Source organism: Flavobacterium sp. ZE23DGlu08 (genome assembly GCF_030505335.1).
GTDB classification, from domain to species: Bacteria; Bacteroidota; Bacteroidia; order Flavobacteriales; family Flavobacteriaceae; genus Flavobacterium; species Flavobacterium algoritolerans.
On record NZ_CP130045.1, the window covers coordinates 57,672 to 115,342 of the forward strand.

Here is a 57,671-nt window from a genome sequence, read left to right on the forward strand (position 1 = left end):
GCGGTGTACACCATATACCCTGCGGTAGTGTGCACCATTCCTTTTGGTTTACCGGTTGAACCAGAAGTGTACAGTATAAACAATGGATCTTCGGCATCCATAATTTCGGCAACATTGTTATCTGATGCTTGATCTAAAAGGGGTTGCAACCATTGGTCACGAGCTTCTTTCATATTAATATCAGTATGAATTCTTTTGGCTACTAAAACTTTTTCTACAGAAGTACATTTTTCTAATGCTTCATCAACGATTTCTTTTAAATCAATAGTTTTGTTACCGCGGAAACCACCATCTGAAGTGATAACCATTTTACATTCACTGTCGTTGATACGAGTGGCTACAGCTGTAGAGGAAAATCCGGCAAAAATAACCGAATGTATCGCTCCAATTCTGGCACAAGCCAATACTGAAACCGCTAATTCAGGAATCATTGGTAAATAAATACAAACTCTATCTCCTTTTTTTATGCCTTGTTCACGCAATACGTTTGCCATTTTGCAAACACGTTGGTGCAATTCATTATAAGTAATATGTAGTGCAGCTTCTGTTGGATCATTTGGTTCAAAAATAATTGCTGTTTTTTCTCCTCTTTTGGCAAGATGCCTGTCAATGCAATTTTTTACAATATTTACTTTTGCTTCGGTAAACCATTTGATATCGGCATCAGCCATATTAAATTCGACAACTTTATCCCATTGTTGGTACCAAGTGAAATTTTCTTCTGCTATTTTACCCCAAAATTTTCTAGGTTCACGAACTGATTTATTGTAATGTTTAAAATATTGTTCTAAATTTTCAATTTTGTAGTAGCTCATGTTATAATTTTTTATAAAAGTATTAAATCTCTCGCTATTCTTAAAATTATTTAAATCATAAATACTTGCTAAAAAAAATAGATTCCCAAATAAAAAAGCACTTTTAATACTAATTTGTTTAATTTTTACTGTTTTTGGCAAAATAAGTAAAACACAAAAAGGCGAGATAGATTTAAATCTACCTCACCTAATGTATCAACAAAATTTAACAACAATTATTTTAGTACTATAAACGATGATTTTTTGAACAATAATCAACCAAAACTATTTCGTTCCAATCAAGGAATTCTACTACTAATCTTTTAGCATGATTTATTTAGAAAATAAACATGGATATTTCTACTACTTCCCAATCTTTTTAATAGGGACTACTTCACTCAACTTTAAGCTCGTTTAAAGTTAAGTGAATGTACAAGCATCCATATCCATTTATCTTTTTAATAAGTTTTAACTAATTCAAAATATTATGAAATCAAATGATATAGAGCTAATCCCAACACACCCTCTTGTGTGGTAATTCCTATTTTTTATTATCCTATTTTTTTCATGGCAGTCATTGATTCTCTCAACCACTCACCTACTTCTTCAATTGGATGTTGACGAATACTTTTGTTTACAGCAATAAGAACCGCATTATCTACTCCATTAGAAGTTGAAAAAGGTTTTCCTATCACATTTGTATCAACCGTTTTCATGAAATCAGCCAATAAAGGTTTACAAGCATGGTCAAATAAATAACAACCGTATTCCGCTGTATCCGAAATGATTCTGTTCATTTCATATAATTTTTTTCTTGCTACAGTATTTGCAATCAAAGGCAATTCATGTAAAGATTCGTAATACGCTGATTCTTCAATGATTCCTGATTGTGTCATTGTTTCAAAAGCTAATTCTACACCCGCTTTAACCATGGCAATCATTAAAACACCATTGTCAAAATATTCTTGTTCTGAAATATGAGCTGCTGTTGGAGCCGTTTTCTCGAAGTTAGTTTCTGCAGTTGCAGCTCTCCAAGTCAATAAATTAACATCATTATTGTCCCAGTCAATCATCATGTTTCTTGAAAATTCTCCACAAATGATATCGTCTTGATGTTTTTGGAACAATGGACGCATGATATCTTTCAATTCTTCTGCTAATTCATACGCTTCAATTTTTGCAGGATTTGACAAACGATCCATCATATTAGTAATTCCACCATGTTTCAAAGCTTCAGTTACTGTTTCCCAACCGTATTGAATTAGTTTTGAAGCATAAGCCGGCTCAATTCCTTTTTCAACCATTTTATCGAAACATAAAATAGAACCTGTTTGCAACATTCCACAAAGAATGGTTTGTTCTCCCATTAAATCCGATTTTACTTCGGCTACAAATGACGAGTTCAAAACTCCTGCTCTATGACCACCTGTTGCTACAGCATACGCTTTTGCTTGTGCAAAACCTTCTCCATTTGGGTTGTTTTCTGGGTGAACCGCGATTAAAGTTGGTACACCGAAACCTCTTTTATATTCTTCACGCACTTCAGATCCTGGACATTTTGGCGCACACATAATTACAGTGATGTCTTTACGAATTTGCATTCCTTCCTCTACAATATTAAAACCGTGAGAATACGCTAAAGTTGAACCGTTTTTCATCAAAGGCATAATAGCTGTAACTACAGCTGTATGTTGCTTATCTGGTGTAAGGTTACAAACCAAATCAGCCGTTGGGATTAATTCTTCATACGTTCCCACTTTGAATCCATTATCAGAAGCATTTTTAAACGAAGCTCTTTTTTCTGAAATTGCATCTGCGCGCAATGCATAAGAAATATCTAAACCAGAATCTCTCATGTTTAAACCTTGGTTCAAACCTTGTGCTCCACAACCTACAATGACTACTTTTTTTCCTGCTAAAGCTTTAATTCCGTCTACAAATTCAGATTGATCCATGAATTCGCAAACGCCTAATTGTTCTAATTGTAATCTAAGTGGTAATGAATTGAAATAATTTGCCATTTTTTATTATTTAATGATTGTAAAATTTAATAATTGATAGGTTTACTAATTGAAAATTAAACGAACTACTGTTTAAGTTCTTCTAATAATGTTGAAATCTCCATTTTTGCTTTGGAAACCGATATTCTTCCGGAACGTACAAATTGCATGATTCCAAAAGGTTTTAATTTTTCGTATAACGATTCTATTTCAGCACGTTGTCCTGATTTTGAAATCACAAAAAAGTCTCTCGCAACAGTAACTATTTCAGAGTGGCTTTCCTTAATAATATTCTGAATTTGTTTTTCATCAAAAAGCAAGCTCGATTCAATTTTGAATAGTGCATTTTCCAAGAAAATAGTTTCTTCGTCAATATGATAAAATGCTTTGATGACTTCGATTTGTTTTTCGATTTGTCCTACTATATTTTGCACCCATTTTTCAGTAGTATTAACTACAATGATAAATCTGGAAACATTTTCAATTTCAGATTCGGATACATTTAAACTCAAAATATTGATATGGCGTTTCAAGAATATTCCAGATATTCTGTTTAATAAGCCAACGTTGTTTTCTGAATAAACAGAAATGGTGAATGTTTTATTTTCCATGTTTTTTTGTTTAAAGTTTTTTTGTTTAAAGTCTAAAGTTGTACAACTTCAAACCTTAAACCTTAAACTTTTTCTAACTCAATCTTATATCAGAAACCGATGCTCCTGTAGGAATCATTGGGAATACGTTATTTTCTTTTTCTACCATAACTTCAAGGAAATACGATTCTTTTGAAGCCATCATTTCGGCAACGGCAGCATCTAAATCTTCTCTTTTAGTTACTTTTTTTGATTTAATATAATAGCCTTCAGCAATAGCTATAAAATTAGGATTGATCATTTCTGTAGAAGCATATCTTTTGTCAAAAAACAATTGTTGCCACTGACGTACCATTCCTAAAAATTCATTGTTCAAGACCACAATTTTCACTGGAACTTTAGTTTGAAAAATAGTTCCTAGTTCCTGAATGGTCATTTGAAAACCTCCATCACCAATAATGGCTACCACTTCACGATTTGGCATTCCCATTTTGGCTCCAATCGCTGCCGGTAAAGCAAATCCCATAGTTCCTAAACCACCGGATGTTACATTGCTTTTGGTCGAATTGAATTTGGCATAACGACACGCAAACATTTGGTGTTGACCCACATCCGAAACCATAATGGCATCTCCTTTAGAATGTTTGTTAATCATTTCAATCGTTTCTCCCATAGAAATTCCTTCTTTCTTTGGTTTTAACTCGTCATTGATTACCGCTTCTAATTCTATTTGATATTTCTCTTTGAATTCATTGTGCCAAGCTTCATGAGAGTTATTTTCGATTAAAGGAAGTAAAGCTGTTAAAGACTCTTTTAAGTCAGCCAAAACTGCTACAGTAGTTTTTACATTCTTATCTACTTCAGCTGGATCAATTTCAAAGTGAATTACTTTAGCTTGTTTCGCATAAGTAGCTAAATTTCCTGTAACACGATCGTCAAAACGCATTCCAAGCGCAATTAAAACATCACATTCATTTGTCAAAACATTAGGACCGTAATTTCCGTGCATTCCCACCATTCCTACATTTAATGGATGATCTGTTGGCATTGCCGAAAGTCCTAAAATTGTCCAAGCAGCCGGAATTCCTGATTTTTCAACCAAAGCTTTTAACTCTGCTTCTGCTTCACTAAGAATTACTCCTTGACCAAATATGATAAATGGTTTTTTAGCAGTATTAATTAATGCTGCCGCTTCCTTAACCTTTTCAAGATTTAAAACTGGTTTCGGATTGTAACTTCTAATACTGGTACATTTTTTATAACTGAATTCAATTTCGTCAAACTGAGCATTTTTTGTAATATCAATTAATACTGGACCCGGACGACCTGATCTGGCAATATAAAATGCTTTTGCAATGATTTCAGGAATTTCTGAAGCTTCGGTAATTTGGTAATTCCATTTTGTTACCGGAGTCGAAATTCCAATAATATCAGTTTCTTGAAACGCATCGGAGCCCAATAAATGTTTTCCTACTTGCCCTGTGATACAAACCATAGGAGTCGAATCGATTTGCGCATCTGCAATTCCTGTAACTAAATTTGTTGCTCCCGGACCCGAAGTTGCAATTGCAACTCCTACTTTTCCTGTTGCTCTTGCAAAACCTTGTGCAGCATGAGTTGCTCCTTGTTCATGACGAACTAGAACGTGGTGTAATTGATCTTGAAATTTATATAATTCGTCGTAAACTGGCATTATAGCTCCACCTGGATAGCCATAAACCAAATCTACTCCTTCTTCTAATAAGCATCTTATAACGGCTTCGGCGCCGGATATTTTATTTGTTCCCATGGGTACGTTTATTATTTTTTAGAGATAGAAACATATATTTAAAATATTTTGTTTTGTTTCTATTCCTTCTTTTTTGAAAATTATTTATCGGTTACACATCCTTCAGAGGCACTTGAGACCGAACGCATATATTTAAGTAACACTCCTTGTTTAATTGGTGATTCCGGTTTTTTCCAATTGGCTTTACGTTTTGCAAATTCTTCGTCAGATATTTTCATATTAATGGTGTTTTTTACAGCATCAATTGAAATCACATCACCGTTTTCTATTAAAGCAATTCCGCCACCATCATACGCTTCTGGTGTAACGTGACCTACCACAAAACCGTGTGAACCTCCAGAGAAACGTCCGTCAGTAATCAAAGCAACTGAATTTCCTAAACCAGCTCCCATAATAGCAGAAGTTGGTTTTAACATTTCAGACATTCCAGGACCACCTTTTGGACCACAATACCGAATGATTACTACGTTTCCTGGTTTTACTTCACCAGCTTGGATTCCTCTGATTACATCTTTTTCACCTTCAAAAACTACAGCTGTACCTTCAAAAAATTCTCCTTCTTTACCACTAATTTTAGCCACACAACCTTCTGTTGCAATGTTTCCGTATAAAATTTGAATATTTCCAGTTGCTTTTAAAGCATTTTGAATTTCATGAATCACTTGTTGACCATCATGCAAATCAGGAACTGAAGCTAAATTTTCTGCAATTGTTTTTCCGGTTACAGTCAAACAATCTCCGTGCAATAAACCTACTTTTAATAAATATTTCATTACTCCCGGAACACCACCAACATTGTGTAAATCTTCCATTAAGTATTTTCCACTTGGTTTCAAATCTGCTAATAAAGGTGTTTTATCACTAATATCTTGAAAATCTTTCAATGTCAATTCAATACCAACCGAGTGAGCCATTGCAATTAAGTGCATAACCGCATTTGTAGAACCTCCTAAAACAGCTACGATTGTAATTGCATTTTCGAATGCTTTACGGGTCATAATGTCTCTTGGCTTAATATCTTTTTCTAATAATATTCTGATCGCTTTACCAGCATCAACACATTCTTGTTTTTTTTCTGGGCTCAAAGCAGGATTAGAAGAACTGTAAGGTAAACTCATTCCTAATGCTTCAATCGCTGATGACATGGTGTTAGCTGTGTACATTCCACCGCAAGCACCTGCACCTGGACAAGCATTTTGAATTACTCCTTTGAAATCTTCGGGAGTGATTGTATTGCTAATTTTTTTACCTAAAGCTTCAAAAGCAGAAACAATATTCAAATCTTCTCCTTTCCATTTTCCTGGGTGAATAGATCCTCCATAAACCATAATAGAAGGGCGATTTACTCTACCCATAGCCATTAGCGCTCCTGGCATATTTTTATCACAACCCGGAACAGCAATCATTCCATCATACCATTGTGCTCCCATAACCGTTTCAATAGAATCTGCAATTACATCACGGGAAACTAAAGAAAAACGCATTCCATCATTACCATTTGAAATTCCATCACTGACACCAATAGTATTAAAAATCAAACCAACTAAATCTACTGCCCAGACGCCAGTCTTAATATCTTTAGCCAAATCGTTTAAGTGCATATTACAAGGGTTTCCATCGTAACCCATACTCACAATACCTATTTGCGCTTTTTTAAGATCTTCTTCAGTTAATCCAATTCCGTACAACATGGCCTGAGAAGCTGGTTGTGTTTCATCTTGCGTAATTATTTTGCTGTATTTATTTAATTCCATTATATGATTGTTTCTCTATTTTTTAAATTTATTCCAAAAAAAAACCTCCCAAAATAATTGGGAGGTTTTAAATATTTTTTTTAATTATATCTATACCATTCCCTCTGCACATGTGATAATCACATTGACATTAATAATTGAAGAAATAATAGATACGATTTGCATTTTTTATTTTTATTTGCTTCAAAAGTATAAAAACAAATAGTACTAAAAAAATATAACCTCAATATTATATGCATTTTCAATTATTTAATGCATTTTGATTATTGCTTTTTAAACAATAGTCGATTGTCCTATGTAGACATTGTCACTTTTAAAATATAAGTCATCTTTACTTAAAATGTAATTTGAGATAAAGTCTCCTACTTCATTCGTTCCAAATTTTGAATACGGATTCAAATCTGCCGTGACGACATTTAATTCGATTGCTTTATGCACTGCTTCGTATACTTTTTGGGATTCCATATGAAGACCAAAATGTTCCAAAAGCATCGCAGCAGATACTATTGAAGCAATAGGATTAGCAATGTTTTTTCTTTTTGCTTCTGGATAAGAACCATGAATAGGCTCAAAAAGTGCATTTGAATTTCCTAAAGATGCTGATGGCAATAATCCTATTGAACCGGTAATTACACTCGCTTCATCTGATAAAATATCACCAAATAAATTTTCAGTCAAAATGACGTCAAACTGTTTTGGATTAATGATTATTTGCATCGCAGCATTATCAACAAAAAGAAAATCTAAGGTTACATCAGGATATCCTTCTGCGATTTCTGATACCACTTTTCTCCATAATCTTGACGTTTCAAGGATACTGGCTTTGTCTACCAAAGTCACCTTTTTTTGTCTTTTTTGTGCAGTTCTAAAAGCTAAATGACTGATACGAATAATTTCTTCTTCGGAATACTCACATAAATCAGATGCTAAAGTGCCTTGTTCATTGATCTTTTTTTCACTGAAATAAGATCCTCCCGAAATTTCTCTGAAAATTATAAAATCAGCTCCTTCAATTATTTTTCTTTTTAAAGGAGATAAATCCAATAAGTCATTGTATGGTTTTATAGGTCTTATATTTGCATACAGTCCTAGTGCTTGTCTCAATTTTAATAATCCTTGTATAGGGCGTGATTTTGAATCTGAATGGGTATCATATTTTGAATCATCAACGGCTCCAAACAATATAGCATCAGTATTCAAACAAAGGTTCAATGTTTGCTCCGGTAAAGGATTTCCTGTTTTCTCAATAGCAATAGCACCAATAAGCGCGTCTTCAAAAACAAACTCATGATCAAAAACAACACCTATTGCATACAATGCTTTTTTTGCTTGTAAGATTACCTCCGGACCTATTCCGTCTCCTGAAAGTACTGCTATTTTTAAGTTCATAATAGTAGGATTTAGATTTTATTAGAAATCAAAATATTTTAGTTAAGGATTAATTCCTTATTCATTTTACAGGCTTCAATTATTTGATGAATATCATCATCCAGCACTTCTTTTTTAATGTCAGCAAACTTTAAAAATTCAACATAGACAACATCTAATTGCACTTTTGTAAGTTCGTACCCAACTTTTTTGGCTCTGTAAGCCAATGCTGCTCTACCACTTCTGGCCGTAAGTACTATAGATGATTCATTTACACCTACTTCTAAAGGATCCATGATTTCATAAGTCGCTCTATTTTTTATCACACCATCTTGATGAATTCCGGAGCTGTGTGCAAAAGCATTAGCACCAACAATCGCTTTATTAGGCTGCACCATCATTCCCATACTTTCAGAAACCAATCGGCTCATTTCATTCAGCTGACGTGTATTGATATTCGTGTCTAAATTCAAATAAGGATGTTGTTTGAAAATCATCACTACTTCTTCAAGAGCTGTATTTCCTGCTCTTTCACCTATCCCGTTTATCGTACATTCAATTTGTCTGGCCCCATTTACAGCTCCTGCAATTGAATTAGCCGTAGCCATTCCTAAATCATTATGACAGTGACAAGACAAGATTACGTTTTCAATTCCTTTGACGTTTTCTTTTAAATACTTAATTTTTGCACCATATTCTTCTGGCAAACAATACCCTGTTGTATCTGGAATATTAAGTACGGTAGCACCTGATTTTATTACTTCTTCACAGACTCGCGCCAAGAATTCATTATCTGTTCTACCAGCATCTTCAGCATAAAATTCAACATCTTCAACATACGATTTAGCATGTGAAACGGCAAATTTTGCTCTTGCAATAATATCTTCTCTAGTTGTATTTAGCTTGTGTATTATGTGCGAATCAGAAGTTCCAATTCCAGTATGTATACGAGGTCTTTTTGCATGTTTTAAAGCTTCTGCAGCAACATCAATATCATTTTTCACCGCTCTTGTTAATCCGCAGACAACTGCATTTTTTACCACCTTACTTATTTCTGAAACAGATAAAAAATCACCCGGACTAGAAACAGGAAAACCAGCTTCTATAATGTCAACACCCATTTCGTCCAGTCGATTTGCTATAACGAGTTTTTGATTGGTATCTAATTTACATCCTGGGACCTGTTCGCCATCTCTTAAAGTGGTATCAAAAATTTGAACTTTCTCTCTATTCATTTTCATTTATTTAATGTAATTTCACATCTTGATAACAAAAATATCTTTCATTACTTTAATATAAAACTCAATTTAATGAAATATACTGCTTATAAAACAAATAATAACTTTGTAAGCTACTGAAAAACAACAAATTAAGCTACTATATTTTACAATGGCTAACCATCAAAAAGATTTCTTATTTGTATTAATAAAATCGCTTTCAAAATCTGAAAAAAGACAATTTAAGATTTTTGCAAGCCGATTGGAAACCAGTTCCAATACAAAATTCATCGAATTATTCAACATTTTAGACAAATCAGAAGTCTATGATGAGAAACTCATTCTGAAAAGCGGTATCATTAAAAAAGTACAATTATCGAATCTTAAATCATATTTGTACAAGCAAATTTTAGTGAGCATCCGATTGAATATTCCCAGTCAAAACATTCGATATCAGCTTAGAGAACAAATCGATTTTGCTGCTATATTGTACAATAAAGGGTTATACAAGCAGAGTTTAAAAATTTTGGATAAAACAAAAATTTTAGCTTTAGAGAATGATGAAAAACTCATGGCGTATGAAATCGTAGAATTCGAAAAACTTATTGAATCACAATACATCACACGAAGTATTCAAGGACGGGCTGATGAATTGGTTATTCAGGCCAAAGAATTAAATTATCGTAATACCATTTCCAGTAAATTATCTAATTTATCCCTGCAACTGTATGGGATTATGCTTAAAACCGGTTATGTAAAAAGTGATGAAGAGTATACCTATATAGACGACTATTTCAATAAGCACATTTCTAAATTTGATGATAAAAAGTTTGGTTTTAGAGAAAAATATTGGTTTTATAATGCGTATTTATGGCGAAGTTTCTTAGTACAGGATTTTCTTTCCTGCTATAAATATTCTTTAAAATGGGTGACGCTTTTTTATGACAACCCTAATATGATTTATTTAAACCCTGTATTTTTCTTAAAAGGAAACCATTATTTATTGGAATCTTTATACATGTTGAAATACAAATCAAAATTCAAAAAGTATTTATCACTGCTGGAAAATACCATAAAAGACCCACGTTTTCCCGTGAATGACAATATTGCGTCACTATCATTCTTATATGTGTATAACAATAAATTGAATTACCACATTCTGGAAGGAACGTTTGCCGAAAGCGAATACTTAATTCCCGAAGTATTAAATAAATTAAAACTTCATACGGACCATCTTGATGAGCATCACGAAATGTTGTTCTATTATAAATTTGCCTCAATTTATTTTGGGAACGAAAAATATGCGGAATGTATCTTTTATTTAGAGAAAATCATAAACAACAAAAATCTTTCGATGCGAGAAGATTTGATGTGTTTTGCTCGAATTTTGTGTTTAATTGCTCATTATGAATTAGGTAAGGATTATTATCTGGAAAATCAGTTGAAAAACACTTATAAATTCCTTATCAAAATGAATGATTTACATGAAGTGCAAAAAGAAATTATTCGATTTTTGAAAAACTTAAACTCTATTTATCCAACAGATATCAAAAAGGAGTTTATAAAAATGAGAGCTCGATTTATTGAATTGGAAAAAAATACTTATGAGAAAAGAGCTTTCCTTTATTTGGACATTATTTCTTGGCTCGAAAGCAAAATTGAAAACCGAAAAATCAGTGATATTATTAAGGAGAAAGCAAAATTGATCAATCGATAACATTTTATATGACAAAAGGAGGTTCAACACCTCCTTTTTGTTAACCTATAATTCTTTTCTTCCTCTTTTATATCGAGTAATAACACCCCAATTATTACGCTAATTTTTCTGTTCTATAAACAATAGGCGCTTCTTGTAACAATGGTTTTGCATTTTCGAAAAAAGAAATAAGGTACGTTTTCTCATCATGAAGCTTCAATCCAGCCTCATTTTCCCATACTTCATGAAAAATAAAAATAGTTGACTCTTCAAGACTTTGATGCAAATCATATTGCAAACAAGCCGCTTCTTTAGTCGAATTTTGAACTAAATCCAGCAAAAGCGATTTCAATGTCTCGCAACTTTCCGGTTTACTTTTTAGGATAACGGTTAGATTTATTGGCATAATTAATTTAAAAATAATTGTGTTAAATGGTTTTCATACACTTTAAGATCATTTACAACATCAGCATTTTTTTCAATATCATGAAAATGAATACTTTGTAACGGTTTCATGCCTGTAAAAGCGTTCATTCGGTGAAAACCAAATAACGGTCCTTCATCCACACTGTGCTGATTGAAAAATTCTCCCGGTAAAGTAAAAGCTTCTTTTGGGGCATTCCAAGAGGTAGTTACCATATATTTTTTGCCGTGAAGCATTCCTCCTGTTCCGTAATTAATAGTTGGATTTTCAGATGAACGTCCGTCACTTTTGTAAATTCCCTTGGCATGGCCTTCAGTAAAAACCACATCAATGTATTTTTTAAATCCGTGAGGCAACTGAAACCACCATATTGGAGTGTGATAGATGATTACATCAGCCCAAACAAATTTTTCAACTTCAGCCACAGAATTATAATCGTCATTGATATTGGTTGTTTTTACTTCAAAATTGCTGTTTTTTTTGAAAAAATTCAAAGTTTCGTTCGAAATGGTTTCATTAAATCGTCCTCCGGAATGACCAAACTTTTGCCCCCCATTTATTATAAATATTTTTGTCATGATTTGTATTTTTTAATTTGATGGTGCAAAGTTATAACGAGAAAGTCTATTATTAAAATAACTTAATTCATACCTTTGTATTATAATTATAATAGTTATGATAAATTTAGAATGGTATCGAACGTTTAAAGCGGTATACAAAACAGGAACCTTGACTAGTGCGGCAGAAGTATTATTTATTTCTCAACCTGGTGTGAGTCTGCATTTGAGCTCCTTGGAAAATTATGTGGGCTATAAATTATTTGACCGAACCGGTCGAAAAATGGTTCCCACCGAAAAAGGAAAAGTGCTCTACAATTTTATCATTGAAGCATTGACTAAACTGGAAGAAGCCGAGAAAAATTTTCAAAGAAGCACCGAAAAAAATACGCCAACTATAAGTGTTGGAATGTGTTTTGAAACTTTCCAAATTACTCTGGAACAGTATATTTCAAGCTTGCCATTTAATGTTATTATTCAGTTTGGTGAATATCCTGAAATGGTCGAAAGTCTAGAAAAAGGAATTCTTGATTTAATCATCACACCACAAATGGTGGTTAAAAATACCATTGATTACCAAGCCTTTTCTTCAGAAACCATTGTACTTGTTGGCGGAAGCGAAATTGACGATTTGGAATTCGATTCAATAGAAAAAAATGAGAATTTAGAAGAAATCGAACTTTGGTTAAAACAACAAAAATGGTATGGAACTACTGGGGATATGGAACATTTACGTCGTTTTTGGCAATTAAATTTCAATAAACACCCTGATTTCAGACCTAACTATATTGTGCCAAATCTAAATTCTATCGTACGCTGTCTGAGCAGTGGCAAGGGATTGGCTGTTGTTCCTGATTTTCTTTGCAAAAAAGAAATTGACAATGGTTCGATTAAAATGATTTGGGAAGGAAATACGCCACTAAAAAATACGCTCTATTTTGCAACCAGAAAAAAAACAATGTATCAGGAAGAAATAACTCTGATTAAGAAAATATTTTTGGAATTAAACTAAAACACTCCGTCTAAAAAATATTCATTACTTTTAAAGGATACTTAAAAATTTAAAATTATGAATGGATTTTTTAAAACAATACTTGCAGGTTACGGTGCCAAAAAATTAGGTGGCGGCTGTTTTGGAACAATTATTATTTTCATAATAATCTATTGGATATTAGGTTATTTTTAGAATCATAACGCTAAAAATAACCCAATTACAAATTCAAATATTAGTAAGCCAAGAGTTCTTTCAAATCACTTTCGAATCTTCCTTTCGGTAAATATTGATCTTCCAAAGCTTTTGTAAAAGGAATTGGCGAGTCTAAACTTGCTACGCGTTTTACTGGCGCATCAAGATATTTGAAACAATTTTCCATTATCATTGCCGAAATATCACTAGCAATACCACCAAACATACTGTCTTCCTGATAAATAATCACTCTTCCTGTTTTCTTTACCGAAGCAAAAATAGCTTCAGTATCCAAAGGCTGTAAAGTTCTCAAATCCAACAAATCAGCAGAAATTTCAGGATTTTTTGATAAAGTATCCAAAGCCCAATGCACCGTTGCTCCAAACGAAATGATAGTAACATCAGCCCCTTCTTTCAACAACGCCGCTTTTCCTAATGGAATGGTATAATAATTGGTTGGTACATCTTGGTAAACGCTTCTATACAATTGCTTATGTTCAAAGAATAATATCGGATTCGGGTCGTTTATGGAAGTATTCAATAATCCTTTCGCATCATACGGAAATGCCGGATAAACTACTTTTAAACCCGGTGTTTTGGTAAACCAAGCTTCATTGGTTTGCGAATGAAAAGGGCCCGCTTGTGTTCCTCCGCCACAAGGCATTCTAACTACAACATCAGCTTTTTCTAACCAACGATAATGTGATTTGGCTAATAAATTCACAATTGGATTGAAACCTGTCGAAACAAAATCAGCAAACTGCATTTCCACAATCGCTTTATAGCCATTAATCGACAATCCCATTCCTGCCGAAACCACTGCACTTTCACAAATTGGCGTATTAATGACACGCTCTTTACCAAATTGCGCTACAAAACCATCTGTAATTTTGAAAGCACCACCATATTCAGCGATATCCTGACCCATGATTACGGAGTTTTCATGACGTTCCATCGATTGTCTCAAACTGTTAGAAATCGCATCTATGAAACGAATATTTTCTTTTTCCTCAGATGGATTAACTTGCTCGAATACATAAGGTTTGTAAACATCATTTAGCTCTTCACTTAAAGAAGCTTCAATTTCTGGTTCAGCATTGGCAATAGCCAGACTTTCATCAATTTCCTTCTTTATTTCAGCATGTAAAGCCGCATCAAAATCAGCTGTAAGAACTCCGTTTTCTGCCAAATACTTTCTGTAATTTTCTACTGGATCTTTAATAGCCCACATATCCATTAACTCTTGTGGAACATATTTGGTACCACTCGCCTCTTCGTGCCCGCGCATTCTGAAGGTTTTGAATTCCAATAAAACCGGACGTGGATTTTCTTTCATCGAAGCCTTCAATTCAGATAATAAATTAAACACTTCCAGAATATTATTTCCATCAACAATATGACTTTCCATTCCGTAACCTTTCCCTTTATCGGCCAGGTTTTCGCAACGGTATTGTTCATTTGTAGGAGTCGAAAGTCCATAACCGTTATTCTCTATCACAAACAGCACCGGTAATTCCCAAACGGAAGCAATATTCAACGCTTCATGAAAATCGCCTTCGCTTGTTGCTCCTTCGCCTGTAAAAACGGCAGTAACTTTTCCGTTTTTCTTTAGTTTATTGGCCAAAGCAATTCCGTCAGCAAGGCCTAATTGCGGACCTAAATGCGAAATCATTCCTATAATCTTGTATTGTTGTGTTCCAAAGTGAAAACTTCGATCACGCCCTTTCGTAAAACCATTGGCTTTGCCTTGCCATTGTGAAAAAAGTCGGTATAACGGAATATCTCTTCCGGTGAAAACACCAAGATTTCTATGCATTGGCAAAATGTATTCATCTGAATCTAAAACTGCTGTGACTCCAACAGAAATAGCCTCTTGACCAATTCCAGAAAACCATTTGGATACCTTTCCCTGACGAATAAGAATCAACATTTTCTCCTCAATTAGTCTTGGTTTCAGTATTCTTTTATATAAATCTAATAATTGGTTGTCTGTAAGATTTTTTCTGTCGAAGATCATTTTTTCGGTTTTATTGTATGGTTCAAAGATAAAAAAATATAACAGTTTAGTATTATTTTGTTATATTTTTTTATATTGTTTATAAGTTTTAAAATTCAGATATAAAATTATTCTTTACATTTGTATCTGCAAGGTTTTTAGCCTTACAAGTTATTAAAAAATATTTAAAAGTATGCAAAACATTCCTAGTGTTGACTTGCGTGATTTCCTTTCGGACGACCCGAAACGTAAACAAAAATTTGTAAATGAAATCGGAAGTGCATTTGAAGATATTGGCTTCGTAGCACTCAAAGGGCATTTTTTAAACGACCAACTGGTTGATGAATTGTATGGTGAAATCAGAAATTTTTTCGCTTTACCTTTAGAAACAAAACACAGTTATGAAATCCCTGGCATTGGCGGACAAAGAGGTTATGTTTCTTTTGGAACAGAGCATGCCAAAGGCAGAAAAGAAGGTGATTTGAAGGAGTTTTGGCATTTTGGACAATACGTGTCTGAAGATTCAAAATACGCTTCAGAGTATCCTGAAAACGTTGAAGTAAAAGAACTTCCCCGTTTTAATGTTGTAGGTAAAGAAGCTTACCAAATGCTGGAAAAAACAGGAGTTTATGTTTTAAGAGCTTTGGCTTTACACCTTGGTTTAGATGAGTTTTATTTTGACCAATATGCCAAGGACGGAAATTCAATCTTAAGACCTATTCATTATCCACCGATTACATCTGAGCCAGCAAACGCTATTCGTGCTGCTGCTCACGGTGATATCAACTTGATTACTTTGTTGATGGGTGCGCAAGGAAAAGGATTGCAAGTACAAAATCACAATGGAGAATGGATTGATGCCATTGCTGAACCGGATGAATTAGTGATTAATGTGGGTGATATGTTATCGCGTCATACGAATAACAAATTAAAATCTACTATTCATCAAGTGGTAAACCCACCAAGAGAATTATGGGGAACTTCACGTTATTCTATTCCGTTTTTTATGCATCCGGTGAGTGATATGAAATTAGATTGTTTGGAAAACTGTATTGATGCAGAACATCCAAAAAAATTCGAAGATATTACTGCGGGAGCTTATTTATACGAGCGTTTAGTAGATTTAGGGCTTATTAAAAAATAATTCATAATTTTATAGTTCAAGAAAGACATCGAGTTCGCTTGATGTCTTTTTGTTTTTTACCATTAAGAAATTAAGGTAGATTAAGAGCAGTGAAACTTAATTTTCTTAACTTCTTAATGGTTCAATAATTAATTAATTTTTAAAACATGGACTTACAAGACCAATTAAAAAACCTTTTTCCAGATCACGAACCATCTCCTGAAGATCCAATTGAAGAAGTGGCTCACGAATTATACGTTCAAAAAGAACCTATGATTTGTAAATTCGAAAAACGAAAAGGAAAAGCGACAACCATAATTGAAGGTTATGAAGGTACTGACGAGGATTTTAAAATTCTTGCCAAGGAAATCAAAACCAAATTGAGTGTTGGTGGAACTTTCAAAGATGACTCCATTATCATTCAAGGAGATTATCGTGATAAAATAATGACTATTTTAAAAGAAAAAGGATTTAAAGTAAAACGTGTTGGAGGGTAAAAAGTATTCAGTGTTCAGTTATTAGTATTCAGTTGAGCAACTTGAAACCTTAAACATTAAACAAAAAAATAATGATACAATCATCAGAATTAATATTAAATCCAGACGGTAGCGTTTACCATTTGAATTTAAAACCAGAACATATTGCACACGATATCATCTTTGTAGGAGATCAAAATCGCGTGGAAAAAATCACACAATTTTTTGACAGCATTGAATTTTCGACTCAAAAAAGAGAATTCAAAACCCAAACCGGGATTTTCAAAGGCAAACGAATTACGGTAATGTCAACAGGAATTGGTCCTGACAACATTGATATTGTCATCAACGAACTGGATGCTTTGGTCAATATTGATTTGAAAACGCGTCAGCCAAAAGAAAATTTGACTTCATTGAACATCATCCGTATTGGAACTTCGGGTTCTTTACAAGCCGATATTCCTGTGGATAGTTTTGTGATGTCAAAATTTGGATTAGGACTGGATAACATGCTCCGCTCCTATTTGATTGACGAAGTTTCGAATCTTGAAATGGAAGATGCTTTTGTCAAACACACCAATTGGGATTTACGAAAAGGGAAACCGTATGTAATTGCTTGTTCTGAAAAATTGGAAAAAATAATTGAAAGCGACAAAATGCACAAAGGAATTACCGCAACTGCCGGTGGTTTTTATGGTCCTCAAGGTCGCGTTTTGCGTTTGAATATTCAAGATGAAGCGCTAAATTCTAAAATGGATAATTTTAAATTTGGTGACAACCAAATTACCAACTTAGAAATGGAAACAGCAGCAATTTATGGACTTTCGGCGCTTTTAGGACATAACGCATTGTCATTAAACGCTATCATTGCTAATCGTGCTTCGGGAACATTTAGCGAGGATCCGTACAAAGCCGTTGATGAATTGATTGCGTATACTTTAGAAAAAATAGCTTTAGGATAGCGAAATTAATTTTCAAAACCGTAACCATTTGTAGTTTTAAAAAAGTGCTCTTTAATTTTTTTAAAACTACATTTGTTTTTAGAACAAAACGATAATGAAAATAATACTTACAGGTGCAACAGGAGTTTTGGGATCTCATATTATGTATGAAATTCTGGAGCTTTTCATCAACACTAAAATTGATGGAAAACTATTTATTATTGCACGAAATAAAGGAAAAAACTCCGCTTTAGATCGAATAAACGAACTCCTATCCAGTAGTTATACACCTAAAATCATAAAAGACAAAGGAATCGCAAAACTGCACGAATACATTGAAATCATTGATACCGATTTGGCTGTAATTCAAGATACTTTTTCAAGCCAAATAAAAGATGCTTATTTTATCCATTCGGCGGGATTCGTGAATTTATCTACCGATGAAGAACAACGCGAAAAGATTTTTGACGAAAATACCAAAATCACAAAATCCCTTTTCAATCTATTTCATCCTTTTATAAAAAAGTTCATTTACATTGGTACTGCTTTTTCATCTGGAAACCGAAAAGGATTAATTGACAATGATTTTCATAGTTTAGGATTCAAACCGGAGCATCGCAATGCGTATGAAAATGCCAAATTCCATTCAGAAAATTTTATAGCAGAAGAATGTAAAAAAATAGGCTTACCCTTTCAAATTCTTCGCCCAAGTGTGATTGGAGGCAAAATGTTGGGGAACGAAAACCAGTATTTTATTTCGAAATATATGGTTTTTTATCTTTTGGCTAAATTCTTTCACTTCACTTCCCAACGAAAAGGAGATCAAGAAAATGTGCGTTTTATAGTCAATGAAGACACCGTTTTGAACATTATTCCTGTCGATTATGTGGCAAAAGTGATTGTAAATACATTCGAAAGAGAAGATATTGAACAGCTTAATATTGTACATCATAAAAGTTTCAATATGGTAAATGGATTGCAGTTAATTATGAAGGAAGTTGGTTATACCAATTTTACCTTAATACAAAATTCGTTAGACTTCAAATACAAAAACACTATCGAAAAATTGTATTATGAAAGTATTGGCAAACATTTAAACCCATATTTTACAACAGCTGCCAATGAATATGATACCACTTTGTTGAATTCTATTCTTGAAATACCAAAACTGGACCAGGAGGCATTTACCAATATGATTCGGTATGCGAGATTGAATAACTTTAAAGATATTAATGTGTAATTTTAGGAGCTATTTCCCGCTATACGTTGCAATCTTTTCCTTTTCAAAGAAAAAAGGAAAAGGATTTTCACTGCTATCAGGGCTAAATCGGGAACCATCAAATTTTAGTAAACCATGAATCTTATTTTAGAAACCGACCGATTAATTTTAAGAGAAATGCTAGTTTCAGATGCCGAAGCATTATTTGAAATGGACAGCAATCCTAATGTACATCAATATCTTTGGAACAAACCATTGACAGATATAAGCGAAGTACATGCGTATATCAAGCTTGTCAGAGAACAATACATCCAAAATAACATTGGACGATTTGTGATTATTTTGAAAGAAACAAATGAATTAATTGGTTGGGCCGGATTAAAATACAACACAGAAATGGTGAATAATAAAATTCATTTCTACGATATTGGATATCGGTTAAACGAAAAATTCTGGGGCAAAGGATATGCAAGTGAAGCCAGTTTTGCTTGGCTGGATTATGGTTTTAATGTAATGAATATCAAAATCATGGAAGCCGCAGCGCATACTGCCAATATCGCATCAAACAGAATATTACAAAAAATTGGACTGGAAATGACCGAACAATACTTGGAGGACGGCGTTTCTTGGAATTGGTACGAATTAAAAAATCCTAACCTATAATGAAAACAATAAAAATAGCTGGAGTTCCGGAACATTTCAATCTTCCCTGGCATTTGTCAATAGAAAACGGAGATTTCGAAAAAGAAAACATCGATTTGCAATGGACTGACGTTCCTGAAGGAACCGGAAAAATGTGTCAAATGCTTCGTGATGGCGAAACGGATATTGCCGTAATCCTAACGGAAGGAATCGTAAAAGATATTGTTGCCGGAAACCCGAGTAAAATAGTTCAGGTTTATGTAGAAAGTCCTTTGATTTGGGGAATTCACGTAGCAGCAAAATCAAATTACATGACATTGGCTGACATAGAAAACACCAAAGTGGCGATTTCCAGATTAGGTTCCGGTTCGCAATTAATGGCGTATGTAAATGCTGATAATCAAGGTTGGAAAACAGATAATCTTCAGTTTGAAATTATAAATACCATTGATGGAGCTGTCGAAGCTTTGACAAATGGAACCGCCGATTATTTTATGTGGGAGCGTTTCATGACCAAACCACTTGTAGACAAAGGTATTTTCCGCAGAATTGCTGATTGTCCTACGCCTTGGCCTTGCTTTGTAATTGCGGTTCGTGAGGAAGTTTTGGAAAAAAATCCAGTCCTTATTTCAAAAATTCTTGCTGTCATTAATCAAACTACGCAGGAATTCAAAGATATTCCAAGTATTGACAAAACGTTGGCTTCAAATTACCACCAAAAAATAGAAGATATTCAAGAATGGTTGTCATTAACGCAATGGTCACAAAAACCATTAGCAGCAGAAATGTTAAACAAAGTTCAAAATCAACTTTTTCAACTTAAAATTATCGATAAAAAAGGTACTTTTGAGGATATTGTAAAAACAGTCTAGATTGCTGTTTTTATTTTTGCTATGATAAAAATAAAAGAAATTAATTTTCAGGGTATTAAACAGCGATTTCAGGTCAAAAAACCTTGGGATGACGTTATTATTTTTATCTTGAACATATTAATTGCTATTCCTCTCTTTATTATTGTACATCAAAACTTAATCAATCCCAATTGGTTTCTGAATATAGACAGAGTAGTTTTGTTTCTCTTAATGATTGTTGTTATTCAAATCATCCTTCGATTCTTGAGAACAATTATTCTCTTTTGTATCATTCTATATTTATTGGTTTTAGTTTATGGTTCGACAATTGGAAACTATGGATTTAACAGCGTTTTTGAAGATTATAATTCAATTATGTACACAATGTCAGACAATCCATATCCACAAGATATTATTATTGCAAAATTGCTTCCGTTTCCCAATAAATCAAAAATCATCAATGCCATAGAATATCAAAATCCAAAAATCAGGAATTTTGCGATTATGGCAACATCAAAACATTTCAAAGACATAAAAGGATATTCTGATTACAGAACTATTATACAATGCTTTGCTGTTTTCAAGGAAATTAACAGCAGATGGAACTATGTAAGCGATCCAAAAGCACGTGATTATATCGCTACAGCTACAGAATCACTGCTTTATTTTTCTGGTGACTGTGATGATCATTCGATATTAATGGCTGCCAGTATCAAGTCTATCGGTGGAACTCCTCGATTAATCCATACTACTGGACATATTTATCCCGAAATACTAATTGGCTCTCTGACTGATTTGGAAAAAGTAAATTTTCTAATTAAAAATGTATTATTTGTCAATGAAAGCAATGAACAAAAACTTCATTATCACGTTGATGAGCGCGGCCAAATCTGGATGAATCTTGATTATACTGCCAAATATCCCGGAGGACCTTTCATGTCTGAAGAAATTTTAGGTGCCTTGACATTGGATTAATAACACTTCAAAAGCATTAAAAAAATCTTTAAATAAATGACGAGTTTTTAAAATCAAAACAGAATTATATTAAACACTATTTCATGTTAGATTTAAAATGTTAGCCATTTAAAGTAGTCTTAAATGTATTTTCAATTTAAAAATAATATTTTAAAAAAGTTCAATAAACAAAATATTTTATTTAACTTTGAATTACAAAGTACTTTTAAAAAATAGCATTAAACAAGTAATTAAAAAAAGTTTAAAACATTAAAAATTAAAAATATGGATAATAAATCAAATGTTTGGAATATAATAAGTTGGGGGTTTGGAATAGTTGTTTTGGTAATCGGGATTATAAATACTTTTTGGGGAAATGATCTAGGTTTTGGAGTTTTCCTCATTGTACTTTCTGTGATTTATTTTCCACCGACAAATGTAATTTTCAAGAAAATAACTGGTTTTTCAATTCCGCTTGTAATAAAAATTCTATTGGGTCTTTTTATCATTTGGGCGGCATTAGGCGTGGGTGAATTGTTCAATAAAATAGAACTAATGATGATGGATTTAGAATAAACCGCGCAAATCATAAACTAAAAGAAATGAAAAAACTCCGTTATTTCTAATGGAGTTTTATACATTCAAAACAAGTTTAATTACAAACCATTTTTTTAGTTTAGCTTTTTTCCTTTTAAAATTTGTCCTTCTTTGGTAAATTCTAAATCAATATTATTCGTTAAATCAACGTCGAGGTTTTTGTGCCCATAATCAATATGTGTAATTTTTTCATTCGGATAATTTTTTGCCACATAATCTTTGACTGTTGCGGGAATGAATGCGGTTGGAATCGGTTTCTTGCCACCATCTACCTCACGGTAAGAACCATCTTTCCAAAATTCTACCTCAGTACCATCTTTAAGCTTGACTTCATAGCCTTTTTCACCATATTCCGCATCTTTCTTGGCGATATTAACTGATGTATGGCTAAAATATTTTTGAAGGAAATCCTGAGCTGCTATTGGTAATTCAGTGATTTCTATTCTCTTTTGCGCGCTCGCCGATAATACAAAACCTAGTAATAATGCGACTAAAGTGATTTTCCTTTTCATGGTTTCCATATTTAGGTTATCGTATTGCTAATTTACGATAAGTAAAAATGCATTCAAATCAATTTAAGAAACCTTTAATTTTTATGATACTTTTTTTTAATACTTATATCTGCCAAACTCTAAGAAATAAAAAACTCCATTGTTTCTAATGAAGTTTGTCTTGTCCTCCTTGTGAACCTGTTTACACCCTTTTTTTGCAAGATTTCAATAAAATAGCGCTGAGAAATCCTTTCTATTTCAATTTGAAAAAGTAGTTTTGTGCTGTAAATCTTTTATCCTAAACTTACGCAACTGCCACAAGCGGCAAAAAGCTGAAAAATGTAAGTTTCTGCCGTACATTATATAGAAGTTAATAATTAGGACCAGCATAGTTAAATCAATACCGAAGTGAAAAAAGTGGAAAATGAAGAAGTAAGCTGGACTATGTGCGTAGAATGTCAAGGAAGAGGCAAGAAAAGTCGAGGACTAACTAAGAAAGCACGACTACTCCACCAGCTAGCATTAGACCAATTTAAAAAGACGAATGGTGAAGGAACAGCTCCAGTTCCTCCTAAAGGCCATCTTCACTCCTGCCCGAAATGTTCCGGATCCGGGCTGCTTCGTTCTTCCAGTCCTACAATAGCGGATAAAGAAAACTATCCACACTTAGCCATTATTGGTGGCGGTATTGGCGGTGTGGCTCTTGCTGTGGCTTGTTTGCACCGCGGAATTCCTTTTACGCTTTATGAGCGTGATAATAATTTCGAAGCCAGGTCTCAGGGCTACGGACTCACTCTGCAGCAAGCTAGTAAAGCGATTGAGGGATTGGGTATTTTCTCGCTGGAAGAAGGAGTAATTTCAACCAGACATTTGGTTCATACGACAGCAGGGAAAATAATCGGTGAATGGGGAGTCAGAAAATGGATACAGTCAGATACAAAAACTTTTCAAAAACGTACTAATATCCATATTGCACGACAATCTTTACGCTTAGCGTTAATTCAACAACTCGGCGGACAGGATGCGGTTCAATGGGGGCATCAGTTATTAGATTATAAGGAAAGTGATGGTAACGGTGTTGATTTAAGTTTTCAAGTGAATGGGGAAATCAAGCATACCAAAGCAGATCTTGTAGTTGGAGCCGATGGTATTCGCAGTTCAGTACGGAGGTTGCTGATTGGTGCCGATATCAGCCCTTTACGTTACTTGGATTGTATAGTGATATTGGGTATCTGTCCTTTGAAAGCACTCGAAAATCTTGATAGTTCTTTACTGGACTCGGCCACTGTATTTCAGACCGCCAATGGCAATGAACGAATCTACATCATGCCTTATACTTCAGACTCCGTAATGTGGCAATTGAGTTTTCCAATGCCAGAAGAAGAGGCTAAGGCATTAAGTGCTAAAGGACCTCAAGCACTCAAGGAAGAAGCCTGTCGTAGAACTCTGTGGCACAGCCCTATTCCTCAGATTTTAGCGGCAACCCTGGAAGCTCAGATTTCTGGTTATCCGGTGTATGACCGAGAATTACTTGAACCAGAATTATTGGCGAAAGCACAGAAAGTAACCCTGATTGGAGATGCGGCTCACCCTATGAGTCCATTTAAAGGACAGGGTGCAAATCAAGCGCTGCTGGATGCACTATCGTTGGCTCGCGTGATATCAAGAGGATGCAGACCTTTTTCTCAATGGCGAAAAGTCGGACTGAGGAAAAGTGTATTAACGGAGTTTGAATCAGAAATGTTAGCACGGAGTGCTACAAAAGTGAACGACTCTGCAGCCGCCGCACAGTTCCTACATTCCGAAATTGTGCTTCATGAGGGTGATGAGCCTAGAGGACGAATTTTGAAGAAAAAGGACGCTTAGCATAATCCTGTGAATTTACCATTTTATCGCTCAGAGATTTTAAAAAAGTCAAGACATAAAAAAACTCCTTAATTTCTTAAGGAGTTTTTTGTGGGCTTTCAGGGATTGAAATCGAACACTTGATACCTATTTTGACATTTTTTGATAGCTTAAACTAATAAGCATTTAGAAAACGCAAGTGATTAATGGACTGTTCAAATCCTAGAATTAAAAGTTTTACAGGCTACAATTCTACTTCATTAATTTCTCAGCGTCATCAAGTCTTAACGCTACATTATCCCAGTTGATAATATTAAAAAGGGCATCAACAAAATCAGTACGCTTGTTTTTGTATTTCAAATAATAGGCATGTTCCCAAACATCAATAACTAATATTGGAATTGCTCCCCATTGTGTTAGTTTTTCGTGGTTTTCACATTGTAGAACTACAAGACTATCACTATAAGGTTGATAGGCTACTATACCCCAACCATTACCATCCACATTTTTTGCGGTAGCTGCAATTAAGACTTTCAATCTGTCGAAACTACCAAAGCTTTTCTCAATTCGTTTCAGCAAATTTCCTTGTGGCATGTTGCTTTTATTCGTAAGATTTGTCCAAAATATTGAATGTAAGATATGAGATGAAAAATGATACGATAGTTTTTTTGTCCAAAAATCAACTGTTTCCAAATTGTTTTCATCCAATGCTTTTTTAATCATTTGCATATCCTTGTTTGCGCCTTTTACAGCCCCGCCGTGATGAAAAGTATAATGTAGATGTAAGGTTTCCGCATCCATGTAAGGTTCTAAAAAACTTTCGTTATACGGTAATGTTTGTTGGATATAATTACCATTTGCATCAACCAATTTATCAATAGAATTATCGGATAAATTTTCAGCAAACGCATTCGTAGTAGGAAGCACTAATGCTGCTGCTCCAAATAAAGTACTCGATTTTAAAAAATCTTTTCTGTTCATAATATTAATTTTATAAGAACCCCAACAACTGCTGATGCCGCAATAATGTAAGGTTCTTGAATTTTCTTGATATAAAGTAAAGCAAAAATTGTTGCAATAGCTATTAGCGTTGTTGGAATATCCAAAATACTTCTAGATGCAATTACACCAACAGCTCCCACCAATGCCCCAACAACTGCAGCAGTAATTCCATCTACAAAAGCTTTGATAGATTGGTTTTGCGCTATTTTCTTAAAGGATGGAGCCAAAGCGATTGTAAATAAATAACACGGTAAAAATGTAGCGAAAGCAGCAACCAAAGCACCCGGAAAACCAGCAACTAAATAACCAATAAAGCCAACAGTAATAACAACTGGACCAGGTGTAATCATTGCTACGGCAACCGCATCAACAAATTGATGTTCCGTTAACCATTGGTTTTCTACTACGACACCTGAATGTAAAAAGGGGACAATTGCCAGTCCACTACCAAATACAAATGCTCCCGCTTTGGCAAAAAAGATAGCAATTTTCATAAGAGTAGAATTGTCATAGTTACAAAAACCAACTTGTAATAAAACAATAGAATTGGCAGTTTTACCATTAAACCATTTTGGTGGTGCTTTGACAAACATATACATAATCCCCGCCAATACAAATAACAAAACTTGTTCCTGTTGTGTAACCAATGTTACAACTATTGCTACTACAAAAAACAGCCACAATAACCAATTCGTTTTAAAAGAGATTACATTAAATTTGCCGATAGATTTTATAGTTAGTTTATAGGAACTCATTACAATAATACCAATAACAGCCGCACCTACACCATAAAAAACGGCTTGTATCCAAGATAATCCTCCGTATAACTTGTAAACGATGCCCAATAGCACCACCATTATAAAAGAAGGCAAAATAAAGGCAAAACCAATCAACGTTGCCCCTAAAAAACTATAATGTACAAATCCAAGGTAAATGGCTAATTGTGCCGCTAACGGACCTGGTGCTAATTGCGCCAAGGCTAAGCCTTCTTTATATTCATCTTCAGAAATCCATTTTTGATCTTCTACTAAATCTCGGTGCATATAACCAACCAATGCTACTGGACCGCCAAAACCAGTTGTCCCTAATTTCAGGAAATAAAGAAGCAACTCTTTTAAACTATATATTGGATTTTCTTTCATAAATAAGATATTCTAAAAGGCTATACCAAATTGGAAACCTACAGTAAAATTGGCCGGATGGTCATTTCCAAACCTAACCGGTAATGGAATGGCAACATAATAACTGCTGTTGGCATTTTTTATTACCGTTTTGTTGAATACTGGAGTTACGCCATATCTACCATTAGTTTCAAAAGCGGCTCTGCCTGCAAATGTGTAGCCGTTTCCTAGTGCTACCAGCACGCCAGGATGAAATAATAAACTATTGACTTTACTGATTCCATCTTCTGCTCTTATATTAGGAACTATTTCAAAGGAAAAACCAATTTTAGAGTTTTTCCATATGTTAATTCCTGTTGGAAAACCAACAGCGTAATAATCTTTAAAGTTTAAAGTAGTTTCATCTTCACTGAAAGTTACTATAGGATGAACTACACCAAAATAGCCCGTAATTTTTGGATAGGTTGTTTGTCCAATAGCAGAAAAAGAAAATACTAATAAAGCATGAAGCAGAAAATGTTTGAAGGGAATCATATAGTTTGTGTTTTTTTTTACAAAACTATATAGGTTAAATAAGTATAAATAGTATGTTATTTACCTTTTGTATCTGGATTACTTTTTTGTATATTTTTTCGATAGGAGGAAGGATTTTTTCCTGTACTCTGCTTGAATATTCTCGTAAAATGACTTTGATCTGAAAACCCCGTCATATAGGCTATTTCAGTAAGTGTATAGCTTGAATTCTGAATAAGAGTAATTGCTTTCTCTATTCGTAATTTTCTAACATAATCACCAAAATTAAGATCTTCAAAATACTTTGAAAACTCCCTTGATAAGTAGGAAGGATTAAGCTCTAAATCATTAGAAATCTTCTTTAAGTCAAAAGTGAATTGGGTATCAATCTGATCCTGAATAATTGCTTTTAAGTCTTTAACCCAATCTGGTGCTTTCTTATTATTTATTTTTTTCTCCTTTAAAAATTTATGATACACTTCGTGCAACATATTTTCAAAAGGACTATTCTGTAAATGATTTTGTTCATATAAATGTGTAGCCCAACTGTACAGGGCATCATAAATAACCATTCCGCTTTCCAATAATTTATAATCATCAGTAATATTGTAGGAAAGACCAGCTGAAATAGCCCAAAGTCCCGCGGATTCTTTTGCAATATCGTGTCTGTCCGTATCTGCACCACGAACAATATCTGCTATAATTAGAATAGCAGGGTCTTTAATTTCATATTTTTTTACGATGTAGTCAAAGGTACTTTGCTCGTTGTAATGTGTAAATTCCACATTAGGAATGTCAAATGGAATGGCCTCAAACTCTTTTGCTTTATCTAAAACTTCGTTGAATGGAACATAAATAAATTCAGCCTCTAGGTCCACAAAAGTTTTTATCAACCAAGGGGAAGCTATTCTATCAATTTTAGGTCGTTCTCTAGTGATCCATTTCATCTATAGTTGTTTATAAGTTTTTTTTTGTTTAATATATTTTTTATTATTCTTAGAGAGGAGAGAAAAATTCCAGTTGTCTAAAGTAACATTATCAAAAGGGTTGTTGCTTTTTTTTAATGTTTAATTGTAAAAAAACACCCTTTGAATCCGTAAGAAATAAGGGTATTTTTAACTGAATTAATAATTTATAGTTTTACATTTGTAAAAAAATCTTCAATGGAAATTGTTTTCATAATTCTAGTTATCTTTTTATTATTCTATGTCCCTAAATATTTTAAAAAACGTAAATAAATAATTGTACTTGATTTTAGAAACTCTTTTCTGTCCATATTGCAAATTTACGTTTTTTATTCTTCCACATTTTTCATTTTCATCAAAAGTGCATAAGCCCCTTTAATCACAATAGTAGCCTCATTCAAATCATCTGAAATAATTTCAGTAAATTCATTTTCTGTATTTCCTGTTGTTACTTCTTTCATTTCAAATTGCTTGTTTTCCTTTTCTATGAAGATATAATTCTTGTTTTCATAGTTCACAATAGCTTCTGATGGCAACACATTTGATTGTTGACTTTTTAATTCTATTTCAGCATTCATATACATCCCTGGCAAAAGTGATTTGTCATAGCTTGTAAAGTGACAATGCATTTCTGTACTTCTGTTTTCGGAAAAGTCTTTACCAATTAAAATGATTTTACAAGGATATTTTTTTTCTGGATCAGTATTATTATAAGCTATAACTGACTGGCCAATTGCCATTTTGTTAATGTCTTTTTCGAATACGGTTAGTGCCAAATGAATATCAGAAGGATTTACAATCTCGAATAAAATATCGCTTGGATTTACATATTTTCCAGTATTTACATTTACTTTAGACACATATCCGCTTATTGGCGAATAAATATTGATGCTTTTTGAAATATTTTTTGCCGATACATTACTTGGATTTATTCCTACGAATTTTAATTTCTCCCCATACGATTGTACCATTACCGATAGTGAGTTGTATTCTGATTGTGCTTGTTGGTACACTTTATCGCTGCTGGCTTTGCTTCGATTAAGTTCTTTTTGTCTTTCGAATTCGGCTTTTGCATACCCAATTTTTGCTTTTGCTAAAAGGTAATCTTCCTGTAATTGAATGTATTGTTGGTCTTCTACTACGCATAAAACTTGTCCTTTGGTCACATACATTCCCTCTAAAAGTTTGGTGTATTTTAAATATCCTCCCATTGGAACACTTATGGATACTAAATTTTGAGGTGGCACATCTATTTTTCCATTTAACTTTAATAATGATGAAATCTCTTTTTGCTCGATTTTTCCGGTTTCAATACCTGCATTTTTTATTTGTGCATCGGTAAGTGTTGTTGTGTTTTCAATAGCTGGAGTAGCTTCTGTTTCGTTTTCTGTTTTTTTATTACCACACGAGTACAGAAAAAATAACCCTATTAAAGTAATGACTGTATTTTTCATTTATTTTGATATTAAATTTCCTAATTTAAGAATTGTTTCATTGAATTTTCTAACCGTTTCAATGTAGTTACTTTGAATTTCTGTATTTTGATTGATCAACATTACCCACTCCAGATAATTGATGTCACCATTGATGAATTTATCATTAGCGGCTTTAGTTATCAAATCTACATTCTTTAAAGCCTGATTTTCGAAATAAGTAATAGTTTCTTGGTGTTTTTTCGATTCTTGAATTAATTCCTGATACTGACTTTGCAGTTTTAATTTTTCGTTAGTCAAATTATTTTCTGCAATTTGACTGTTGATTTCTAATGCTTTTTGTCTGTTTTTTATGTTTGAATTGAAAAGCGGCAGTGCCACTCCAAATTGTCCATAAACGCCATTATAGCCATCTTGAAACGCAGTATTTGTTTTGAATGTCTGGTAATAAACACCTCCAATTAATTCGGGTAATTTTTTAGATTTTTCGAGTGAAATTTGCGCTTTGTTGCTATTTACTTCTTGCTCAAATAATTTTATACTGGGTTGATTGCTTATAACATTTTTATCTAAATTTTCAGCAAAATCCAATTTGTATTTATCTGAAACCGGGATAAAGTCTTTATCTGTATTAAGAATGTACTTGAATTGCAATTGTGTCATTTTATAATCACTTTGTAATTCCAGAAGTTGAATTTTTATTTGTCCTGATTGATTTTCGGCAGTTGCTTTTTCTAATATATTGCTTTCTCCTTTGTCAAAACGAAGTGTTGATTTTCTTAAAAATTCAGAATAGATACTATCACTTTTTAGCAATAATTTTTCCTTTTCTTTGAGATAAACCATTTCATAAAATACTGTTGTCACTTGTCTTGTCAATTCCTTTCTTTGTAAGACTTCGTTCCATTCGCCAGTTTTGGCTTCTTCAATTAGCAGTTGTTTCTGCCTTTTGTAAACTGTCGGAAATTTAATAGTTTGTGAAACGCCAATTTTTATATCATTAGCATTGCTATTAAACTGACCATATTCCCCAATAATTCCCGTGTTGGAAATATCGTAGCCCGTCTTGGTCATCTTTTGTAAATATTCAGAATTTAGTTTTCCGTTTTTTATTTTTATATTATTCTCCAATGCGGTTTCAATGGCTTTTTCAAGTGAAATTTTTTCTTGGGCACTTGCATTTTGAAAAGAAAAAAACAACCCCAATACCATGATTGTTGTAATTGATTGCATTTTTTTTGATTTTAATTTAGCTCCTTTTTCGAACATAATGTATAAAATTGGTAAAACAAATAAGGTCAATAAAGTAGCAATCAATAGTCCGCCAATAACAACCGTTGCCAATGGTTTTTGTACCTCGGCACCTGAACCGTTGCTTAATGCCATGGGCAAAAATCCTAATGAGGCAACAAATGCAGTCATTAAAACAGGACGTAAACGTATTTTAGTTCCTTGCAAAACAATCGCCTTCAAATCGGTTTCACCTGATTTCCGAATACTGTTAAATTCTGCAATTAATACCAATCCATTCAGAACCGCTACACCAAATAAGGCTATAAAACCAACTCCGGCACTTATACTAAAAGGCATTCCTCGCAACGCTAAAAAGAAAATACCTCCAATTGCAGAAAGTGGAATCGCGGAATAAATCAATAGTCCTTGTTTCACTGAATTGAATGCAAAATAAAGCAAAATAAATATTAATAATAATGAAACCGGAACAGCTATAATTAAACGATTTTTGGCTTCATTTAGGTTTTCAAATGCACCGCCATAAGTAGGATAGTAACCCGCGGGAAATTTTATTTGGGCTTCGACTTTTCCTTGCAACTCTTTTACTATACTTTGCACATCGCGGCCTCGAATATTAAAACCAACCACAATTCTACGTTTAGCGTCTTCTCTTTGTATCTGATTTGGTCCTTCGGTAATTTCAACTTTTGCCAATTGGGATAACGGAATTTGCATACCATTTGGTGTTGGAATTAATAAATTTTGAACATCTGCCAAATCCTGACGTTTTTCGCCTTCCAGACGAACTACTAAATCAAATCTTTTTTCACCTTCGTAAATAACTCCGGTGCTTTGTCCTGCAAATGCGGTATTTACTATTCGATTAATATCTTCAATGTTCAATCCATATTGCGCTATTGTTGACCGATTGTAGTCAATTACCACTTGTGGCATTCCGGTAACGGTTTCTATATAAAGATCAGAAGTACCCTCGACTGTATTCACAATTTTGCCCAGTTTATTAGCGTATAAAGCCAGGGTATCTAAGTTTTCTCCAAATATTTTACAAACCACGTCTTGTCTTGCGCCCGTCATTAATTCATTAAAACGCATTTGTACCGGATATTGAAAACCGTAAGAAACACCTGGAACAGCTTCTAATTCTTTTGCCATTTTTTCTGATAATTCGTCAAAAGTTTCGGCAGAAGTCCATTCGCTTTTGTCTTTTAAAATAATCATCATATCGCTGGCATCAATAGGCATTGGATCGGTTGGTACTTCGCTGCTTCCAGTTTTACCAACAATTTTCTCTACTTCAGGGAACTTTTCTATTAGTATTTTTGCGCCCTGCGAAATAGCTGTCATCGAAGTTTGCAAATTACTTCCCGGTAAAACCCTTGTTTCTACAGCGAAATCCCCTTCTTCTAATGAGGGCATAAATTCACCACCCATAAACGAAAGTGTAATTAATGCCAAAACAAATAATCCCAAAGTTGCAGCAATAATTGTTCGAGGAATTCCTAATGCTTTGTTCAGAAGAGGTTGATAGAAATTTTCTAATTTTTCCATCATTCTATCTGAGAAGTTTTTTTTGTGGGATATGTTTTTATTCAAAAACAAAGCAGTCATCATGGGAACATAAGTCAGCGACAATATAAAAGCACCAAACAGAGCAAACGCAATTGTTTGTGCCATTGGTAAAAACATTTTTCCTTCAATACCTCGCAAAGTAAAAATTGGAATGTATACTATCAATATAATCAGTTCTCCAAAAACGGATACATTACGCATTTTTATAGACGTTTTCAATACGGTGTTATCCATTTCTTGCTGTGAGATTTGAGAAGTTTTCCTGCTGTGTAAACTAAACAAACATGCTTCAACAATAATAACGGCACCATCTACAATCAATCCAAAATCTAATGCTCCTAAACTCATTAAATTACCGCTCACACCAAAAATATTCATCAGTATGACTGCAATTAACATCGCTAAAGGAATAACTGAGGCAACGATTAATCCTGCTCTTATATTTCCTAAAAAGAAAATTAAAACAAATAGGACTATCAATGCTCCTTCTAATAAATTCGTTTCTACCGTTGAAATGGAATTATTTACCATTTTTGTTCGGTCTAAAAAGGGCTCTACAATAACGCCTTCGGGTAAGGTTTTTTGTATTTGCTCGATACGTTCTTTAATTTTTTTAATAACCACATTACTGTTAGCACCCTTTAACATCATAACTACTGCGCCTGAAACTTCACCAGATGGCACTCCTTTTTTATTAAAAGTCATAGCACCATATCGGATAGCACTACCAATGCGAACATCGGCTACATCACGGATAAATAAGGGACTACCGCTACTGGTGTTTTTAATTGAAATGTCTTTTATATTTTCGATGGTATTAATCAATCCTTCACTTCGGATGTATAAAACTTTCGGACCTTTTTCGATATAAGCACCACCAGTATTTTGATTGTTTTTTTCTAAAGCAGAAAAAACATCAGCAATCGTAATATTATACGATTGTAATTTATTGGGGTCAATGGCAATTTCAAATTGTTTTAATTTTCCACCGAAACTACTCACTTCTGCAACACCTTCCACGCTTAATAATTGACGGCGAACAATCCAATCCTGAATGGTTCTCAACTCGGTTACATCATATTTTTTTTCATAACCGGGTTTTGTTCGAACCGCATATTGGTAAATTTCACCCAGCCCAGTAGTTACTGGTGCTAGAAATGGATTGCCTATTCCTTTTGGAATCTGGTCTTTTACCGCACTTAATCGTTCCGTAACTTGTTGTCTAGCCCAATAGACATCAGTTGCATCATCAAAAACAATAGTTACCACTGATAAACCGAAACGAGAAAAACTACGAATTTCTTTCAGTCCAGGAATATTACTATTGGCTTGTTCAATTGGAAATGTAATCAGTCGTTCAATATCAGTTGCGCCCAACGATGGTGCTGATGTGATTACCTGAACTTGATTATCTGTAATATCAGGAACGGCATCGATTGGTAATTTGGTAAATTGATAACTCCCATATCCTATGAGAGCCACAATGAAAAGACCAACGATCAGCTTATTTTTGATTGAAAATTCTATGATTTTATTCAGCATAATTTTAGAATTAATGAATGTTCACTACTTATATTGAATACTGGCCTTTTAATTTTATAGTAACTATAATGTCTTTTTTTTCATTGTTTCTGAAAAACCAACCGTGTTTTCCCTCATAAGGTGCGTAGAAAGTCCCTACCATATTATTGGAATAGGCAAGCGTATAACTTTCAAAATAGACATCATTAACTTCTTTTGCTTGTTTCACTTCGCCGTGAAAGTCAAAATAAACGATTCCTTTATTAGTCGTCCATTCGTATTTCATTTTACCGTATTTCAGCATATAAATTTTATATTCAATACCTTTTCCTGCTGGAACGATAACTTCAATAGTATCTTCTCTTTCTGAAAATTGTTTTTCAGGTGCAGGGTTATCTGCCTCGACTGGTCTTTTTACTTCTGGTCCTGAACCTGCTTTTTCCATTTTTATTAAAGGAAATACTTTTTGAGTCGTTGTTTCCTGCTGATTTTCTTCCGCATTTTCTGGAACATGAAGTTTGCTGAACCCAAACAATTTGCCTGTTCCTATTGGATCTATTCCATATTCAGCAGGTAAAACTGCGCTTACTAAAATTATTACAGAAAGTACTAAAGCGAAAATAACTGCTTTGATAATTTGTTTTTTATTTACTGTTTGATGATTTATTTCTGACATTTTTTAATTTTTTAAGATGTAAAATAACCTGTTAACTGATATCCTATTAATATAAATCCAGCCGCCATAAGAAGCGTATTTGTTATTGTTGAAAATTTCATGAAGCTTGAATGTCTGCGCCATAAAGTAATCAGAATTAGTACAAAAGTTAATGCTATAAACTGACCTATTTCGACACCAATATTGAACCCAAGCAGATTGGTAAACAATCCTTCTTTTTCAAATTTGAAATCTTGCAATTTACTGGCAAGCCCGAAGCCATGAAACAATCCGAAAATCAAAACAGCTGCTTTTGTATTGGGTTGCGTTCCGAAAAATCTCTTGAAACCACCTAAATTATCAAAACCTTTATACACTATTGAAAATGCAATGATGGCATCAATTAAATACGCATTGATTGATATATTACTCATAACGCCAAACAACAATGTTGCACTATGACCAATCGTGAAGAAACTTACATAAAGCAGTACTTCTTTAGGGCGATAGAGGAAAAAGATAACGCCAACTAAAAAAAGCAAATGATCGTAACCCGTAAGCATGTGTTTTGCACCAATGTAAAGAAACGGACCAAAAGCAACACCATCATTTCCTGACAAAAAAGTTTGTGTATTTTCATCGACACCATGAGCAAAAATGCCTGTGATGCCAACAAAAAAAAGTAAAACAAGAAATATTATTTTTTTTGAATTCATTTTTATTTTTCTTTTAAAAACTACTCCTCTCCTGAAATTTTCGGAAGAGAAGCAGCCTGTTAAATTATATTAATGCGTGTGTCCATGAGCCGCATCAACTTTGTCTTGCTCCACCTTATTAATACTATCCGTACTTACTTGGTTGCCAGTGTCTGTCATTACTTGAACTTGTTCAGTAGTTTCAGTAGTTTGAACTTCAGTGTTTTCAGTTTCGTTGTTTGCTTTTTTGTTGCAAGAAGCTAACATTCCGATTGCGATTGTAGCCACGATTAAAAAATTTTTCATAATTGAAATTTAAATTGGATTTATAAAGAATAATAAAATGAATTAATGTTGATGTCCATGATTAATATCTTGTTCAGAAACTTGGCTATTTCTAAATTTAGAAGAGATTGTCTTTCCATTGACAAGTAATGTGATGGTACAATACGCATATATGCTTGCTTTAGGAACATAGACAAGAAAAGAATTATTGGTGTCCAAAGAAACTGGATTTGTTGCTTTTGTTTTATTGAAAAATTCAAAAACAGCCGAGCCGGTTACTTTATTATTTGAAACCGTTTTTCCTTTCGCATTCAGTACGTAAAAACTAATACTGTTTTCTCTTTCGACCATTTCAATTTTGTAGTCGCCTGAATTTTGTATTATTCCACCGTGTGGCGTTTTGACGGTATTAGTACTTACTTGTGCATGTGAAATTGTTGTACCTGAAATAGTTAGCAGTATCGCAAATGCAATGGATTTAATTATCTTCATTTTGGATGTTGTAGTGTTAAAAGTAATTGAATAAGTCTTCGACATTACTAAAAAGTCAATTCATAGCGAATACGGCTAAAAAATGATTTTAGTTATACAGATGCATTAATTCACCGAAAAAAACTTGTTTTTTAATACAGAATAGTAGTGAAATTGATGCGCAGAAACATTCGCTATATGTATATAGCAAAGTGCTTTTTAATACTTAATTAGAAATATTCACAATATCATTAATAAGCATTGAAAAATTATTTAACTCAATTTGGGTGGAAGCCAGATGCATGCAAAAACATCGGAATTGTAAAATTCTGGAGGAAACGGAACAGTAGTATTTACAGAAATAGTATTTGGTTGACGAAATGAAAACTCGGTAATGTTTTCAAAGGCAAGGACATTATTAACAGATTGGTTAATAGTCTTAAAAGGTAAACTTTGATGATTGTCTTTTTCCGGATTAGAATGATGTTGACTATCATTGTAATGAATAGCTATAAAATCTAAAAAAGAAATCTCGTGATTATCCTCATCTTGATCGTGATGCTCTGTAAAGTGCTCTGCTAAGTTAGGTAGTTTCAATAATTGCCCTAGTTCTGTGTTGGCACACAAAAATATGGAAAGGAATAATATGGTAATTGTTTTTTTCAGCGAATTAATTTTTACAAAAATATAAAAAGTTTAGTAAGTTACTACCATATCTAAATATTAATATTTTTTGTTTTAGGAAAAAGCATTATAATTTTCACTTTGGGAATTACAAAACCGTATTAATTTCTCGCACCAATGGTGCGAATTTTACAATATGTACTCAGAGTTGATTTATCCTTTGCTATTAGGATTTAATAACTGGTTGTATATGAACCGAAATCAAATATATAAATTATCCCTTTGGGCCAAGATAGTATTTGTTATAGAATTTAATTTGATAACTCATCGGGTTCAGAATCTTTACGTATCTTATTATGAGTGTATTATCTATTTTGTAAAAACTAAAAAAAAAATAGTCGAGCCATAAAAAAGTCAGTAAAACTAAAGGTTTACAAGTTTTTTAAATTTAATGGTGGCTGTCAGGGATTACAATCTAACACCTGATACCTGTTTTGACATTTTTCGAGAATATAAAATGAAGCATCAGGTAACGTTCTCGCACTATACGCAGTCCGGGATTGGAAAGCTTAAAACTTTCGGATTTGACAAATTTTTAGATACCAAACTTTCTTCAAATTTTGCCAAATGCCGAGCTCGCTTGTAGTGTGTGTTGTGTGCAGTGCTGATATTTAGCACGATTTTGTCGTTTAAATATATTTTTATTAATGTCCAATTTTTATTTCTCCCTTAAAATTTTCTTGTAATTTTTTAATTGTATGTTCCGAAAAATACCAATAACAATTTTCTTTTATTCCGTTACGTCCTGTATCTCTACATATATTAAGATTTGGTCTCATAACTACTCCATAAAGCATTTTAGTATCTTCGTCTGCAATTGAATTTATCTCGACAGCAGGGGTTTTCACGATTGCAATTGCAGTTATTGTACCGCCAATTGATTCATATAATGGCAAGTTATTGTATTCTCCTCTTAATATGAGTCTATTACCTATTAATTCAATTGAAAATCCTGTTTGTGTTTCAAATGTATTCATCTTTTTTTACTCTATTTCTATTTTATCAATTTCTTTCATTATTCTGTCCGTTTCTGATAAAGCAACTATGATTTTTTGATAATTTGCAATATTGTCAAACTCTAACTTTCTGTCTTTTATGTCTTTGAGTCATTTTTATGATGGTTGATAACCGCCTATATAAAAAAAATCCAAGCTAGTTAGGTATTTATTTGTCACAAATTACTCGGGTTAAACAGATTGCTTATTCGTTTTTTTTTTACTTCGTAAAGCTTTTGGGTTATTTAGAATTTAACAATCCTTTTAATGAATAAAATAATATTTTGTATTCCCAATTTTCCTGAACCCAATATCCTTGATCATGTTTCATCATCCGTTGGATAATTTTTTTAAAAATCTTCTCATTTGATTTATCAATATCTAATTGATTTTCATCAAATTTGTGCTGTATTTGAGATAAATGAAAACTGATTTGCCCTTTGATTTTATGTGAATCAAAATGATCCATTAGGTGTCCAAGATGATAATGTAAATGCATATTGTTTTATTTACTCTATTTCTATTCTATCAATTTCTTTCATTATTCTGTTAGTTTCTGATAACGCAACTATGATTTTTTGATAATGTGCAATATCGTCAAACTCTAACTTTCTGTCTTTTCTGTCTTTTAACCATTTTTGTGCGGGTTGATATCCACCAATATAAAAATTCCAAGCAACTTCGGGAACATTCTCGAAATATTGCGTTTCATTTATAAATATTTTTCCGTCTTCGAAGTTTGGTTTGATTACAACACAATCGCCGTCAATATTAAATTCCGTAATGTAATCCTCTACTTTTGGACTTTCCAACAAATGAATTTGTCTAATTTGTGAACCTAAATCGATCAAATCCCAAAATGTTTTGATGTCTTTTGGATATGGGATTTTCGGAAAATCTATTTTCAGGAATTCTTTGTATTTTTCTCTGTAGGTTGGTGAATGCAAAACGGCATAAATATAATCGAGAATATCAATAGGTGAAAATTGATTGGTTTCGATTGTGTGAATTTTTTCATTTCCTTTTTCTGGTGAAAAGAACAAACCTAAATCCTTGGCAATTTTATTTATAATTTCTGCATTGAAATTTGGTATTCTTTCTAGGGTTCTTTCTGTCGAAAGTTGTCCGTTTTTTTCAGGATAAATATAAAGTGGAAAGACAAATCCATTATCTAAAGTAGAAGCTATTGATTTGTCAATAATTAATTTAGTTATACCAAATTTACTTGTCAAATCGTTTCTCACTCCTTTTAGACTAATTAAACCTAAATTATCTAAATCTATAAAATTCAGCATTAACTTTTCTCGACCCCTATCAATTAATTTTAAATCATAATTAACATATCGTATATCAAATAAACGATAAGCAACTTTTTTAATGTTATTTATTGGAAATCTATTTTGTAAAACATTATGATTAAAATTAACTAACTCTTTATCATTTCCTGTTGTAATTCCCATTCCATAGGATTGAAACAAATCATCAATTTTAAATCCTTCATCATAATCTTTTTGAGCTTCAAAATTTTTATTTACAAAGAAATAGTTTGGAGCAACATTTGGTAATTCTGTAAAAGCGATGTTTTTTAAATCATTGTCAGAGAGAAAATCATATTTTAAATTTCTTTTTCCATACAAATCATAATGAAATACTTTACCCAAATCACTTGGTTTTTTTTTTCCTGTTTTTACAAATAAAGTAATGGCAACACCTTGCATAATATCAAAAACATTTACATCGGCAGTACCATCAGGAGCAGTTTCATTTTTCTTTGTGTTTCCGTGTAAATCTATGGTATATATTTTGTCGTAGGTTTTGAGTAAATTCCAACGCATTCCTCGATAGGTAACATTGTCTAAAAATCCGTGTGGATTAATAAACGCCAATATACCGCTACCGTTTTTCTCTATATAATGTTGTCCGTAACGCAAGAATTTTACATAGTCATCATTTATGGCTTTTGGGTTTCGTTCTTTTAGTTTTTCTTTTCCACCTGGTTCTTTTTTGTAATCTTCCATTAATTGGGTAATCCATTCGCCTTTGTTTTTACTTTCGCCACTATAGGGCGGATTTCCAACAATACACATCACTGGTGTATCGCGTTTTATAAAATTAGCTTCGTTGGCTTCGGAACTTAACCAATTGGAAAATAAAGTTCCTGTATCGGGATGGCTTTCTTCTAAACTGTTGGTTAAATAAATCTTGAAACGTTGTTCTTTTGTTGGTTTAAAACCTGTTTCGGTGAGTAACAAATCCATTTGTAAGTGTGCCATTGCGTAACTCGCCATCAATAACTCAAAACCATTTAATCGTGGTAACAAATGGGTTTCTACATAATTGCTCCAAACACCTTGTTGGCCTTTAAATTTTTTGTGAACGTGTTTGATTACTTCAGCCAAAAAAGTTCCTGTTCCCGTTGCTGGGTCAAGAATTTGCACTTTGTGAACTTCCTCCTCAACAGTTCTAATATTGTCTTTATAACGTTTGTCGGTTGCTTGAAGATTTACTTTTATTTTGGTTTTACTATTGTCGGCTAAACCTTTTGGCAAATCAAATTCGGTTTTCAGAATATCGTCTACCGCACGAACTATGAAATTCACTACAGGTTTTGGAGTGTACCAAACGCCTCGGGCTTTACGTAGTTTTGGGTCGTATTCGCTCAAGAAAGTTTCGTAAAAATGGATGATTGGGTCTTCCATTTTTGTGCTTTTTCCGTAATTTTTCAGGATTTCGCTTACATTACAAGCGAGAAAAATTTCCACTAAACTATCTACAATCCATTTTATTCGATCGTCAATATCTGGTCCAGCGATGTAACCAAATAATTTTCGCAAAAATGGATTTGATTTTGGAATTAATTCTGACGCTTCTTGTCTAGAGAAGGTTGGTAAAGTTGGGTCGTGCAAACGTGCGGCGAACATTCCGTAAGCAATGGTTTGTGCATAAACATCTGCAAAACCTTTTGGTGTAATATCGTGAATTAATATTTCTTTGAAAGCGTTCATTTGGTCTTTCAAAGTACTGTCTTCACTATTATTTTCATCGTTAGTCAAAGCCAACTCAATAACATCAGAAAGAAGGCGGGCTTTGCCCGCCATCATTTCTGCAAGTTTTTTTGAGCTTTTTATGGTTTGTCCAACGAATGAACAAAAGTCTTTTAGTAAATTGGTAAATGTTATAAAATTATTAGGTAATGCAACGATACTACCGTTTTGTATTTCTGCAATTGCAATTTTTGTTATAAATACTCCATCTATGTAAAGATGAAAATCCAAATAATCGGTAAAAATTAAATTTGGTAATGCCGATTTATATCTGTCGAATTGTTCTTTATTCCCTGTTTTCTTAATGCCTGATAAATCTTTGTCGCCAATATCTTTGGCTTCGATGTAGCCGATTTCAATATCTTTTTTTGTCAATATATAATCAGGCGCACCGCAAGTAATTCTTTTCGGTTCGTTCGTCGCTCTGATTTCGGGAATTAAACTTTCTATAAGTTGTTGCAAATCTCCACGAAAAGTATGTTCCGTTGCATTTCCAAGTTTATATCTTCGGTTTATATTGTCAATATATTGTTCTAAATTCATTTAATTTTTGTCAATTAGGTTAATTAGTGAATAGCTTTCTTTATCAAAATGATATTCAGCTATAACGTCAGTTGCATTTGCGGTTTATTTGTCTTTAGGAAAAGTATATTTTAGGAAATCCAAAATACATATACATTTTCGATAACCTGAAGAGTAAATATGTTCCTTCTCACCAAAGTCATCCCAATGCTTTTTTAGAAAAGCAGAAAGTACTTTGACATCAATTTTTTCAACACTCAAATATGGAATCCGTTGTAATGTATGAATCGCCGTCGAATCCATTATAAGGGCGCCTAGTGTATCATATTTTTTTACAAGCTTCATCATTCTCGAACGTTCAGAATTAATTCGATAATCTTCCATTGTGATCGTGTTAGACTGTGTTAAAGTAAAGTTCGTACCCGAATGATCTTTTAGCGAGTTATCTAAATTAAGATTTTTATATCCTTTTTGATATTTAAAAAACGGAACAAAAGTATTTTTCCTTACAACTGTGGGAAGCAATTTCTCGACAATTTCTCGATAATTTTGAGGTGAAATTTGATTAAACAAGATATCTCGAAGTAAGTCTGACGTTTTCAAACCTATAATTCCTTTATCTTCTAATTTTGATATATTTCCAAATCCCACAACAACCTCTAAATTTTCGATAGTGTCTAATTCGTCAATTCCATTTACAAATACTTTTCCTGTCGGTTTTGATGTTGTTACGAATTCGAAAACCATGCTTTGAAGTTGACGCAAAGTTTTTACCGATAATGTCCGGGGTAGATTTGATAGTACTTCCCAAATATCTTTGTAATCGTGAACCTTAATCTTAATTAATGGAAGAGATATGGATTCCATTGTGTATGTCGAACATTCAAACGAAGGATCACATGGACTTTCTTGCCATTCGACAAAAAACAATCTATTTTTTAGCTTTTCAACGTGAAACAGTTCTTTATCTAAACACGAAATTAAATTTTTCAGGACGAGTTCAATGTTGCGATCAGACAATGAATATCCAACAAATATTATCGGGTATTCGGCGAATAAAGTTAGAAGTTTTGCATTTAAATAGTGATTGTTTGAAATGAACTTATCATAATCTGTAGTTGTAACTACTAAGGACTCGGGAAGAGAAGTACAGCCATGAATTTTATAAAGTTCTCCTATTGACCTCTGATCTGCAAAAATTGCTTCTTTTTGTCCGATTTGAACTTGGAATTCGGGAAAGGTGCTTTGAGTGAAATCATCCCAATTTGTCGTAAGTATCCCACTAATGACGGCGGAAGACAACATGGACACTTCTTCATCTAGTTTCTTATTAGGTTTAATCGATTTTTTTACAAAGTTTGATAGTTCGATTTTAAAAGCTATCTCTGTATCTTGCCCAGCAATCTTTTTGAATGTTTCACGGCTAGCTTTGTATTTCTCTGACTTCCACCAAAACTCATGAAATTCCTCGGCAAGATTTGAAGCGATTTTTAAAGGATCGTTAGAACACTTTGAAGAATAATAACCGAACTCATAAGCAAAGCATTCTTTGTTGTCCTCAACAAATGCTTTCAATAAATTCATCCAAGTTGGTATAGAATTGTAGCGAATTGAAATTCCCGACCCTACAAACAAAAATGGAGGTCGTTGCGATTCAATTAATGTCTCCTTTAATTTTTTTTTGAAAACTTCTTTGGCTGGATTAATATCCTTTTTCATAGTTAAGGTTTATTACTTGTGCTCGATACAATAATGGCATATAACTTATGTTCCCGCTACTTGATTAAGCACAAATTTTCAAAATGTTACACAAAGAAAAGCAATATGATTGGCTTTTTTTGTATATTGAAATTATTTTCTTTAGTAAGAATTAAGGCAAAGTAATTTGTGCAATACATTTACAGAAAACAACCTGATTGGAATCCAATGGCGTTGTTTGTCTTTGTATGCAGTGTCAGGGACTGTAATAGAACAATTAATACCAATTTTGACATTTCTCGAAAATATAAAATGAAATATTTCCTAAGTTAGCCGATAAGCGAGGTTGCTGATCAAAGCGAGCTGAGATCTCTCTTCTGAAGATAAATAATGTTCGTAAAAAGCAACATCCGACTACCGAAATCTCGGCAATTTCGACCTAGTGGCGGTTAGGCGCTGACATAGTAGTTAAACCAATACATCTCGAATGAGTTTTTTAATAACAAGATTTTCAAGTTTAGCTGCAATTGGTGAAACATTATCTTGATGATCTTTCCAATGCATGCCCTCATTATAAATTACTCCAAGTAAATAATGTGATTCTGGAGAAACTACACCCATTTCCTCTGCTTTTTCAAGTTTGCTTCTCGTTTTATGAGTTGCCAAAAATGTATCTCTTGCTTGCTGACTTTGAAGTTTATTATAAGCTATTTCCTCAACTCGTACGCGAACAGCACCGCAAACTGCAAATGGGTCGTATGGTTGATTGTTTAAATAGTTTTGAGCTTGATCTGTCAAGTATTGGTTAAAGTTTTTTGCATCTCCCCAAAGTTCACGAATTCCTAATGCTCGAAACTCGGCACGTTTATTAATTACACCAGGATCGTAATGAAGTAGGTATTTTGAAACATCGTTCTGAATTGACACATGTTCTCTGTTGCGCAACAATGCAGTCATGCTCGGATTAACCTGAACTGTTGATGCATCTAAAAAATAAACCTTTTGATTGCTAAAAGCAAAATTTTTAAAATACTGTGGGTTTAAGTGTGTTAAGATAAGTGGATATAATCTTTTTCCTCGTGAAGAATACTCTTTTATCAGATTGGTTATGTAATATTGTGCAGCTGTTAAATTGGCATCATCTAGATAGTCGAATACTTCATCAATTATCAAAATATTTGCTTCCTTTTTCAATTCTCTTTTAGCTTTAAATAGCATAGCAATAAAAGTTAAAATATCTCGCTGACCATTAGATATACTTACAGCTGGAGGGAACTTTACAATCAATTTCCCTCCCGTTTCGCTTGCTCGAATATTTTGCCAGGTACTATTAAAATCTGCTAAAGTTGTATCAAATTCTTGTTTGTCTAATCGATAGTTGTTAAATACGCAAGCATTTTTGAAAGAATCGGGATTCTGATTAAACATCCAGATTAATTGAATAGCTACGAGATAACTTTTTGACTCTGAATTATAACCTAAATCAAAACTATGAATAAGGTCCCCTAAATTTTTCAAGTAATCAATTTGTTTTAGTTCCTGTAGCTGATTATCTCTGATCCAATTAGTTAATATTTGCGTAGAACCCGTTTGCACATTTATTTGGTTAATGACAGCATTAGTCTGTGCGTTAATTCTGTTTCCATTTGCACGTTGCAAAGATTGATATAGTTCACTAATTTTTTGCATTAAAGTAAAATTTGATAATGCAGCAGTAGCATTCGGTAAAACTTTAGAATTAGATCCAAATCTCTCCTGTAAATCACGATAAGAATAATCAAATCTAATTCTATCCGGTATACGATCGATCAAAACAATATCTTTTATTTCTAAACTAGCAGTTGCCCTACCATAGATTGATCCGATTCCACGTGGTTTCGTGTTGTTGTTAATTACAAAATAATCGAATTCAGTACTTATAGAATTTGTTGTACTAGTTGCTTCGACATTGACGATAGAATTGTCGGGCTTTTGGTATTGTAATCTAATTCGAGGAAGGTTAGCGGCATTGCATTGATAACAGTCCTCATCTTGCAATATTATTCTTCTATTGTTCATTGATTTGAAAGCGGTAGCTAGAGAACTTTTTCCAAATCCATTAGGCGCGACAAGTAAACTAGGTTTATTTGGAAAAATGTCAAGATTAAAAGTTTTACGATGAATTCCTTTTATGTTTTCTATTTCGATAATTTTTATCATACTGATATAGTTTTAATTGTCTGAGATATACGTTTTACATATTTGTAACTCAGAAATAGATAGTTATTTCTGCCAAGATATAACAAAGTAATTATTGATATTTACGGATTTCCACAATGCTTAGGACTAATTTCCAGATGTTTGCTATTTTAAGCGATCTATCTTATTATTGAGGCTCATGCGCTACGTAATCAAGCACAAGTTTTTACAATAGTACACAAAACAGAATACTACAATTGATGTTTTTAATAAATTGATGGAAAAACCGGTCAAATTGACCACCACTTTCCAGTGTAAATTGACCACCAGTTCCGGAGCAAACTGACCACCACTTTCCAATTCAAATTGACCACCTAATTTTGGGGTAAATTGATTATTAAAAACTGCTGACTTTTTCATGTTGTTAGAACCATACATTCGTTAAAAAAAATACGGATTATGGCAAACAAAATAACAGACATGAGTAAAATTAGAAAAGTAATTAAATTCTATTGTGATGGAAAGAGTAAGTTGTTTATAAGTAGCTACTTATCCCTTTCCAGGAATACGGTAAAGAAGTATATTTCTTTATTTGAAGTTCTCGGATTAAGCTTTGAATTAATTGACAAAAAAACAGATACTGAACTAGAGCTTTTGTTTTCACAGACTACCGTGGAATCAATTAGTCCCAAATTGCAAAAACTCCATAATTTTTTCCCTAAAATGGAGCGTGAACTAAAAAAAGTTGGCGTCACCATACAACATATGTGGGAACAATATGTTGCCATAAATCCTGATGGTTACAGGAGTTCGCAATTTGCTCATCATTACAAAGTATGGAGTAAACGAGTCAATCCGGTAATGCATATGAATCACAAAGCCGGTGATAAAATGTATGTAGATTATGCCGGAAAAACACTCTCCATTATAGATAACGACACTGGGGAAATCAAAGAAGTACAATTTTTTGTGGCCATATTGGGAGCCAGTCAATACACGTATGCTGAAGCTTCCATGAGCCAGCAAAAGGAAGATTTTGTCACTTCGGTAGAAAATGCCATGCGTTTTTTTGAAGGCACTCCTGCGGCAATTGTCCCGGATAATTTAAAATCTGCAGTAATAAAAAGCAGTCGTTTTGAGCCGACAATTAATGAAACTTTGGCTGATTTAGCGGAACATTACGAAACTACAATCTTGCCCGCCAGGGCTTATAAACCAAGAGACAAATCATTAGTTGAAGGTGCTGTCAAGATATTGTACAGAAGGATTTATGTAACCCTAAAAGAAACTAAATTCTTTTCTCTGGAAGAATTAAACCAGCAGGTATGGGATTTATTAGATACCCATAATAGTCGGAAACTCACCGGACGCCCTTACTCTCGAAAAGAATTATTTTTAGAGGATGAGAAGCAAAAACTGCGTCCATTACCACAAGAACGTTTTGAAATCAAATACCAATCCTTTGCAACGGTAATGCAAAACGGGCATGTCCAATTAAGCCAGGACAAAAATTATTACAGTGTTCCGTATCAATATGTAAAGAAAAAAGCGAAACTCCTGTATACCAAATCAACCGTGGAGATCTATTATAAATACAATCGGATAGCCATTCATCCAAGGGATTACAAACCTTATATCTATACCACAATCCCGGAGCATTTAGCCAGTACACATCAGTTTGTGGCTCAATGGAGTGCTGCCCGCTTTATTGATTGGGCAAATAGGATTGATGAATCAGTAGGAGAATATATTTTGCAGATAATCGACAGCAGAAACCATCCTGAACAGGCTTATAAAAGTTGTTTAGGAATCCTAAACTTCGAAAAAAAAGTAGGTAAGCAACGATTGATAAATGCCTGTAAACGGGCGCTTGATTTTAAAATTTACAATTTCAAAACGATACAAAATATTTTGGAAAACAACTTAGACCATATTGATTTTGAACAAGAACCAGAGCAAGAACTCCCCAATCACGGTAACATAAGAGGAAAACATTATTATAACTAAATTAAATCTTGAAAACATGAATGAATCCACAGTAACAAAAATGAAACAAATGAAGTTTTATGGCATGTTCAATGCTTTTAAAACAGCCATTGAAAGCGGAAAAACAGATCATTACACACTCGATCAGTTTGTATCGATGCTTATTGATGCCGAATGGGATGAAAGACACAATCGTCGTATTGAGCGTAGCATCACCAATGCCCGATTCCATTATAAATCAAATATTGAAAGCATCAATTTTGACCAAACCCGTAATCTGGATCGAAATACAATACTGCGTCTGGCTGAATGTGAATTTGTAGAAAAAAACGAAAATATCTTAATCACAGGAAGTACTGGTGTAGGTAAAAGTTATTTAGGCACCGCATTGGGTTATCAAGCCTGTATACAAGGTTTTAAAGTGAGTTATTTTAATACTTCGAAGTTGTTTGCTAAATTAAAAATGGCCAAAGCAGATGGCTCTTACCTGCGAGAGCTTGCTAAAATTGAAAGGCAAGATGTCATTATACTTGACGATTTTGGACTCCAAGCATTGGATAGTCACAACCGAATTACCCTTTTGGAGATCATTGAAGACAGGCATAATAATGGTTCTATAATTGTAACATCACAAATCCCAGTGCAAGGTTGGTATGATATAATTGGCGAAAAAACTATAGCTGATGCAATTTTGGATAGACTTATACATCAATCTCACCGACTCGAATTACATGGGGAATCTATGAGAAAAAAAAGAGGCATAAACAAAGGATAATATTTTAAGTATATTTGAATACTAATTAACAGATGAAAAAGAGCAGTTTTTAATGAAAAATTGGGGTGGTCAGTTTGCTCCGGAATTGGATGGTCATTTTGAATTGGAATCAGGTGGTCACTTTAAATTGGAATTGGGTGGTCAATATCACTGGAATTTGCAATGTAGGACGAATGTCGTTTCTAGCAATTTGAATGGTATTGCTTATTTGGGTAGTCAATCCTAACTGGTTGTATATACTGTAACCCGTAAGATAACCAATTATTTTGCCATCATCTTCTAGTAAATCTTTTACCACTTGATATTGGTTGGGTTCTAAATTCCCAAAAGGAGTACTTTCTGCCTTGTAAAACTTTCCTTTTGCTAGCTTTGTTATCTTACCAGAAGCTGCCATACGGTTTAATGCCTTTATTACAGCTTGCTCTTTGTTGACTTCTGAAGTAAAATCATCATAGGTGAATACATATCCTTTCGGAAGTCGATCTATGGTAACAGCTATGTAATCAGTAGTTTTCATGTAGTACTATTTGCTACAAATATATAAAAATGTCCAGTTTATTATATAAAAAACTGGACATTTTTTAATCGTTAAATATTGTATTTGATATAATCTCACTTCAAAACAACTGCATAGTACTAATTCTCTATTATTCTCTTTATCATTTCCTCAATTGTACGTCCTGTGCTAGGATGATTGTACTTATTATCATGGATCACTAGTCCTAAGTAATTTGGATATAAGTCATTATCAATGTTTCGAAAGCAATCCCAATAAGCTATTGCTCCAAAAAAAATTTCAGGATAAATTTTCTGTATGTTTTTTTTACGTTCTTCTAAATGATTCAGCATGCCTGCTCTTTTCCAACCATCACTTACTTTTAGCTCTATAACAGCTATTAAATCATGATTCTTCCAAATAGAAATATCAGGACGCATACTTTTTCTACTCAATTCTTTCAGTATGTTTTTTTCTGAATAAACTTCCATACCACGTTGTTTAAAAACTTGCTTAAAAAAAAACAAGCAAGTTTCCGTGAAAAAATCGGATGCAACCGTATTTACGGTTCTACCTAAATCTTTACAGTTATTAGCATTAAATGCCCAAAAAGAAAGCATACGGTTATGTATCGCTTGTGTAATATCATTTTTGTTTAAATCAAATGAATAAATTTCTAATTCTTCACTAATTGCTCGCTGTGTCTCAAGTAAACTGCTATAATGATTGCAAAAAGCAGCATCTATTTCTATTAGATCTTTCAATATATTATATTTTTAAAATCTGTAACTTTTAAAGGATTCCAAACAAACGTTCGTTGTATTTCAGGAATTGCAATATCGCAAGATTTAATCCAACTTAAAAAAGTTTCTACGGGTTGTTTGTGTACACTATATTTTGCCATTATTTATAACTTAATTTATTAGGATTTGATACCATTTTACTGATGTTGGGAAAATAGTAAATTGTATATTACGGACATTAATTCTCCTCAGAATTACTTTTTGATTTTCGGAGGTCTAAACTTTTTGCTAAACTTTCAAATTCAGAATTATCTTCTCTTTTTTGGTTTATTAAATTTCTAAATCCGTCTTTATCTGATTGTATTGCGTTTTTATAGATGTTTTTTAAATATTCAGAATTAGAAATTAGCAGAGTAACAAATTCTGAATCAGAAAGAAAATCATTTTTAATTACTAATCTGAAAATATCATTATGGTTTTTTAATAAATCATATTTAATAAAATATGGTATTAATTTTTTAGCAGAATCTATTTTAAACTCAATTTTTGATGTGAATATTTCACTTAAAATATTTTTTAAAGTATTTATTATAGATATTGTTGAATGATTAGAATCATAAATAGCTAAAATGTCCCAATTATTATTGTCAATTGCCTTATTAGACTTCAATTTTTCAATCAATTTATTTCCAAAGACATCTAATGAGGTTTGAGAAAGATTATCAAATTCTAAATGTTTAAAATATTTGAAATGAACATCTGTACCATCATCAAAAACAGTTCCATAAGCTTCATTATCTAAATTTTTAAATTCCATATTAAAAACCTCAAATAAATCCTTAGAAATCCTCAAATCCGAGGAATTAAGGCAATCATTTATAAATAAATCACTTAATTTATTAATGTCTAACTTATTCTTATCAACTTCCCACTTATTAAATTCATTAATAAGTAAATTATCATCTATTCCTAAACCTCCTTTTATTTCATCATAATTTTCAATTAAAGGAATAATATTGGCTGATTTTCCTAAATCAGTTTTATTAAACATTTTTAAAATTATTTGTTTAAATAGTGGAGAGCTATTGAAATGTTTAGAAAGTAACAATAGCTCGCCATATTCAATATACTTTAAGATAATTTCAGAAATTGCTTCTGCACGTTTGTCATCATTTAAGCTTAAAATGCTAGTAAATTGAGAGACATATGCAGAATTAAAACCTGAACCTTTTGCTATTCTCATAGCAATTAATTCATTTATAATTGGTAATTCTGAAGATGAAAAACTAGAGTACAGCGAATATATTCTTGAATCATCTAATAAATCTTTCATATCTCCATTTTTTTTAGATCTTTCTTTAAGCTTAACCAAAACATCGTTTGAAGATTGAACATTGTTTTTATCTATAAATGTATTTAAACTATTCTTTAATATTGCTTTATAGCTTTTGAAGTCATATTCTTCAGGTAAAAACTCTGTGTTTTTTAATTTTAAGATTTCCTCAATACTTAATTTAGAAAGATATTGATCTAATGATTTATAATCAGTATATAGCTTATATATTCCATAGTTTTCACCACTATACTCAAGAAACTTAATGAAATTCTTGTCAGAAATTTTACGTTTTACCAAGTAACCTAAAACCCTTTCTGTCTTTAAATCAATAATTAAATCATCAATTAAATCAATATAATTTTCAATATTTGAATCATCAATTAAATTAAAATAACCATCCAATAATTTTGTTAGATATTTATCGTCAGATATATTTTTTAGTAAGGCTAATTGCCAATCACTAATTTGAAATTTTGTTATTGAAAAATCTAATTGAAGTACTCGGTTATTAAATAAATTCCAAGTCTGTTGAATATTTGTTATTGAAACATTCGATTCATTGTTAATAGCAGCTAAAGTTAAAATAGGATTTTCAAAATTATCGATTTCTAACATAGTTGAATAAAACATAGCATTAATGAAATCAGAATTACAAATTTCATTAAAATGTTCAACATCATTTTTAAGCATTGAATCTTTTAACTCTTGTGTATAAATTAGCTCTAATGCTTTATCAACTTCTATGTGATATACGATAGCAGTTAGTTGTTTTGCGTATTCTGAATCATTTGCGTAAACATGAAAAAGTCCGTCCACAATATCTTTTATATCAGTGACAGCTTTTAAGGGATTATTAAGAATTTTATCTTTTTTAAGTACAAAAATAGCTATGTATCTTTCTTTAAATTTATCATCTAAAAGTTTAATTGTTAGAATTTCATTGATGAAAGAAATAATTTCTCGAGGAGTTATTCTACGATTTAAAAATTCATAAACTTGAACAACTAACTTTAATTCTTCTTCATCAGGATTTACGAAAGCTTTCTTCCAATTGGCTTCAAAAAACTCTTTCCAATTTGACATAATTGGTTTAGTCACTCTAAAAACAATATCAAAAGTCTTATTTACATAATCATCACCAAATTTACTATCACCGGCGTTTAGCTCTTTAAAAGCATTTTGAATATGTTCTCTATCAAATGGAATAATAACTTTGATGTTAGAGTATTTTTTTTCAGCAAAGAAAATATGAATAGAAGACCAAATATTTTGAATGTGTTTTTTTGGTAACCTATCAAAATTATCAAATACAATAACAATTGGTTTGTTTAAATCATTATTAATATCTTCCATCCAATTTTGAAAGTCTCTTACAGAAGGTTGGTCTTCAGAAATTGTTTCAATCTTCGTTTCCTCTTTTTGTTTATTTGTATATACCTGAAAGGTTTCTTCAGCGGATAATTTGAAGGCTTTACAAAATCCACTTTTCAAGCACCAATATTTGATAACATTCCAAAAATAAATACCTAGAACAATTAATATTGGGAATGTAACTAAAACTATCTTCCAAAATAATGAGTCAATCTCAAAAAAATCTTTTAAAGAATCTTTGAAAACGTTTACAGTTGGGATATAAACAATTGATAATAAACTAAAAATAAAACCGACACTTAAATAGGGTTGATTAATTGTCGTAGTTTCTTTTGATTTAGCCAATAAAAATTTTAATTTATTATCCCATATTTTTTCATTTCCTTTCTTTAATAAATCCGTTTCATTCTTTATAAAATCAGTAAGTTCAACCAATATTGATTTTCTTTGTTCATCTTCTTGATGACCCCAAACATCATAAACAAAAAACTTATGAGATTTTTCTAATTTATTTTCAATTAACCTAACTAAATTACTCTTACCTGAACCCCATTCCCCATCAATACCTATAATTTTAAATTCAGGGTCTTTAATTATCTTTTCACTGATAACTAAAGCTGTTTTTTCTTGTGATTTATTTTTGAATAAATCTTCACCTAATGGTTGATTTTTAATAAAATTATAATTCTTTATTTCTGTAGAATTTTTATTCATGATTTAACTTTCTAGTTAGTAATTTTCTTTATGTTCTTAATTTGTCTAAAACAATTAATTGTTGATTAACTCAAGAATATCATCTTGGCTAAGATACCTAAAAAAAGAATTTCAATAGTGAGGAAAACCGTATTGTAGGATTATTTCTGAATTTTACAATTAATCTTGAAGTTAAAGATAACTTAGAGAAGAACATTAATTTATTTTCTATGATTGTTATTATAGGCAAAATGACCTAATTTGAGCGAAATAACAATCAATTTTGTAATTTTATTAAAAGATGTTGATAATCATTTTATTTTGTGATTCTAAAATCAATTAGAAATATTTTGATATGAATTAGACTCTGCAATTCTCTATAATAATTACTCTTTTGGAATCTAAATTTTTCAGTTTCACTGCCCATGAGTTCCGAGTGCAAAGTCAGCAAGATATCGGTTTTGATACAACCGGACATCTTGCCGATTGCAGGAACGTTGCAATCTTGCAGCTTCTTAAAGGATACAGGCTAATTTAAAGCTAGTGTTTGACATAAACAATCATGGGTAATTTTTACCTATTAAATGTCTTCAATAAATAGTAGAAAATGTTGGTTTATGATTCAGCCAGACTGCAAAAAAATTTTTCAAAAGAAAAAGAAAAAAAAGAAAGTAATGCAAAATTGGATGTGCATTAAGCGGAGTGCTATAAGTCCTGAAGGGTGGCACTGCGAAGAATGAGCGGTGACATTATGGGCACGCACTTGATGGATGTCCAATACCTTAGTTGTACTTTTTGTGATTTTTTATCGTGAAATTTTTGAGGTCTTTGGGAGGATGTAAAGCTCTAAGATTACTTATGTAAAAGGTTTTAGAAAGTGTACGCTCCCTTATTCCAATACATAAGAAAATGTTGCTAAATAATTATTAGATCTTGAATAAGGGAGCGTACTTTTTCAAAAGAATAGATTTTAATTAATGTGCAAAATTCTGACTGTTTTCAGGAAGGTTTTTGCAGATGATTTAAAAAAAAATTACCGCAATCAAAAATCATTTATTTGTTTTCTTGAAGTAACGAAATGGTGTCGGCAAGATTATAGTCTGTAATATAGTTTAAAACAAAATGTTCCACCTCTTTTTTATTCTCAGGGGAAGTGGAAAATGAATTAAGATAATACTCTGTATTTTCATCAGCAATATGAATAATTTCAGTGTATCCTTTTGAAATTAGAGTGCCTTTTAATTTCAAAACTTTAAGCTCACTGCTATTATCAATTTCTTTTTTAACTCTTAGCTTAATAGTTTTATCCATCGGTTTATTTTTTGATTTTCATTTTACGCACAATAATAATATATTACGCTAATAAAACTTGATTTACTTTCTATTCTACAAACAAAAAAGAGACTTGTGAGGTCTCTTTTTGGAATTAATTATATCTTTTATAAAAGGTTTATTTAGCCTTCAATAATTTTTCCAAATACTCAACCTTATCTTTTTCTGCCTGAACTAAACGTTCGTATAACTCAACTACTTTATCCAGGGGATTAAAATTTGGCTGAATATTAATTGCATTAATTGTTGAACTATCATGACTAGTGAAAGTATTATTGATAACATTTAATACAGTTTCATCGCTATAATTTTTTATTGCTTCAGGTGAAACCCCAAGAACTTCAGAAATTGCCTTTAATTTTTCTTCATCAACTGTTTCGCTTCCTTCAATGTTAGAAACTGACTGTTGACTTACACCAATAGCAATAGCCAATGCTTCTTGTTTCATACCTCTAAGCTCTCTGATTCGGCTTATGTTCCTGCCAATATGTTTTGGTTTTGTTGCTGTTTCCATAGATCAAAGGTATTTAAAATTCTTTAATTTTTTTCAGATCGGTAAAATACAAGCCTGAATTAGTATGATACAATTTCGATTAGTTCGGTACGGTACAATCTATTGTTTACTTGCAATGTGTTTTAGACAAAGATACAATTTTTCGGATAAGTATTAATTAAAAAAGCAAAATTATGAATGCAATTGAATTTTCACAGCAAAAAGAATTGAAGGAAGTAATTACTGAGCACATTAAAACATCTGCGATTTATTATTTTGGCAGGTATGCAACAGCTTATAGTTCAAGCAGGAAAATTTATCCTGATAAAGAACTCCAAAAAGAACATAGTCATTTATACCTCTTAGTTTTTGTACAGGAGACCAAAGAAAATGCTGTCAGTGATATAAGCGATAAGATAAAAGCAAAGACTCAGGGTACTTTGACCGCTACTGTTCTTGTTCACCACGTGCAGAGTCTAAAAGACCTCTGCCAAGACCAGCAGTTTTTCTTTTGGCAGATCATGCAGAACGCAGAGCTATTATTTCAAGATATTAACAAGCCTCCTTATTTAAATATTAGCGAAACTCCCAAAAGAAATTTAAAATCAACATCGCATTACATAGCATGGAGGAGGAATAATATTGCTACAATCTGGGGCTGGGTATATAATGATGATGATGCTTCTAGTTCAGATGAAGTAAAAATGTCCGCTCTTCATCAAATAGTGGAGCAAATCTGTTTGTCTTTGATCCGTGTCTTTTTAGGCTACACTCCTAATCATTTTGCATTAGAGTATTTATTTAATCTCTGCGAATACTTTACTACCATAACTGCAGATTTTTTTCCCCGACAAACACGGGAAGACAAATCCATATTTAAACTTCTTAAGCAACAGCCCAACACGTTACGTTTTAGTAAGACTAACGATGTTGATTATTTATATTATGAGATAACGGAAGAGAGATGCGGTAAATTTAAAAAACAAGCCGATATAGAGATACAAAAAGAACTCGAGAGGTTAAGTCAAATTGAAATTATTGAAAATCAAATAACTGAAAATAAAAAATAATCATGGAAACAGATGGAGTTAAAGATATTGAAGCTATCAAGAGATTAACAGACATGTGTCTGAGAACCTTAAAACCTGCAGGGGACAAAAGCGGTTTATATGCTGCAGAAATTAGAGTGTTTGATTTTTTGGAACTTGCCTCAATTATTAGAAATCTTATAAAGTTATGTATTGTGGCTCTGGATCAAGATGGAGCTGAAGTTCCCATTACGATAAAAAATCAGTCAATTGACGTCGGGCTTATACTGGGAATTGCCTTGCAGTTATTTCCAATTGATGAATTTGAACTGCTAAATGAAATCAGCATATTATTCCCTGCTGATTCTAGAAAGGAAGATGAAAATATAATAAAAGACTAACAATCCATATAAGAATGACATTATCAATTAACCTGTTTCCATTTATAATTTTAATAAAACGCCGACTTTGGAGGCGTTTTCCAGCTCCCCGCACGGGCAAGTGGTTTTGAGATGCTGAATTCATTTCAAGCATCTCAAAACACAACTTGCTATTTTCCTGCGAAAATATTATTGGATATGGTTTTAATGGAAAGGGCTTGAGGCCCTTTTTTATTGTAATGGTTATAAAGTAATTTATTTTAAAGATATATCTAAATAAATCGGATCCTTCTCATATGGCAGTGTTATTGTTTAAGCCAGCAGACTGCGGAGAGATATATGATGTAATAATTGAGTTGTATCTTAAAATATTTTCTTTCAAGAAAAGGCTCAAGTATGCAGGGATGCAAGTAAGCAAGCATAAGGAAATGCAGGCATTCAAGTATACAAGTATACAAGTATACAAGTATACAAGTATACAAGTATACAAGTATACAAGTATACAAGTATACAAGTATACAAGTATACAAGTATACAAGTATGCAGGGATGCAAGTAAGCAAGCATGAGGAAATGCAGGCATTCAAGTATACAGTAATGTAAGCATGCAAGTATGCAGGGATGTAAGTATGCAGGTATTCAGATGTGCAAGCCTGCAGGTATTTGCCTATTTGCATAAGTGTTTTTAAAAGCATAAAATGTAAAAATGCTTTTATGGTTTTTCCGGAAACTTTGCGATTTTATTTCAGACAAACCTTGAAAAGATAATTGAACCTCACAATACCAATAAAAATATCTTTTCCAAAGAAAACAGAAAATCGGAAAAAAGAAAAAGAAAGCAATTTCAAAGGACGGGATGCAGACAGGACAAAAGGAAACGGAATAAGTCCCGAAGGGTGGTTTGTGAGGCACGAGCTAACCATTATGCCGTAGTCTTTTGGACAGGCTCATCCAGCACGTCCTACCTTGGTTTTCTTTTTAATATTTCTTTGAGCAAAATATAAACTCCAACCCGTCCAAATAGACTGAACAAAGCAAAGATGAGGAATTAAATAAACCAAGAAAAACCCGTTTAGGGATTTAGGTATTCACTAAATCCAGTGATAGGGTTTGTCTTTGCGGTTCAGATAGCAATACATCTCTTCCTTTTTGAGTTCGGGAAAGAATTTAAGAGCATTCTCAATGGCATAGTTGGGAAGAAAGAAAATCTCGTCACGGATAGAAGTAATTACTTTTTCACGACCATAAAAACGGACGATTTCGTCAATTTGATCCTGACCTCCACGCTCAACAATACGGGCAATTACCATTTTATATCCTCCATCCCAGTCAATACTGTCGAATCTAAAATCCCAAAAGAATTTAGGGTGAAGATTAGGTATATGTTTGGTTAATGGCTTCATTGTTTTTTTAATTGGTGTAGTATCAAATATAAGTTTTTTTGCTTAATTACCTGCGAAATCCTCTCTTTTTGTTGGGATTAATCTGTAAATCCTGGCTTTCTGATTTAAATTTATACAAAGGATTTTTTACTGCCAGTTCCAGCCGTTTTTGGATAATTTTCCAGTTTTGCTCTTTTTCTTTCAGCATATCTATACCTTCAAAGGTACTAATCTTGTCATATGTATTCAGACCTATGGAAGCCCAGTAGGGATCCTTATCGTATTTTCTCTGATAGGCTTGTAGGTAGAACTTTAATGGTTCTCGTTCAAGCATAAAGTACATGTCAACAAAATCCTTGTACCTGTCTCCGCTCTGATGAATCGCATGGAGTTTCATTGCTCCAATATCTTCATTGGAAATCATGCGGACTCCTTCAGCTGTTTCCACGGAATTCAGAAGAGGGTAATTGTGTGTAACAATATCGACTTTTATATCATCGATGTAGGTAAGAACAGTGTTCGGGAAGAACTGGCTTTCCTTT

At 32.8% G+C, this 57,671-nt stretch carries 50 protein-coding genes (2 of these 50 cut by a window edge); 15 read left to right on the forward strand and 35 right to left on the reverse strand.

The annotated features are described in order from the left end of the window. The 7 genes from acs to Q1W72_RS00315 all read right to left on the reverse strand — a co-directional run. Window positions 1-815 carry the beginning of an acetate--CoA ligase gene (acs, locus tag Q1W72_RS00285; protein ID WP_302136661.1) on the reverse strand. The gene continues 1,093 nt to the left of window position 1, outside the view, so the window shows 815 of its 1,908 coding nt (coding positions 1-815); it begins with the start codon at window positions 813-815; its stop codon lies off the left edge, out of view. A gap of 530 nt (window positions 816-1,345) precedes the next feature. After that, the gene (gene ilvC, locus Q1W72_RS00290; protein ID WP_302136664.1) at window positions 1,346-2,815 is read right to left on the reverse strand and encodes a ketol-acid reductoisomerase; all 1,470 of its coding nucleotides are present in this window, start codon (window positions 2,813-2,815) and stop codon (window positions 1,346-1,348) included. A 65-nt stretch (window positions 2,816-2,880) separates the two neighbouring features. After that, window positions 2,881-3,405, reverse strand: coding sequence for an acetolactate synthase small subunit (ilvN, locus tag Q1W72_RS00295; protein ID WP_099715558.1), 525 nt, complete (start codon window positions 3,403-3,405; stop codon window positions 2,881-2,883). A 73-nt stretch (window positions 3,406-3,478) separates the two neighbouring features. Beyond that, window positions 3,479-5,173 carry a biosynthetic-type acetolactate synthase large subunit gene (gene ilvB, locus Q1W72_RS00300; RefSeq protein ID WP_302136666.1) on the reverse strand — a complete coding sequence of 565 codons (1,695 nt, stop codon included), beginning with the start codon at window positions 5,171-5,173 and terminating at the stop codon, window positions 3,479-3,481. Window positions 5,174-5,253: 80 nt separating this feature from the next. Next, window positions 5,254-6,927, reverse strand: coding sequence for a dihydroxy-acid dehydratase (ilvD, locus tag Q1W72_RS00305; protein ID WP_099715560.1), 1,674 nt, complete (start codon window positions 6,925-6,927; stop codon window positions 5,254-5,256). Window positions 6,928-7,200: 273 nt separating this feature from the next. After that, complete coding sequence (leuB, locus tag Q1W72_RS00310; protein ID WP_099715561.1) at window positions 7,201-8,316, reverse strand: 3-isopropylmalate dehydrogenase; 1,116 nt, start codon at window positions 8,314-8,316, stop codon at window positions 7,201-7,203. Window positions 8,317-8,354: 38 nt separating this feature from the next. Then, window positions 8,355-9,530 (reverse strand): 2-isopropylmalate synthase, encoded by a 1,176-nt coding sequence (locus Q1W72_RS00315; RefSeq protein WP_099716341.1) that lies wholly within the window; start codon window positions 9,528-9,530, stop codon window positions 8,355-8,357. 154 nt (window positions 9,531-9,684) lie between these two features. On the opposite strand from Q1W72_RS00315, the gene Q1W72_RS00320 reads away from it, so the two are divergent. Then, on the forward strand, window positions 9,685-11,229 hold the full coding sequence (locus Q1W72_RS00320; protein WP_099715562.1) for a hypothetical protein: 1,545 nt from the start codon (window positions 9,685-9,687) through the stop codon (window positions 11,227-11,229). A 94-nt stretch (window positions 11,230-11,323) separates the two neighbouring features. Here the strand turns inward: Q1W72_RS00320 and Q1W72_RS00325 are convergent, their stop codons facing one another. Both Q1W72_RS00325 and Q1W72_RS00330 read right to left on the reverse strand, forming a co-directional pair. Next, the gene (locus Q1W72_RS00325; protein ID WP_099715563.1) at window positions 11,324-11,614 is read right to left on the reverse strand and encodes a putative quinol monooxygenase; all 291 of its coding nucleotides are present in this window, start codon (window positions 11,612-11,614) and stop codon (window positions 11,324-11,326) included. 2 nt (window positions 11,615-11,616) lie between these two features. Beyond that, window positions 11,617-12,210: an NAD(P)H-dependent oxidoreductase gene (locus Q1W72_RS00330; protein ID WP_099715564.1), complete on the reverse strand. Its 594-nt coding sequence runs from the start codon at window positions 12,208-12,210 to the stop codon at window positions 11,617-11,619. A gap of 97 nt (window positions 12,211-12,307) precedes the next feature. On the opposite strand from Q1W72_RS00330, the gene Q1W72_RS00335 reads away from it, so the two are divergent. Beyond that, a complete protein-coding gene (locus Q1W72_RS00335) occupies window positions 12,308-13,201 on the forward strand; it encodes a LysR family transcriptional regulator (RefSeq protein ID WP_099715565.1) in 894 nt (297 codons plus the stop codon). Between the two features lie 214 nt (window positions 13,202-13,415). Here Q1W72_RS00335 and Q1W72_RS00340 read toward each other — a convergent pair whose 3' ends face one another. After that, window positions 13,416-15,392, reverse strand: coding sequence for a dehydrogenase E1 component subunit alpha/beta (locus Q1W72_RS00340; RefSeq protein WP_302136671.1), 1,977 nt, complete (start codon window positions 15,390-15,392; stop codon window positions 13,416-13,418). Window positions 15,393-15,564: 172 nt separating this feature from the next. On the opposite strand from Q1W72_RS00340, the gene Q1W72_RS00345 reads away from it, so the two are divergent. From Q1W72_RS00345 to Q1W72_RS00380, 8 genes are all read left to right on the forward strand, one after another. Further along, a complete protein-coding gene (locus Q1W72_RS00345) occupies window positions 15,565-16,515 on the forward strand; it encodes an isopenicillin N synthase family oxygenase (RefSeq protein WP_099715567.1) in 951 nt (316 codons plus the stop codon). A 146-nt stretch (window positions 16,516-16,661) separates the two neighbouring features. Further along, window positions 16,662-16,991 carry a translation initiation factor gene (locus Q1W72_RS00350; protein WP_121342010.1) on the forward strand — a complete coding sequence of 110 codons (330 nt, stop codon included), beginning with the start codon at window positions 16,662-16,664 and terminating at the stop codon, window positions 16,989-16,991. A gap of 71 nt (window positions 16,992-17,062) precedes the next feature. Beyond that, window positions 17,063-17,932 carry a nucleoside phosphorylase gene (locus Q1W72_RS00355; protein WP_302136673.1) on the forward strand — a complete coding sequence of 290 codons (870 nt, stop codon included), beginning with the start codon at window positions 17,063-17,065 and terminating at the stop codon, window positions 17,930-17,932. 94 nt (window positions 17,933-18,026) lie between these two features. Then, window positions 18,027-19,151 (forward strand): SDR family oxidoreductase, encoded by a 1,125-nt coding sequence (locus tag Q1W72_RS00360; RefSeq protein WP_302136674.1) that lies wholly within the window; start codon window positions 18,027-18,029, stop codon window positions 19,149-19,151. A gap of 114 nt (window positions 19,152-19,265) precedes the next feature. After that, entirely contained in the window at window positions 19,266-19,793 is a 528-nt protein-coding gene (locus Q1W72_RS00365; protein ID WP_302136676.1) for a GNAT family N-acetyltransferase, read from the forward strand. Beyond that, window positions 19,793-20,644, forward strand: a complete 852-nt coding sequence (locus Q1W72_RS00370) for a substrate-binding domain-containing protein (RefSeq protein ID WP_302136678.1) — start codon at window positions 19,793-19,795, stop codon at window positions 20,642-20,644. The genes Q1W72_RS00365 and Q1W72_RS00370 overlap by 1 nt, the downstream gene beginning before the upstream one ends. Before the next feature lie 21 nt (window positions 20,645-20,665). After that, window positions 20,666-21,598: a transglutaminase gene (locus Q1W72_RS00375; RefSeq protein ID WP_099715573.1), complete on the forward strand. Its 933-nt coding sequence runs from the start codon at window positions 20,666-20,668 to the stop codon at window positions 21,596-21,598. A 264-nt stretch (window positions 21,599-21,862) separates the two neighbouring features. Beyond that, entirely contained in the window at window positions 21,863-22,153 is a 291-nt protein-coding gene (locus tag Q1W72_RS00380; RefSeq protein ID WP_302136680.1) for a hypothetical protein, read from the forward strand. Window positions 22,154-22,248: 95 nt separating this feature from the next. On the opposite strand, the gene Q1W72_RS00385 is transcribed toward Q1W72_RS00380, so the two are convergent. Further along, entirely contained in the window at window positions 22,249-22,686 is a 438-nt protein-coding gene (locus tag Q1W72_RS00385; protein ID WP_282718253.1) for a PepSY-like domain-containing protein, read from the reverse strand. Window positions 22,687-23,073: 387 nt separating this feature from the next. Between Q1W72_RS00385 and Q1W72_RS00390 the strand changes: the two genes are divergently transcribed. Beyond that, on the forward strand, window positions 23,074-24,531 hold the full coding sequence (locus Q1W72_RS00390; protein ID WP_302136682.1) for an NAD(P)/FAD-dependent oxidoreductase: 1,458 nt from the start codon (window positions 23,074-23,076) through the stop codon (window positions 24,529-24,531). A gap of 231 nt (window positions 24,532-24,762) precedes the next feature. Here Q1W72_RS00390 and Q1W72_RS00395 read toward each other — a convergent pair whose 3' ends face one another. From Q1W72_RS00395 to Q1W72_RS00475, 17 genes are all read right to left on the reverse strand, one after another. After that, a complete protein-coding gene (locus Q1W72_RS00395) occupies window positions 24,763-25,491 on the reverse strand; it encodes a superoxide dismutase (RefSeq protein WP_302136683.1) in 729 nt (242 codons plus the stop codon). After that, window positions 25,488-26,654 carry a chromate transporter gene (locus Q1W72_RS00400; RefSeq protein ID WP_302136684.1) on the reverse strand — a complete coding sequence of 389 codons (1,167 nt, stop codon included), beginning with the start codon at window positions 26,652-26,654 and terminating at the stop codon, window positions 25,488-25,490. The genes Q1W72_RS00395 and Q1W72_RS00400 overlap by 4 nt, the downstream gene beginning before the upstream one ends. A gap of 12 nt (window positions 26,655-26,666) precedes the next feature. After that, entirely contained in the window at window positions 26,667-27,167 is a 501-nt protein-coding gene (locus Q1W72_RS00405; protein ID WP_302136685.1) for a hypothetical protein, read from the reverse strand. 56 nt (window positions 27,168-27,223) lie between these two features. Next, window positions 27,224-28,093: a chromate resistance protein ChrB domain-containing protein gene (locus tag Q1W72_RS00410; protein WP_302136687.1), complete on the reverse strand. Its 870-nt coding sequence runs from the start codon at window positions 28,091-28,093 to the stop codon at window positions 27,224-27,226. Between the two features lie 347 nt (window positions 28,094-28,440). Next, the gene (locus Q1W72_RS00415) at window positions 28,441-29,565 is read right to left on the reverse strand and encodes an efflux RND transporter periplasmic adaptor subunit (protein ID WP_302136688.1); all 1,125 of its coding nucleotides are present in this window, start codon (window positions 29,563-29,565) and stop codon (window positions 28,441-28,443) included. Continuing rightward, the gene (locus Q1W72_RS00420; protein WP_302136689.1) at window positions 29,566-33,909 is read right to left on the reverse strand and encodes a CusA/CzcA family heavy metal efflux RND transporter; all 4,344 of its coding nucleotides are present in this window, start codon (window positions 33,907-33,909) and stop codon (window positions 29,566-29,568) included. 28 nt (window positions 33,910-33,937) lie between these two features. Continuing rightward, complete coding sequence (locus tag Q1W72_RS00425) at window positions 33,938-34,564, reverse strand: hypothetical protein (RefSeq protein ID WP_302136691.1); 627 nt, start codon at window positions 34,562-34,564, stop codon at window positions 33,938-33,940. A gap of 11 nt (window positions 34,565-34,575) precedes the next feature. Then, window positions 34,576-35,259: a HupE/UreJ family protein gene (locus tag Q1W72_RS00430; RefSeq protein ID WP_302136692.1), complete on the reverse strand. Its 684-nt coding sequence runs from the start codon at window positions 35,257-35,259 to the stop codon at window positions 34,576-34,578. Window positions 35,260-35,328: 69 nt separating this feature from the next. Then, entirely contained in the window at window positions 35,329-35,544 is a 216-nt protein-coding gene (locus tag Q1W72_RS00435; RefSeq protein ID WP_302136693.1) for a hypothetical protein, read from the reverse strand. A 42-nt stretch (window positions 35,545-35,586) separates the two neighbouring features. Beyond that, entirely contained in the window at window positions 35,587-36,015 is a 429-nt protein-coding gene (locus Q1W72_RS00440; protein WP_302136694.1) for a hypothetical protein, read from the reverse strand. Window positions 36,016-36,267: 252 nt separating this feature from the next. Then, window positions 36,268-36,591 (reverse strand): hypothetical protein, encoded by a 324-nt coding sequence (locus Q1W72_RS00445; RefSeq protein WP_302136696.1) that lies wholly within the window; start codon window positions 36,589-36,591, stop codon window positions 36,268-36,270. A gap of 731 nt (window positions 36,592-37,322) precedes the next feature. Continuing rightward, window positions 37,323-37,655 carry a hypothetical protein gene (locus Q1W72_RS00450; RefSeq protein WP_302136698.1) on the reverse strand — a complete coding sequence of 111 codons (333 nt, stop codon included), beginning with the start codon at window positions 37,653-37,655 and terminating at the stop codon, window positions 37,323-37,325. A 259-nt stretch (window positions 37,656-37,914) separates the two neighbouring features. Next, window positions 37,915-38,172 carry a hypothetical protein gene (locus Q1W72_RS00455; RefSeq protein ID WP_302136700.1) on the reverse strand — a complete coding sequence of 86 codons (258 nt, stop codon included), beginning with the start codon at window positions 38,170-38,172 and terminating at the stop codon, window positions 37,915-37,917. Window positions 38,173-38,182: 10 nt separating this feature from the next. Then, a complete protein-coding gene (locus Q1W72_RS00460; RefSeq protein WP_302136701.1) occupies window positions 38,183-41,260 on the reverse strand; it encodes a type ISP restriction/modification enzyme in 3,078 nt (1,025 codons plus the stop codon). 84 nt (window positions 41,261-41,344) lie between these two features. Continuing rightward, window positions 41,345-42,958, reverse strand: a complete 1,614-nt coding sequence (locus Q1W72_RS00465; protein WP_302136702.1) for an SIR2 family protein — start codon at window positions 42,956-42,958, stop codon at window positions 41,345-41,347. Window positions 42,959-43,405: 447 nt separating this feature from the next. Then, window positions 43,406-45,136, reverse strand: coding sequence for a hypothetical protein (locus Q1W72_RS00470; protein ID WP_302136703.1), 1,731 nt, complete (start codon window positions 45,134-45,136; stop codon window positions 43,406-43,408). Between the two features lie 183 nt (window positions 45,137-45,319). Then, on the reverse strand, window positions 45,320-45,535 hold the full coding sequence (locus Q1W72_RS00475) for a hypothetical protein (protein WP_302136704.1): 216 nt from the start codon (window positions 45,533-45,535) through the stop codon (window positions 45,320-45,322). Between the two features lie 39 nt (window positions 45,536-45,574). Here Q1W72_RS00475 and istA point away from each other — a divergent pair, with 39 nt between their 5' ends. Both istA and istB read left to right on the forward strand, forming a co-directional pair. Next, window positions 45,575-47,122: an IS21 family transposase gene (gene istA / locus Q1W72_RS00480; protein ID WP_302136706.1), complete on the forward strand. Its 1,548-nt coding sequence runs from the start codon at window positions 45,575-45,577 to the stop codon at window positions 47,120-47,122. Window positions 47,123-47,138: 16 nt separating this feature from the next. Next, on the forward strand, window positions 47,139-47,876 hold the full coding sequence (gene istB, locus Q1W72_RS00485) for an IS21-like element helper ATPase IstB (protein WP_302136708.1): 738 nt from the start codon (window positions 47,139-47,141) through the stop codon (window positions 47,874-47,876). A 109-nt stretch (window positions 47,877-47,985) separates the two neighbouring features. Here the strand turns inward: istB and Q1W72_RS00490 are convergent, their stop codons facing one another. The 5 genes from Q1W72_RS00490 to Q1W72_RS00510 all read right to left on the reverse strand — a co-directional run bounded on the left by Q1W72_RS00490 (window position 47,986) and on the right by Q1W72_RS00510 (window position 54,361). Beyond that, window positions 47,986-48,393, reverse strand: a complete 408-nt coding sequence (locus Q1W72_RS00490) for a DUF6088 family protein (RefSeq protein WP_302136710.1) — start codon at window positions 48,391-48,393, stop codon at window positions 47,986-47,988. 119 nt (window positions 48,394-48,512) lie between these two features. Next, a complete protein-coding gene (locus tag Q1W72_RS00495) occupies window positions 48,513-49,136 on the reverse strand; it encodes a hypothetical protein (RefSeq protein ID WP_302136712.1) in 624 nt (207 codons plus the stop codon). A gap of 217 nt (window positions 49,137-49,353) precedes the next feature. Continuing rightward, a complete protein-coding gene (locus Q1W72_RS00500) occupies window positions 49,354-52,536 on the reverse strand; it encodes a P-loop NTPase fold protein (RefSeq protein WP_302136714.1) in 3,183 nt (1,060 codons plus the stop codon). Between the two features lie 1,032 nt (window positions 52,537-53,568). Beyond that, on the reverse strand, window positions 53,569-53,826 hold the full coding sequence (locus Q1W72_RS00505) for a hypothetical protein (protein WP_302136716.1): 258 nt from the start codon (window positions 53,824-53,826) through the stop codon (window positions 53,569-53,571). A gap of 139 nt (window positions 53,827-53,965) precedes the next feature. Further along, window positions 53,966-54,361 carry a helix-turn-helix domain-containing protein gene (locus Q1W72_RS00510; protein ID WP_099713501.1) on the reverse strand — a complete coding sequence of 132 codons (396 nt, stop codon included), beginning with the start codon at window positions 54,359-54,361 and terminating at the stop codon, window positions 53,966-53,968. Window positions 54,362-54,534: 173 nt separating this feature from the next. Here Q1W72_RS00510 and Q1W72_RS00515 point away from each other — a divergent pair, with 173 nt between their 5' ends. Both Q1W72_RS00515 and Q1W72_RS00520 read left to right on the forward strand, forming a co-directional pair. Continuing rightward, entirely contained in the window at window positions 54,535-55,410 is an 876-nt protein-coding gene (locus tag Q1W72_RS00515) for a hypothetical protein (RefSeq protein WP_302136719.1), read from the forward strand. Window positions 55,411-55,412: 2 nt separating this feature from the next. Beyond that, window positions 55,413-55,769, forward strand: coding sequence for a hypothetical protein (locus Q1W72_RS00520; protein ID WP_282730829.1), 357 nt, complete (start codon window positions 55,413-55,415; stop codon window positions 55,767-55,769). A 1,069-nt stretch (window positions 55,770-56,838) separates the two neighbouring features. Here the strand turns inward: Q1W72_RS00520 and Q1W72_RS00525 are convergent. Then, a complete protein-coding gene (locus Q1W72_RS00525; RefSeq protein WP_099713498.1) occupies window positions 56,839-57,150 on the reverse strand; it encodes a hypothetical protein in 312 nt (103 codons plus the stop codon). 46 nt (window positions 57,151-57,196) lie between these two features. After that, a protein-coding gene (locus Q1W72_RS00530; RefSeq protein ID WP_302136723.1) for a nucleotidyl transferase AbiEii/AbiGii toxin family protein crosses the window boundary here: on the reverse strand, window positions 57,197-57,671 show its 3' portion. The gene runs 161 nt beyond the window's last position; only the last 475 of its 636 coding nucleotides appear in the window; its start codon lies beyond the right edge, outside the window; it ends in the stop codon at window positions 57,197-57,199.

Bases quoted from the DNA above. Each gene is read 5' to 3' on its own strand.
- ilvC (WP_302136664.1), bottom strand. From the start codon at position 2,815: ATGGCAAATTATTTCAATTCATTACCACTTAGATTACAATTAGAACAA.
- ilvN (WP_099715558.1), bottom strand. From the start codon at position 3,405: ATGGAAAATAAAACATTCACCATTTCTGTTTATTCAGAAAACAACGTT.
- ilvB (WP_302136666.1), bottom strand. From the start codon at position 5,173: ATGGGAACAAATAAAATATCCGGCGCCGAAGCCGTTATAAGATGCTTA.
- ilvD (WP_099715560.1), bottom strand. From the start codon at position 6,927: ATGGAATTAAATAAATACAGCAAAATAATTACGCAAGATGAAACACAA.
- leuB (WP_099715561.1), bottom strand. From the start codon at position 8,316: ATGAACTTAAAAATAGCAGTACTTTCAGGAGACGGAATAGGTCCGGAG.
- Q1W72_RS00315 (WP_099716341.1), bottom strand. From the start codon at position 9,530: ATGAATAGAGAGAAAGTTCAAATTTTTGATACCACTTTAAGAGATGGC.
- Q1W72_RS00320 (WP_099715562.1), top strand. From the start codon at position 9,685: ATGGCTAACCATCAAAAAGATTTCTTATTTGTATTAATAAAATCGCTT.
- Q1W72_RS00325 (WP_099715563.1), bottom strand. From the start codon at position 11,614: ATGCCAATAAATCTAACCGTTATCCTAAAAAGTAAACCGGAAAGTTGC.
- Q1W72_RS00330 (WP_099715564.1), bottom strand. From the start codon at position 12,210: ATGACAAAAATATTTATAATAAATGGGGGGCAAAAGTTTGGTCATTCC.
- Q1W72_RS00335 (WP_099715565.1), top strand. From the start codon at position 12,308: ATGATAAATTTAGAATGGTATCGAACGTTTAAAGCGGTATACAAAACA.
- Q1W72_RS00340 (WP_302136671.1), bottom strand. From the start codon at position 15,392: ATGATCTTCGACAGAAAAAATCTTACAGACAACCAATTATTAGATTTA.
- Q1W72_RS00345 (WP_099715567.1), top strand. From the start codon at position 15,565: ATGCAAAACATTCCTAGTGTTGACTTGCGTGATTTCCTTTCGGACGAC.
- Q1W72_RS00350 (WP_121342010.1), top strand. From the start codon at position 16,662: ATGGACTTACAAGACCAATTAAAAAACCTTTTTCCAGATCACGAACCA.
- Q1W72_RS00355 (WP_302136673.1), top strand. From the start codon at position 17,063: ATGATACAATCATCAGAATTAATATTAAATCCAGACGGTAGCGTTTAC.
- Q1W72_RS00360 (WP_302136674.1), top strand. From the start codon at position 18,027: ATGAAAATAATACTTACAGGTGCAACAGGAGTTTTGGGATCTCATATT.
- Q1W72_RS00365 (WP_302136676.1), top strand. From the start codon at position 19,266: ATGAATCTTATTTTAGAAACCGACCGATTAATTTTAAGAGAAATGCTA.
- Q1W72_RS00370 (WP_302136678.1), top strand. From the start codon at position 19,793: ATGAAAACAATAAAAATAGCTGGAGTTCCGGAACATTTCAATCTTCCC.
- Q1W72_RS00375 (WP_099715573.1), top strand. From the start codon at position 20,666: ATGATAAAAATAAAAGAAATTAATTTTCAGGGTATTAAACAGCGATTT.
- Q1W72_RS00380 (WP_302136680.1), top strand. From the start codon at position 21,863: ATGGATAATAAATCAAATGTTTGGAATATAATAAGTTGGGGGTTTGGA.
- Q1W72_RS00385 (WP_282718253.1), bottom strand. From the start codon at position 22,686: ATGAAAAGGAAAATCACTTTAGTCGCATTATTACTAGGTTTTGTATTA.
- Q1W72_RS00395 (WP_302136683.1), bottom strand. From the start codon at position 25,491: ATGAACAGAAAAGATTTTTTAAAATCGAGTACTTTATTTGGAGCAGCA.
- Q1W72_RS00400 (WP_302136684.1), bottom strand. From the start codon at position 26,654: ATGAAAGAAAATCCAATATATAGTTTAAAAGAGTTGCTTCTTTATTTC.
- Q1W72_RS00405 (WP_302136685.1), bottom strand. From the start codon at position 27,167: ATGATTCCCTTCAAACATTTTCTGCTTCATGCTTTATTAGTATTTTCT.
- Q1W72_RS00410 (WP_302136687.1), bottom strand. From the start codon at position 28,093: ATGAAATGGATCACTAGAGAACGACCTAAAATTGATAGAATAGCTTCC.
- Q1W72_RS00415 (WP_302136688.1), bottom strand. From the start codon at position 29,565: ATGAAAAATACAGTCATTACTTTAATAGGGTTATTTTTTCTGTACTCG.
- Q1W72_RS00420 (WP_302136689.1), bottom strand. From the start codon at position 33,909: ATGCTGAATAAAATCATAGAATTTTCAATCAAAAATAAGCTGATCGTT.
- Q1W72_RS00425 (WP_302136691.1), bottom strand. From the start codon at position 34,564: ATGTCAGAAATAAATCATCAAACAGTAAATAAAAAACAAATTATCAAA.
- Q1W72_RS00430 (WP_302136692.1), bottom strand. From the start codon at position 35,259: ATGAATTCAAAAAAAATAATATTTCTTGTTTTACTTTTTTTTGTTGGC.
- Q1W72_RS00435 (WP_302136693.1), bottom strand. From the start codon at position 35,544: ATGAAAAATTTTTTAATCGTGGCTACAATCGCAATCGGAATGTTAGCT.
- Q1W72_RS00440 (WP_302136694.1), bottom strand. From the start codon at position 36,015: ATGAAGATAATTAAATCCATTGCATTTGCGATACTGCTAACTATTTCA.
- Q1W72_RS00450 (WP_302136698.1), bottom strand. From the start codon at position 37,655: ATGAATACATTTGAAACACAAACAGGATTTTCAATTGAATTAATAGGT.
- Q1W72_RS00455 (WP_302136700.1), bottom strand. From the start codon at position 38,172: ATGCATTTACATTATCATCTTGGACACCTAATGGATCATTTTGATTCA.
- Q1W72_RS00460 (WP_302136701.1), bottom strand. From the start codon at position 41,260: ATGAATTTAGAACAATATATTGACAATATAAACCGAAGATATAAACTT.
- Q1W72_RS00465 (WP_302136702.1), bottom strand. From the start codon at position 42,958: ATGAAAAAGGATATTAATCCAGCCAAAGAAGTTTTCAAAAAAAAATTA.
- Q1W72_RS00470 (WP_302136703.1), bottom strand. From the start codon at position 45,136: ATGATAAAAATTATCGAAATAGAAAACATAAAAGGAATTCATCGTAAA.
- Q1W72_RS00475 (WP_302136704.1), bottom strand. From the start codon at position 45,535: ATGAAAAAGTCAGCAGTTTTTAATAATCAATTTACCCCAAAATTAGGT.
- istA (WP_302136706.1), top strand. From the start codon at position 45,575: ATGGCAAACAAAATAACAGACATGAGTAAAATTAGAAAAGTAATTAAA.
- istB (WP_302136708.1), top strand. From the start codon at position 47,139: ATGAATGAATCCACAGTAACAAAAATGAAACAAATGAAGTTTTATGGC.
- Q1W72_RS00490 (WP_302136710.1), bottom strand. From the start codon at position 48,393: ATGAAAACTACTGATTACATAGCTGTTACCATAGATCGACTTCCGAAA.
- Q1W72_RS00500 (WP_302136714.1), bottom strand. From the start codon at position 52,536: ATGAATAAAAATTCTACAGAAATAAAGAATTATAATTTTATTAAAAAT.
- Q1W72_RS00505 (WP_302136716.1), bottom strand. From the start codon at position 53,826: ATGGATAAAACTATTAAGCTAAGAGTTAAAAAAGAAATTGATAATAGC.
- Q1W72_RS00510 (WP_099713501.1), bottom strand. From the start codon at position 54,361: ATGGAAACAGCAACAAAACCAAAACATATTGGCAGGAACATAAGCCGA.
- Q1W72_RS00515 (WP_302136719.1), top strand. From the start codon at position 54,535: ATGAATGCAATTGAATTTTCACAGCAAAAAGAATTGAAGGAAGTAATT.
- Q1W72_RS00520 (WP_282730829.1), top strand. From the start codon at position 55,413: ATGGAAACAGATGGAGTTAAAGATATTGAAGCTATCAAGAGATTAACA.
- Q1W72_RS00525 (WP_099713498.1), bottom strand. From the start codon at position 57,150: ATGAAGCCATTAACCAAACATATACCTAATCTTCACCCTAAATTCTTT.